Annotated in this window: 80 protein-coding genes and 1 pseudogene (1 of these 81 only partly in view); 44 read left to right on the plus strand and 37 right to left on the minus strand. The window is 65.8% G+C overall.

Going from position 1 to position 49,833, the window contains the following annotated elements; genetic code table 11:
- The 4 genes from AC1DTW_RS19290 to AC1DTW_RS19305 all read left to right on the plus strand — a co-directional run.
- Positions 1-518: zinc-binding dehydrogenase (locus AC1DTW_RS19290; protein ID WP_477982965.1), on the plus strand; the 518-nt coding region annotated here is incomplete at its 5' end.
- Positions 519-715: 197 nt separating this feature from the next.
- Entirely contained in the window at positions 716-1,870 is a 1,155-nt protein-coding gene (locus AC1DTW_RS19295) for an ABC transporter substrate-binding protein (protein WP_477982966.1), read from the plus strand.
- Positions 1,871-1,918: 48 nt separating this feature from the next.
- Positions 1,919-2,986, plus strand: a complete 1,068-nt coding sequence (locus AC1DTW_RS19300) for an aromatic ring-hydroxylating dioxygenase subunit alpha (protein ID WP_477982967.1) — start codon at positions 1,919-1,921, stop codon at positions 2,984-2,986.
- Positions 2,986-3,768 (plus strand): alpha/beta fold hydrolase, encoded by a 783-nt coding sequence (locus AC1DTW_RS19305; protein WP_477982968.1) that lies wholly within the window; start codon positions 2,986-2,988, stop codon positions 3,766-3,768. Before AC1DTW_RS19300 ends, AC1DTW_RS19305 begins: the two co-directional genes overlap by 1 nt.
- A gap of 15 nt (positions 3,769-3,783) precedes the next feature.
- Here AC1DTW_RS19305 and AC1DTW_RS19310 read toward each other — a convergent pair whose 3' ends face one another.
- The gene (locus tag AC1DTW_RS19310; protein WP_477982969.1) at positions 3,784-4,800 is read right to left on the minus strand and encodes a LysR family transcriptional regulator; all 1,017 of its coding nucleotides are present in this window, start codon (positions 4,798-4,800) and stop codon (positions 3,784-3,786) included.
- A gap of 17 nt (positions 4,801-4,817) precedes the next feature.
- On the opposite strand from AC1DTW_RS19310, the gene AC1DTW_RS19315 reads away from it, so the two are divergent.
- From AC1DTW_RS19315 to AC1DTW_RS19330, 4 genes and pseudogenes are all read left to right on the plus strand, one after another.
- On the plus strand, positions 4,818-5,783 hold the full coding sequence (locus AC1DTW_RS19315) for a PDR/VanB family oxidoreductase (protein ID WP_477982971.1): 966 nt from the start codon (positions 4,818-4,820) through the stop codon (positions 5,781-5,783).
- Positions 5,784-6,068: 285 nt separating this feature from the next.
- Positions 6,069-6,431 carry a transposase gene (locus tag AC1DTW_RS19320; protein ID WP_477982972.1) on the plus strand — a complete coding sequence of 121 codons (363 nt, stop codon included), beginning with the start codon at positions 6,069-6,071 and terminating at the stop codon, positions 6,429-6,431.
- Positions 6,410-6,979, plus strand: a pseudogene (locus AC1DTW_RS19325) (IS3 family transposase); the annotation flags it as partial. The gene AC1DTW_RS19320 and the pseudogene AC1DTW_RS19325, both read left to right, overlap by 22 nt.
- A gap of 22 nt (positions 6,980-7,001) precedes the next feature.
- A complete protein-coding gene (locus tag AC1DTW_RS19330; protein ID WP_477982973.1) occupies positions 7,002-7,226 on the plus strand; it encodes an integrase core domain-containing protein in 225 nt (74 codons plus the stop codon).
- A gap of 518 nt (positions 7,227-7,744) precedes the next feature.
- On the opposite strand, the gene AC1DTW_RS19335 is transcribed toward AC1DTW_RS19330, so the two are convergent.
- The 4 genes from AC1DTW_RS19335 to AC1DTW_RS19350 form a co-directional block, all read right to left on the minus strand.
- Positions 7,745-8,662, minus strand: a complete 918-nt coding sequence (locus AC1DTW_RS19335; protein ID WP_477982975.1) for a chymotrypsin family serine protease — start codon at positions 8,660-8,662, stop codon at positions 7,745-7,747.
- 141 nt (positions 8,663-8,803) lie between these two features.
- Positions 8,804-10,207 carry a ComEC/Rec2 family competence protein gene (locus tag AC1DTW_RS19340; RefSeq protein ID WP_477982976.1) on the minus strand — a complete coding sequence of 468 codons (1,404 nt, stop codon included), beginning with the start codon at positions 10,205-10,207 and terminating at the stop codon, positions 8,804-8,806.
- A gap of 167 nt (positions 10,208-10,374) precedes the next feature.
- Complete coding sequence (locus AC1DTW_RS19345) at positions 10,375-10,794, minus strand: hypothetical protein (protein ID WP_477982977.1); 420 nt, start codon at positions 10,792-10,794, stop codon at positions 10,375-10,377.
- Positions 10,795-11,171: 377 nt separating this feature from the next.
- Positions 11,172-11,534 (minus strand): helix-turn-helix transcriptional regulator, encoded by a 363-nt coding sequence (locus AC1DTW_RS19350; RefSeq protein WP_477982979.1) that lies wholly within the window; start codon positions 11,532-11,534, stop codon positions 11,172-11,174.
- A gap of 204 nt (positions 11,535-11,738) precedes the next feature.
- Here AC1DTW_RS19350 and AC1DTW_RS19355 point away from each other — a divergent pair, with 204 nt between their 5' ends.
- Complete coding sequence (locus tag AC1DTW_RS19355) at positions 11,739-11,951, plus strand: hypothetical protein (RefSeq protein WP_477982981.1); 213 nt, start codon at positions 11,739-11,741, stop codon at positions 11,949-11,951.
- A 216-nt stretch (positions 11,952-12,167) separates the two neighbouring features.
- Positions 12,168-13,343 carry a DUF3095 family protein gene (locus AC1DTW_RS19360; protein WP_477982982.1) on the plus strand — a complete coding sequence of 392 codons (1,176 nt, stop codon included), beginning with the start codon at positions 12,168-12,170 and terminating at the stop codon, positions 13,341-13,343.
- A gap of 463 nt (positions 13,344-13,806) precedes the next feature.
- Here AC1DTW_RS19360 and AC1DTW_RS19365 read toward each other — a convergent pair whose 3' ends face one another.
- The 10 genes from AC1DTW_RS19365 to AC1DTW_RS19410 all read right to left on the minus strand — a co-directional run bounded on the left by AC1DTW_RS19365 (position 13,807) and on the right by AC1DTW_RS19410 (position 18,332).
- Complete coding sequence (locus AC1DTW_RS19365; RefSeq protein ID WP_477982984.1) at positions 13,807-14,271, minus strand: hypothetical protein; 465 nt, start codon at positions 14,269-14,271, stop codon at positions 13,807-13,809.
- A 12-nt stretch (positions 14,272-14,283) separates the two neighbouring features.
- Entirely contained in the window at positions 14,284-15,393 is a 1,110-nt protein-coding gene (locus AC1DTW_RS19370; protein WP_477982986.1) for a site-specific integrase, read from the minus strand.
- Positions 15,368-15,625 (minus strand): hypothetical protein, encoded by a 258-nt coding sequence (locus AC1DTW_RS19375; protein WP_477982988.1) that lies wholly within the window; start codon positions 15,623-15,625, stop codon positions 15,368-15,370. The genes AC1DTW_RS19370 and AC1DTW_RS19375 overlap by 26 nt, the downstream gene beginning before the upstream one ends.
- Complete coding sequence (locus AC1DTW_RS19380) at positions 15,625-15,924, minus strand: hypothetical protein (protein ID WP_477982989.1); 300 nt, start codon at positions 15,922-15,924, stop codon at positions 15,625-15,627. Before AC1DTW_RS19380 ends, AC1DTW_RS19375 begins: the two co-directional genes overlap by 1 nt.
- Positions 15,925-16,164, minus strand: a complete 240-nt coding sequence (locus AC1DTW_RS19385; protein WP_477982991.1) for a hypothetical protein — start codon at positions 16,162-16,164, stop codon at positions 15,925-15,927.
- Positions 16,161-16,421, minus strand: a complete 261-nt coding sequence (locus AC1DTW_RS19390; protein ID WP_477982992.1) for a hypothetical protein — start codon at positions 16,419-16,421, stop codon at positions 16,161-16,163. Before AC1DTW_RS19390 ends, AC1DTW_RS19385 begins: the two co-directional genes overlap by 4 nt.
- Before the next feature lie 198 nt (positions 16,422-16,619).
- On the minus strand, positions 16,620-16,886 hold the full coding sequence (locus tag AC1DTW_RS19395; protein WP_477982993.1) for a hypothetical protein: 267 nt from the start codon (positions 16,884-16,886) through the stop codon (positions 16,620-16,622).
- The gene (locus AC1DTW_RS19400) at positions 16,886-17,290 is read right to left on the minus strand and encodes a hypothetical protein (protein ID WP_477983122.1); all 405 of its coding nucleotides are present in this window, start codon (positions 17,288-17,290) and stop codon (positions 16,886-16,888) included. Before AC1DTW_RS19400 ends, AC1DTW_RS19395 begins: the two co-directional genes overlap by 1 nt.
- Positions 17,290-17,712: a hypothetical protein gene (locus AC1DTW_RS19405; protein WP_477982995.1), complete on the minus strand. Its 423-nt coding sequence runs from the start codon at positions 17,710-17,712 to the stop codon at positions 17,290-17,292. Before AC1DTW_RS19405 ends, AC1DTW_RS19400 begins: the two co-directional genes overlap by 1 nt.
- Positions 17,709-18,332 (minus strand): hypothetical protein, encoded by a 624-nt coding sequence (locus AC1DTW_RS19410; protein WP_477982997.1) that lies wholly within the window; start codon positions 18,330-18,332, stop codon positions 17,709-17,711. Before AC1DTW_RS19410 ends, AC1DTW_RS19405 begins: the two co-directional genes overlap by 4 nt.
- A gap of 65 nt (positions 18,333-18,397) precedes the next feature.
- Between AC1DTW_RS19410 and AC1DTW_RS19415 the strand changes: the two genes are divergently transcribed.
- Positions 18,398-19,018 (plus strand): hypothetical protein, encoded by a 621-nt coding sequence (locus tag AC1DTW_RS19415; protein WP_477982998.1) that lies wholly within the window; start codon positions 18,398-18,400, stop codon positions 19,016-19,018.
- Positions 19,019-19,071: 53 nt separating this feature from the next.
- Here the strand turns inward: AC1DTW_RS19415 and AC1DTW_RS19420 are convergent, their stop codons facing one another.
- The 22 genes from AC1DTW_RS19420 to AC1DTW_RS19525 all read right to left on the minus strand — a co-directional run bounded on the left by AC1DTW_RS19420 (position 19,072) and on the right by AC1DTW_RS19525 (position 31,439).
- Positions 19,072-19,260: a hypothetical protein gene (locus AC1DTW_RS19420; protein ID WP_477983000.1), complete on the minus strand. Its 189-nt coding sequence runs from the start codon at positions 19,258-19,260 to the stop codon at positions 19,072-19,074.
- Entirely contained in the window at positions 19,257-19,463 is a 207-nt protein-coding gene (locus tag AC1DTW_RS19425; protein WP_477983001.1) for a hypothetical protein, read from the minus strand. The genes AC1DTW_RS19420 and AC1DTW_RS19425 overlap by 4 nt, the downstream gene beginning before the upstream one ends.
- Entirely contained in the window at positions 19,460-20,695 is a 1,236-nt protein-coding gene (locus AC1DTW_RS19430) for a phosphoadenosine phosphosulfate reductase domain-containing protein (protein ID WP_477983002.1), read from the minus strand. Before AC1DTW_RS19430 ends, AC1DTW_RS19425 begins: the two co-directional genes overlap by 4 nt.
- Positions 20,692-20,859 (minus strand): hypothetical protein, encoded by a 168-nt coding sequence (locus tag AC1DTW_RS19435; protein ID WP_477983003.1) that lies wholly within the window; start codon positions 20,857-20,859, stop codon positions 20,692-20,694. Before AC1DTW_RS19435 ends, AC1DTW_RS19430 begins: the two co-directional genes overlap by 4 nt.
- Positions 20,856-21,086 (minus strand): hypothetical protein, encoded by a 231-nt coding sequence (locus AC1DTW_RS19440; RefSeq protein ID WP_477983004.1) that lies wholly within the window; start codon positions 21,084-21,086, stop codon positions 20,856-20,858. The genes AC1DTW_RS19435 and AC1DTW_RS19440 overlap by 4 nt, the downstream gene beginning before the upstream one ends.
- Before the next feature lie 5 nt (positions 21,087-21,091).
- Positions 21,092-21,985: a hypothetical protein gene (locus tag AC1DTW_RS19445; RefSeq protein WP_477983006.1), complete on the minus strand. Its 894-nt coding sequence runs from the start codon at positions 21,983-21,985 to the stop codon at positions 21,092-21,094.
- Positions 21,982-23,070 (minus strand): RNA-directed DNA polymerase, encoded by a 1,089-nt coding sequence (locus tag AC1DTW_RS19450; protein ID WP_477983007.1) that lies wholly within the window; start codon positions 23,068-23,070, stop codon positions 21,982-21,984. Before AC1DTW_RS19450 ends, AC1DTW_RS19445 begins: the two co-directional genes overlap by 4 nt.
- A 302-nt stretch (positions 23,071-23,372) precedes the next feature.
- Positions 23,373-23,738, minus strand: coding sequence for a four helix bundle protein (locus AC1DTW_RS19455; RefSeq protein WP_477983009.1), 366 nt, complete (start codon positions 23,736-23,738; stop codon positions 23,373-23,375).
- 19 nt (positions 23,739-23,757) lie between these two features.
- Positions 23,758-24,219, minus strand: coding sequence for an Lcl C-terminal domain-containing protein (locus AC1DTW_RS19460; protein ID WP_477983010.1), 462 nt, complete (start codon positions 24,217-24,219; stop codon positions 23,758-23,760).
- Positions 24,220-24,255: 36 nt separating this feature from the next.
- Entirely contained in the window at positions 24,256-24,861 is a 606-nt protein-coding gene (locus AC1DTW_RS19465) for an Lcl C-terminal domain-containing protein (RefSeq protein ID WP_477983012.1), read from the minus strand.
- A gap of 120 nt (positions 24,862-24,981) precedes the next feature.
- On the minus strand, positions 24,982-26,034 hold the full coding sequence (locus tag AC1DTW_RS19470) for a hypothetical protein (RefSeq protein ID WP_477983013.1): 1,053 nt from the start codon (positions 26,032-26,034) through the stop codon (positions 24,982-24,984).
- Between the two features lie 26 nt (positions 26,035-26,060).
- On the minus strand, positions 26,061-26,894 hold the full coding sequence (locus AC1DTW_RS19475; protein WP_477983015.1) for a PD-(D/E)XK nuclease-like domain-containing protein: 834 nt from the start codon (positions 26,892-26,894) through the stop codon (positions 26,061-26,063).
- A complete protein-coding gene (locus tag AC1DTW_RS19480; protein ID WP_477983016.1) occupies positions 26,891-27,091 on the minus strand; it encodes a hypothetical protein in 201 nt (66 codons plus the stop codon). The genes AC1DTW_RS19475 and AC1DTW_RS19480 overlap by 4 nt, the downstream gene beginning before the upstream one ends.
- A complete protein-coding gene (locus AC1DTW_RS19485) occupies positions 27,091-27,462 on the minus strand; it encodes a hypothetical protein (RefSeq protein WP_477983018.1) in 372 nt (123 codons plus the stop codon). Before AC1DTW_RS19485 ends, AC1DTW_RS19480 begins: the two co-directional genes overlap by 1 nt.
- On the minus strand, positions 27,459-27,749 hold the full coding sequence (locus AC1DTW_RS19490; RefSeq protein WP_477983019.1) for a hypothetical protein: 291 nt from the start codon (positions 27,747-27,749) through the stop codon (positions 27,459-27,461). The genes AC1DTW_RS19485 and AC1DTW_RS19490 overlap by 4 nt, the downstream gene beginning before the upstream one ends.
- Positions 27,746-28,093: a hypothetical protein gene (locus AC1DTW_RS19495; protein WP_477983021.1), complete on the minus strand. Its 348-nt coding sequence runs from the start codon at positions 28,091-28,093 to the stop codon at positions 27,746-27,748. The genes AC1DTW_RS19490 and AC1DTW_RS19495 overlap by 4 nt, the downstream gene beginning before the upstream one ends.
- Complete coding sequence (locus tag AC1DTW_RS19500; RefSeq protein WP_477983023.1) at positions 28,093-28,284, minus strand: hypothetical protein; 192 nt, start codon at positions 28,282-28,284, stop codon at positions 28,093-28,095. Before AC1DTW_RS19500 ends, AC1DTW_RS19495 begins: the two co-directional genes overlap by 1 nt.
- Complete coding sequence (locus tag AC1DTW_RS19505) at positions 28,281-29,489, minus strand: hypothetical protein (protein WP_477983025.1); 1,209 nt, start codon at positions 29,487-29,489, stop codon at positions 28,281-28,283. Before AC1DTW_RS19505 ends, AC1DTW_RS19500 begins: the two co-directional genes overlap by 4 nt.
- Positions 29,486-29,707 carry a hypothetical protein gene (locus AC1DTW_RS19510; protein WP_477983027.1) on the minus strand — a complete coding sequence of 74 codons (222 nt, stop codon included), beginning with the start codon at positions 29,705-29,707 and terminating at the stop codon, positions 29,486-29,488. Before AC1DTW_RS19510 ends, AC1DTW_RS19505 begins: the two co-directional genes overlap by 4 nt.
- Positions 29,708-30,004: 297 nt before the next feature.
- On the minus strand, positions 30,005-30,235 hold the full coding sequence (locus AC1DTW_RS19515; protein WP_477983029.1) for a hypothetical protein: 231 nt from the start codon (positions 30,233-30,235) through the stop codon (positions 30,005-30,007).
- Positions 30,232-30,897 (minus strand): hypothetical protein, encoded by a 666-nt coding sequence (locus AC1DTW_RS19520; protein ID WP_477983031.1) that lies wholly within the window; start codon positions 30,895-30,897, stop codon positions 30,232-30,234. Before AC1DTW_RS19520 ends, AC1DTW_RS19515 begins: the two co-directional genes overlap by 4 nt.
- A 149-nt stretch (positions 30,898-31,046) precedes the next feature.
- Complete coding sequence (locus tag AC1DTW_RS19525; protein WP_477983033.1) at positions 31,047-31,439, minus strand: hypothetical protein; 393 nt, start codon at positions 31,437-31,439, stop codon at positions 31,047-31,049.
- A 75-nt stretch (positions 31,440-31,514) separates the two neighbouring features.
- Here AC1DTW_RS19525 and AC1DTW_RS19530 point away from each other — a divergent pair, with 75 nt between their 5' ends.
- The 33 genes from AC1DTW_RS19530 to AC1DTW_RS19690 form a co-directional block, all read left to right on the plus strand.
- Positions 31,515-31,874: a transcriptional regulator gene (locus AC1DTW_RS19530; protein ID WP_477983035.1), complete on the plus strand. Its 360-nt coding sequence runs from the start codon at positions 31,515-31,517 to the stop codon at positions 31,872-31,874.
- 140 nt (positions 31,875-32,014) lie between these two features.
- A complete protein-coding gene (locus AC1DTW_RS19535) occupies positions 32,015-32,398 on the plus strand; it encodes a hypothetical protein (RefSeq protein ID WP_477983037.1) in 384 nt (127 codons plus the stop codon).
- Complete coding sequence (locus AC1DTW_RS19540; protein ID WP_477983039.1) at positions 32,395-32,718, plus strand: hypothetical protein; 324 nt, start codon at positions 32,395-32,397, stop codon at positions 32,716-32,718. Before AC1DTW_RS19535 ends, AC1DTW_RS19540 begins: the two co-directional genes overlap by 4 nt.
- Positions 32,715-33,383 (plus strand): MHFG family PEP-CTERM protein, encoded by a 669-nt coding sequence (locus tag AC1DTW_RS19545; protein ID WP_477983041.1) that lies wholly within the window; start codon positions 32,715-32,717, stop codon positions 33,381-33,383. Before AC1DTW_RS19540 ends, AC1DTW_RS19545 begins: the two co-directional genes overlap by 4 nt.
- Entirely contained in the window at positions 33,359-34,393 is a 1,035-nt protein-coding gene (locus AC1DTW_RS19550) for a DUF1376 domain-containing protein (protein WP_477983043.1), read from the plus strand. The genes AC1DTW_RS19545 and AC1DTW_RS19550 overlap by 25 nt, the downstream gene beginning before the upstream one ends.
- Positions 34,390-34,878 carry a hypothetical protein gene (locus tag AC1DTW_RS19555; RefSeq protein WP_477983045.1) on the plus strand — a complete coding sequence of 163 codons (489 nt, stop codon included), beginning with the start codon at positions 34,390-34,392 and terminating at the stop codon, positions 34,876-34,878. The genes AC1DTW_RS19550 and AC1DTW_RS19555 overlap by 4 nt, the downstream gene beginning before the upstream one ends.
- Complete coding sequence (locus AC1DTW_RS19560; protein WP_477983047.1) at positions 34,875-35,075, plus strand: hypothetical protein; 201 nt, start codon at positions 34,875-34,877, stop codon at positions 35,073-35,075. Before AC1DTW_RS19555 ends, AC1DTW_RS19560 begins: the two co-directional genes overlap by 4 nt.
- Positions 35,072-35,296, plus strand: a complete 225-nt coding sequence (locus AC1DTW_RS19565; RefSeq protein ID WP_477983049.1) for a hypothetical protein — start codon at positions 35,072-35,074, stop codon at positions 35,294-35,296. The genes AC1DTW_RS19560 and AC1DTW_RS19565 overlap by 4 nt, the downstream gene beginning before the upstream one ends.
- The gene (locus AC1DTW_RS19570; RefSeq protein ID WP_477983050.1) at positions 35,293-35,547 is read left to right on the plus strand and encodes a hypothetical protein; all 255 of its coding nucleotides are present in this window, start codon (positions 35,293-35,295) and stop codon (positions 35,545-35,547) included. Before AC1DTW_RS19565 ends, AC1DTW_RS19570 begins: the two co-directional genes overlap by 4 nt.
- A complete protein-coding gene (locus AC1DTW_RS19575; protein ID WP_477983051.1) occupies positions 35,544-35,750 on the plus strand; it encodes a hypothetical protein in 207 nt (68 codons plus the stop codon). The genes AC1DTW_RS19570 and AC1DTW_RS19575 overlap by 4 nt, the downstream gene beginning before the upstream one ends.
- On the plus strand, positions 35,747-36,211 hold the full coding sequence (locus AC1DTW_RS19580; protein WP_477983052.1) for a RusA family crossover junction endodeoxyribonuclease: 465 nt from the start codon (positions 35,747-35,749) through the stop codon (positions 36,209-36,211). The genes AC1DTW_RS19575 and AC1DTW_RS19580 overlap by 4 nt, the downstream gene beginning before the upstream one ends.
- A complete protein-coding gene (locus AC1DTW_RS19585; protein WP_477983053.1) occupies positions 36,208-36,426 on the plus strand; it encodes a hypothetical protein in 219 nt (72 codons plus the stop codon). The genes AC1DTW_RS19580 and AC1DTW_RS19585 overlap by 4 nt, the downstream gene beginning before the upstream one ends.
- On the plus strand, positions 36,423-36,575 hold the full coding sequence (locus AC1DTW_RS19590) for a hypothetical protein (RefSeq protein ID WP_477983054.1): 153 nt from the start codon (positions 36,423-36,425) through the stop codon (positions 36,573-36,575). Before AC1DTW_RS19585 ends, AC1DTW_RS19590 begins: the two co-directional genes overlap by 4 nt.
- Positions 36,572-36,802 carry a hypothetical protein gene (locus tag AC1DTW_RS19595; RefSeq protein WP_477983055.1) on the plus strand — a complete coding sequence of 77 codons (231 nt, stop codon included), beginning with the start codon at positions 36,572-36,574 and terminating at the stop codon, positions 36,800-36,802. The genes AC1DTW_RS19590 and AC1DTW_RS19595 overlap by 4 nt, the downstream gene beginning before the upstream one ends.
- Positions 36,802-37,221, plus strand: a complete 420-nt coding sequence (locus AC1DTW_RS19600; RefSeq protein WP_477983056.1) for a hypothetical protein — start codon at positions 36,802-36,804, stop codon at positions 37,219-37,221. Before AC1DTW_RS19595 ends, AC1DTW_RS19600 begins: the two co-directional genes overlap by 1 nt.
- The gene (locus AC1DTW_RS19605) at positions 37,218-37,781 is read left to right on the plus strand and encodes a hypothetical protein (protein ID WP_477983057.1); all 564 of its coding nucleotides are present in this window, start codon (positions 37,218-37,220) and stop codon (positions 37,779-37,781) included. Before AC1DTW_RS19600 ends, AC1DTW_RS19605 begins: the two co-directional genes overlap by 4 nt.
- Positions 37,778-39,262: a phage terminase large subunit gene (gene terL / locus AC1DTW_RS19610; protein WP_477983058.1), complete on the plus strand. Its 1,485-nt coding sequence runs from the start codon at positions 37,778-37,780 to the stop codon at positions 39,260-39,262. Before AC1DTW_RS19605 ends, terL begins: the two co-directional genes overlap by 4 nt.
- Positions 39,263-39,384: 122 nt before the next feature.
- Positions 39,385-40,857 (plus strand): phage portal protein, encoded by a 1,473-nt coding sequence (locus tag AC1DTW_RS19615; protein ID WP_477983059.1) that lies wholly within the window; start codon positions 39,385-39,387, stop codon positions 40,855-40,857.
- Between the two features lie 5 nt (positions 40,858-40,862).
- On the plus strand, positions 40,863-41,762 hold the full coding sequence (locus tag AC1DTW_RS19620) for a phage minor head protein (RefSeq protein ID WP_477983060.1): 900 nt from the start codon (positions 40,863-40,865) through the stop codon (positions 41,760-41,762).
- Between the two features lie 34 nt (positions 41,763-41,796).
- Entirely contained in the window at positions 41,797-42,087 is a 291-nt protein-coding gene (locus tag AC1DTW_RS19625) for a hypothetical protein (RefSeq protein WP_477983061.1), read from the plus strand.
- 36 nt (positions 42,088-42,123) lie between these two features.
- On the plus strand, positions 42,124-42,489 hold the full coding sequence (locus AC1DTW_RS19630) for a hypothetical protein (RefSeq protein WP_477983062.1): 366 nt from the start codon (positions 42,124-42,126) through the stop codon (positions 42,487-42,489).
- A 3-nt stretch (positions 42,490-42,492) separates the two neighbouring features.
- Complete coding sequence (locus AC1DTW_RS19635) at positions 42,493-42,642, plus strand: hypothetical protein (protein WP_477983063.1); 150 nt, start codon at positions 42,493-42,495, stop codon at positions 42,640-42,642.
- A gap of 3 nt (positions 42,643-42,645) precedes the next feature.
- Positions 42,646-42,810, plus strand: a complete 165-nt coding sequence (locus AC1DTW_RS19640; RefSeq protein WP_477983064.1) for a hypothetical protein — start codon at positions 42,646-42,648, stop codon at positions 42,808-42,810.
- Positions 42,810-43,358: a hypothetical protein gene (locus AC1DTW_RS19645; RefSeq protein ID WP_477983065.1), complete on the plus strand. Its 549-nt coding sequence runs from the start codon at positions 42,810-42,812 to the stop codon at positions 43,356-43,358. Before AC1DTW_RS19640 ends, AC1DTW_RS19645 begins: the two co-directional genes overlap by 1 nt.
- A gap of 143 nt (positions 43,359-43,501) precedes the next feature.
- A complete protein-coding gene (locus AC1DTW_RS19650) occupies positions 43,502-44,977 on the plus strand; it encodes a hypothetical protein (protein WP_477983066.1) in 1,476 nt (491 codons plus the stop codon).
- Positions 44,978-45,035: 58 nt separating this feature from the next.
- Positions 45,036-46,556: a hypothetical protein gene (locus tag AC1DTW_RS19655; protein WP_477983067.1), complete on the plus strand. Its 1,521-nt coding sequence runs from the start codon at positions 45,036-45,038 to the stop codon at positions 46,554-46,556.
- 83 nt (positions 46,557-46,639) lie between these two features.
- Positions 46,640-46,837 carry a hypothetical protein gene (locus AC1DTW_RS19660; RefSeq protein ID WP_477983068.1) on the plus strand — a complete coding sequence of 66 codons (198 nt, stop codon included), beginning with the start codon at positions 46,640-46,642 and terminating at the stop codon, positions 46,835-46,837.
- A gap of 4 nt (positions 46,838-46,841) precedes the next feature.
- Complete coding sequence (locus AC1DTW_RS19665; protein WP_477983069.1) at positions 46,842-47,612, plus strand: hypothetical protein; 771 nt, start codon at positions 46,842-46,844, stop codon at positions 47,610-47,612.
- Entirely contained in the window at positions 47,609-48,115 is a 507-nt protein-coding gene (locus AC1DTW_RS19670; protein WP_477983070.1) for a phage virion morphogenesis protein, read from the plus strand. Before AC1DTW_RS19665 ends, AC1DTW_RS19670 begins: the two co-directional genes overlap by 4 nt.
- Positions 48,112-48,567: a hypothetical protein gene (locus AC1DTW_RS19675; RefSeq protein WP_477983071.1), complete on the plus strand. Its 456-nt coding sequence runs from the start codon at positions 48,112-48,114 to the stop codon at positions 48,565-48,567. The genes AC1DTW_RS19670 and AC1DTW_RS19675 overlap by 4 nt, the downstream gene beginning before the upstream one ends.
- Positions 48,564-48,977 carry an HNH endonuclease signature motif containing protein gene (locus AC1DTW_RS19680; RefSeq protein ID WP_477983072.1) on the plus strand — a complete coding sequence of 138 codons (414 nt, stop codon included), beginning with the start codon at positions 48,564-48,566 and terminating at the stop codon, positions 48,975-48,977. The genes AC1DTW_RS19675 and AC1DTW_RS19680 overlap by 4 nt, the downstream gene beginning before the upstream one ends.
- A gap of 11 nt (positions 48,978-48,988) precedes the next feature.
- A complete protein-coding gene (locus AC1DTW_RS19685) occupies positions 48,989-49,726 on the plus strand; it encodes a hypothetical protein (protein WP_477983073.1) in 738 nt (245 codons plus the stop codon).
- Positions 49,727-49,730: 4 nt separating this feature from the next.
- Positions 49,731-49,833, plus strand: the beginning of a protein-coding gene (locus tag AC1DTW_RS19690; protein WP_477983074.1) for a hypothetical protein. The gene runs 281 nt beyond the window's last position; only the first 103 of its 384 coding nucleotides appear in the window; its start codon is at positions 49,731-49,733; the stop codon falls past the right edge of the window.

Genomic DNA, 49,833 nt, shown 5'->3' on the forward strand with positions numbered 1-49,833 from the left:
GGCTGACCGGGCGCCAGACGGTCGATGCGTTGGGCGTTGGCGCGGGTGCCCGTGTGCTGATTTCCGGGGGCCTCGGTGCGGTCGGTCGCGCCGCGATCCAGTATCTGCAGGAAATCGGCGCCAAGCCGGTGGCCGGTGTCCGGCCCGAACGAATCGAAGAAGCGCGCCAACTGGCGGGCGACGCGCTCGACATCACCGCGCCGCCGGTGGGCGCCACGTTCGACTACGCGATCAGCGCGTCGGCCCCGGTGGCGTTGCAACTGATCCGCCATGTGCGGGACGGCGGGCAAGTGGCCAGCATCGTTCCGGTGCCCGAGGGCGCGAACACGGGAAATCGCGTGCGCATTCACGAGCTCTACCACCGCGCCGATGCGGCCACGCTCCAAGCAGTGGCCAACGCCGCTGCGCGTGGCGCATTGGTCATCCCGATCGCCAAGACGTTCCGGCTGGAGCAGGTCGGCGCTGCCCACGCGGCAGTGGCGGCCGGCAGCCGTGGCAAGGTCGTGCTGAAGCACTGAACCCTGACGCAACGACTTCGACAGGGCGCACGCCGAGCACTACTTGGACGGCATATGGTGCCGCCCGGGATTCCCGAAGCGCCCATCATGCGCGTCGCTCATGGAGATCATGCCCCGCATCGGCTTGTTTCGAGACGGCATGTCTCATATCGTGGCTGCGAGCCAGCAACATGGTTGGCAGAGTCAGGAGACATCAAATGACACGATCTCGGCTTCTCGCTGCGACGACGTTCGCAGTGTCGTGTTTCGCGACTTCATCCGCGTTCGCGGACGTCAATGTCGGCGTCACGCTCTCGCTCACGGGCCCTGGGGCATCGCTGGGGATACCCACCCAGAACGCGATCAAGCTGTTCCCCAAGGAAATCGCCGGTCAGAAGATCAACTACCTGATCCTGGACGACGGATCGGACCCGACGAACAGCGTCAAGAACTTCAAGAAGCTCGTCGACGAAGACAAGGTCGATGTCGTGATGGGCTCGAGCACCAGCCCCGCGACGATGCCACTGGTCATCAATGCATCGGAGAAGAAGGTTCCCCACATCAGCCTCGCAGCCAGTGCGCGCATCGTCGAGCCGCAGGATGCCACGCGGCGCTGGACGTTCAAGGCGATCGCCAACGAGAACATCGTCGTCGGGCAGACCATCGCTCACATGGCAGCGAACGGCGTCAAGACGCTCGCGTTCATCGGATTCAACGACGCATATGGCGAGTCGTGGCTTGCCGAACTTGATAGCCAAGCGCAGAAAGCGGGTATCAGGCGTGTCGCTACCGAGAAATATGCGCGCACCGATACAACCGTCACAGGCCAAGTGCTCAAGATCGTGGCGACAAATCCGGATGCAGTTCTGGTCGCCGGCGCAGGAACGCCCGGGGCCCTGCCACAGAAGACCTTGCTGGAGCGCGGCTACAAGGGCCACATCTATCAGACCTATGGCATCGCCAACCGGGACTTCCTCCGCCTCGCAGGCAAGGATGCCGAGGGTGCGTACTTCGCTGCAGGCGGGGTGCTCGTGGCCTCGCAACTCGAGGCGTCGAACCCGACTCGTCCCGTCGGCCTCGAAGCGACGAAGGCCTACGAGGCCGCAAACGGACCGGACTCGATGTCGGTGTTCGTGGCGAACGCCTTCGACGCGAACATGTTGCTTCGCGCCGGGCTGACGACGGCCCTCTCCAAGGAGAAGCCGGGGACGGAAGCGTTCCGTGCAGCGCTGCGTGATTCCCTCGAGCAAGTGCGCGGTCTGGTCACCACGCAAGGCGTGATCAACATGTCGCCGACCGACCACGTCGGCTACGACCAACGCGCCGCCGTGATGATGCAGATCACCAACGGCGCCTGGAAGTACGTCAAGTAGCACTCGACGGCGTCAGGGCGCTGCCTTTCGAGCGAGTAGGAGAAAACCATGTTCATCAAAAATTGCTGGTACGTGGCCGGCTGGGCCAGCGAGGTTCGGGACGATAACTTTCTGAAGCGCACCGTCATCAACGTGCCGTTGGCGATCTGGCGCAAGACCTCCGGCGAGGTCGTGGCCTTCGAGGACATGTGCTGCCACCGCGGAGCGCCGCTCTCGGCCGGGCGCCGTGAAGGTGACTGCGTGCGCTGCATGTACCACGGGCTGAAGTTCGACGAGAGCGGCACCTGCGTCGAGATCCCGGGCCAGCCGCGCATCCCCCCAGGCACCAAGGTCCAGACCTTTCCGATCGCCGAGCGCAGCAAGTGGATCTGGGTCTGGATGGGCGAGCCAGCGAAAGCGGATGAATCGCTGATCCCCGACACGCACTGGCTCGACGATCCCGAGTGGCGCTCGTTGGAGGGCTACACGCACTACGACACGAACTACCTTCTGATCGCCGACAACCTGCTCGATCTCGCACACTTGCCCTACGTGCACGCGAACACCCTGGGTGGCTCGGAGGACTTCGCGGCGAACCTCCCGAAGACCGACATGCTGACCCGCGGCGTGCACGTGACCCGCTGGACGATGAACACGTCGCCCCCGGCGTTCGTTCAGAAGGTCATGCCGTTCCCGGGCAAGGTCGACCGCTGGAACCACTACGACTTCCTCGTGCCAGGGATTTTCATCATGGATTCGGGCATGCTGGACGCCGGCAAGGGCGCGCAGGAAGGCAATCGCGAGGGTGCGGCCATGTTCCAAGGTTGCCAGGCGCTGACGCCGGAGACCGAGAACTCGACGCACTACTTCTTCGCGCACCCGCACAACTTCGCGATCGACGACCCCGAGGTCACGCGCTCCATCCACCAGAGCGTCGTCGCAGCCTTCGAGGAAGACCGGACGATGATCTCGCTGCAGTCGAAGAGTCTGGCGCTGCGGCCGGCCTTCAAGATGCAGCCGATCCGCGCCGATGAGGCCCTTGGGCGCTTTCGCTGGCTGGTGGCCAAGATGCTCAAGGACGAGGCGGCAGAAGCGGCAAACCCCGGCACGATTCCGATCGCCGCAGTGCCGGCCTGATGGCCACAATCCAGGCGAACGGCCTGCGTCATTTCTACCGCCGCGAGGGCAATCGCCGTTTGCCGACGCTGGTGCTGGCGCACCCGATCGGGTTCGATCACGGGCTGTGGGACGCGGTCATGCCCGCACTGACGCAACAGTTCCACGTGATGCGCTACGACCTGCGCGGCCATGGCGCGAGCGAGGGCACATGCGAGCCCTACTCGGTCCGCCTTCTGGCAGATGACGCGACCGCGCTGCTGCGCTCGTTGGAGATCGAGCGCTTCTGCTTCGCGGGCACGTCGCTCGGCGCGCTGGTGGGGTTGCAACTGGCGCTCGATCTGCCGGACCGCATGACCGCACTCGTCGTGGCCAACGCCTCAGCAAAACTTCCGCTGCCGGCCGATGAGTGGAACCGGCGTATCGCGCTGGCTAACGCGTCAGGGCCCCAGGCGTTCTTGACCGGCATGAAGGAGCGGATGTTCTCGGCGGACTTTCGCGAAACCGACAATCCGCGCTTCCATTCGCTGATCGAATCGTTCATGGCAATGGACGCCCACGCTTACGCGGCGGCGATGGCGGCATTGCGTGACGCGGACCTGCTGCCGCAGCTCGCGCAAGTGCGCGCGCCGACGATGGTCGTTGCGGGCGAATCCGATGCGGCAGTGCCGCGTGACCACTCGGCCGCAATGGCCTGCGGCATCCTCGGCGCTGTGCTCACGGTCCTGCCTGGAGGCCACCTCAGCGCAGTCGAGTCACCGGACGCATTCGCGAGCGCTGTCGGGTCTTTCTGCACGCGATGAACAGCGCAGCAACGGTCATCGCCGGCCGAGAGGCAGCGGCAGCTGATGGAAGGTCTTGCGCGTCAGTTCGCGCAGCCAGCGGTTCGCCCGATCGTGATGGAACCTCGGGTGCCAGAAGTGCCGGAGCGTGAATAACGGCAACGCGATCGGTGGCTCGATCATGCGGACGATGCCGTGATGCGAGAACACTGACCCCAACTCGCGTGGCACGGTCGAGATGTACTCGGGGTGCTGGTCCAGCAGCAACGGAACCAGCAGGAAGTGCGGCGTCACGATGCGTATGTCGCGCGCGATGCCGGCCTCTTCGACGGCGCGGTCGTAGGTGGCGTTCTGATCGGCCAATGAAACGGCGATATGCGGCATCGCCTGGTATTCGGCCAACGATATCGTCTTCCCGAGCTGCTTGTTCTTGACACTGACGATGCAGACGAACGAGTGCGTGAACAGCGCTTCTTCGTACAGCCCGTCGAGCGAGGTGAACACTGCGCCCAAGGCAAGGTCGGCCTCGCCCGAACCGAGCGCCGTCGCGAGCTGATCTGGTCTGATCTGCATCGTGCGGATCTTGCACAACGGCGCCTGTTCTTTGAGCCGCGCGATCAGCGTCGGCAGGAAGACCAGCTCGCCCATGTCGGTCATGCAGAAGTTGAAGGTTCGCTTCTCGAGCAGCGGGGTGAACTTCGACTGCGACAGGACCTGATCGCGCACGGTGGCCATCACGTCGACGATCACCGGAGCCAGGGCCTCGCCTTTTGCGGTCGGAGAAATGCCACGGTGCGTCTTGACGAACAAGGGGTCGTCGAAATAGGCGCGAAGCCGTGTCAACGAATGGCTGATGGCACTCTGGCTCAGCCCCAGCGTCTTGCCCGCGCGCGTCACGCTTTCCTCGCGAAGCAGCGCGTCGAAGACGACCAGCAGATTCAGGTCGAGGCGCTCAAGCGTCTGATGAGCCTCCTTCATGTTGTTCATGTCTCCTATGTAGTTGATGAATGTTATCCGGCCGCATAAGGTAGATGTCAAGTCGGACCGAATCATTGACGCGGAGACAAAACATGAATGCCGCCACCTTTCAGGTGCGCGTGGCCGCCAGGCATTCGGTGGCCACGGACATCGCCGCGTTTGAACTGGTCGACCTCGATGGACGCACCTTGCCGCCTTTCTCCGCCGGTTCGCACATCGATGTGCACGTGACCGACCAGCTGGTTCGCCAATACTCGCTTTGCAACGACCCCTCGGAAAATCACCGTTACCTGATTGGCGTGCTCCATGACGCGAACTCGCGCGGCGGTTCGGCGGCGATGCATGAACGCGTGAAGGTCGGCGACCTCGTGCGGATCAGCGCGCCCAAGAACCACTTTCCGCTGGCCAACGGCGCCGCTCGCAGCCTGCTGATGGCCGGCGGAATCGGGATCACGCCAATCCTTTGCATGGCCGAGCGACTCTGCGCCAGCGGTGCGGCATTCGACATGCACTATTGCACTCGCTCACGCGAGCGCACGGCGTTCCGTGATCGGATACAGGGGTCGTCATTTGCATCGCAGGTGCAGTTTCACTTCGACGATGGTGACGCCCCTCAGCGGCTCGATCTGGTCGCCACGCTCGCGGACCCGCAGCCCGGAGTTCATCTGTACGTCTGCGGCCCGAAGGGGTTCATGGACGCCACGCTCGCCACGGCCCGCAGCGCCGGCTGGCGGCCCAACCAAATTCACTTCGAGTTCTTTTCCGCCGAAGTTTCGCCCAGCGAATCCGACGAGAGTTTCGAAGTGAAGCTGGCGAGCTCGGGCCGGATCGTCGTTGTCGCGAAGGATCAGACCGTGATCCAGGCGCTGGCGCTCGCTGGCGTCGACATTCCGACCTCCTGCGAGCAGGGCGTCTGCGGCACCTGCCTGACGCGCGTCATCGAAGGCGTTCCCGATCACAAGGACCTGTTCATGACACCCCAGGAACAGGCGCTGAATGACCAGTTCACCCCGTGCTGCTCGCGCGCTAAGACACCGCAGCTCGTGCTGGACATCTGAACCACACCATGTCGCCTCAGGCCATCACCTTCGCGAATACGCTGTACCGGCTTTCGGGTGTGCCCATTCGATTCCGAAGTTGTGCCCACGATTGCGACCTTTTTGAAAGTATTGAGACACGAGAGATCGCCTGTTCCTGTTAGTGCCCACCTGCGCGTTGCGAGCAAGGATTGTCTCGGTCAAAGATGCCGGGATTGGACCAGAACGTGGAGTGAACCCCTGAGGCTGGACCGGCAGGGGAAGTCAGACTGATACGCTGGCTGGGCCTTCAACAGGAGAAGGTCCATGTCTTCAAGAGGTCCATACCGGCGCCATGCGCCGCAGTTCAAGCTCCAGCTGTGCCAGGACATCCGGTCCGGCGCGCTCGGTCGGCGCGATGCACAGAAGAAGTACAGCCTGTCGGCGAATCTCATCCATCTTTGGCTGACGCAGTTCGACAACGGCGAGCTCACCGGCGAGGAAGTCGAGGCCTCAATGGTGATCGACTATGAGGCCAAGATCGCCGCGCTCGAACGCAAAGTCGGCCAGCTCACGATGGAGCTCGATCTCTTCAAAAAAGCACCACGTCTGCGCCTCGTGAGCGACAGCGAGAACTCCTCGATCGTCAGCGGCCCCAAGGCTGCTCCGTTCGACGGGGGTGTCAAGTGATCAAACTCCCGCGGAGCAGCTTCTACTATCGATCGACAGCAGTGGCCGAGGGTCTCAGTGACGAGCGCCTCGTTGAGCTGATCGGCGATATTCAGGACGAAATGCCTGGCTACGGATATCGACGCGTGACGCGAGAGTTGCAGCGGCGAGGCCAGCTCGTGAACCACAAGCGCATTGCTCGAATCATGAAGTGCCACGGGCTTGGCATCAGGCCACGCCGGCGCTTCGTTCGCACGACTGACAGCGACCACGATCTGCCGATCTTCCCGAACCTCTATCGCAATGTCATTCCTGCCAAGCCCGATCTCGTATGGGTGGCGGACTTCACATACATCCGCATTGCTACCGGCTTCTGCTTCTTGGCTGCGATCCTCGATGCGTGCAGCAGCAAGGTCGTGGGTTACGCCATCTCACGTCGCATCGACACGCAACTCGCGCTGGCCGCGCTGAACGCCGCTGTGCAGACGCGCCAGCCCCCTCAGGGCTGCATCCACCACACGGATCGCGGATGCCCAGTACGCAAGCGATGCGTATCGAAAGGCGCTTAAGGAATTCGGCCTTCGAGGATCGATGAGCTCGGCGGGGAACCCGTACCACAATGCGCAGGCCGAAAGCTTCATGAAGACGCTCAAGGTCGAAGAGGTGTACCTCGCCGGCTACGAAAACTTCGACGACGTGAAGACCAGGCTGCCGCGGTTCATCGAAGAGATCTACAACGCCAAGCGCTTGCACTCCGCGCTTGGATACCAATCACCGATGGAGTTCGAAACCCAACTCGCCCAGCGGGCGGCTTAGTTCTGACGAACCCGATGGTCCAGCCTCAGGGGTTCACTCCAACGACGAGTTGCGTTTGGATCTAATCACATGCGGATCCAAGGTCCGCTGCCAGCATCGTCGTCCGACAGACTCGGCGAGTGACCGCTTGTCGTCCACGACCGCTGGGGAGCCGGCACCGACGGGCTGCTTCGTAGCTGACAGCCGTCATTGCCGCTCGAGCGGCTGCTTCGTGGCTCTCACCTGACCGCCGGATCCGCCTGCTGGCCGGTTCTTGCCGGCCACGAGCGGACGGCCGCGACTGTCAGCTTGCGAGCGCACCAAGTGCATCAAGCGTGCTGCCCGTTTGGATCGGAATCGGATGCGGGTGTGAATGGGAATGACTTGGCGATTTGAGCGGACTGTCCACCCTGGATTCACCGCTCCATCGTCGACGACGAGCCACACTGGGATGGCGGGGTCAGTGGATCACTTCTGGATGGAAATCAACAATCAGCGCGTAGATCAAGATGCGGACGTTGTCAGCGAACGGTCCAGGATCAATCAAGATCGATCTCGAGCGCGTCAAGCACCGCCGCAATAGGATTGGCGTAGGCGAACGAGCCGTTGTCTGGGCAGGCGAAAAGGAGCCCTACGGCGTCGTTGTCGAGCTTGGTCAGAACCAGCGCGCCGCTATCGCCCGGTTGGGCAAAAACGAACTGACCTGGCAGGGGCCGAATACGCAGCTGGTCAATGAACTGAGTAAGCCGGGTCGGGTCCTCACGCCGCAGCGGGATGAGAACGTCGACCGACGGATCATCGACGATTCCAGCTGTGTACCCGGTCGTGCGGCCATGTTTGTGCACCCGGGTCTCGAAGGTCGCTGCTGCCGTGCCCTGAATCGTGCCCAAAGTGCAAATGCCGGGATTCATCGTGTCGGCCGCATCCAGCTTCGCAATCGCGGCGTCGACGCGGTTCGAAGCCGTCTGTGTCTCGACGATCGGGACGAAGCGCTCGAGGCTTGCCAGACGATTCGCATTCACCGTGCCACCGTCATGGGTCGATGGCTGCAGGACGGCCGAGCCGGGAGCGGCAAGCCCCAAATCGGCAAGGGTGTGGCAATTGCCGAGGACGAACCGATCGGCGCTCTCTTCAAGTCTCCGTGACCGACACCGCGCGGCCAGCGTTCCGGCTTGAATCGCCTCATGCGCACCGCTGATGCCGCCTTGGGCTGGGCGTTGCTCGCGCAGCTTGCGCAGCGAACACTTCGGCGAGGTGGCCAAGTAGGCAGGCGCTGCCTCAACGACATCCGTGGGAATTCCGTCGATGTATTCGGGGAGGCAATCGGCGCCGGTGAGCAGATGGCGCGGCAGCTTCTGGGTAACGTAGAGTCGAACGCAGAACGTGTTGGTCAACTTGCCCTCGACGATCTTGCGTCCGACGCCGACCGCGTGGAGCTGGTTGCCGGAGTGTTGCATCGACTCGCGGACACGTGGCTGTGCGAACCAAGCGCGAGGCACCGTGCTCAACGCCCCTCCAAGATGGCGCTCGCTTAGCGTTCGCTTTGCCGCCATCAGGTCCGCTGTGACCTCTACGGTGCGCTCTCGGGTGCTCACGATTCAGAATCCCGTCTCGACCCTGAGCGTTCCGTCCTTCTTGGCGATTACCGCGATGTTGCCATCCCAGCCGGTCGTATAGATGGCGCGCTTGACCGCAATCGTCGTGAACTGCGGCAGGGCGCCTGTGGTCGGATTGCGCCCTTTGACGCCTACGGGTACATTTTTGGTCGGTCGCGTCATCGACACGCCATGCTGCGAATCGAGAAGCATGCGGATCGCGTCCTGGTGTGGATGAGCAAAGCTGTATGCGCTGAATGGGGCTTGACTCAATGTTGAATCGCCGGCTTGGATGATCGCGATCTTGGGTGTGACTGCGGCGACAAACGCATCAGTTGTCGCGTTGTAGGAGCCATGGTGTCCCACCTTGAGTACATCCACGTCGAATGCACTGAGGTCGACTGCGTAGGACGTCAGCATCGCGTCGATACCTTCCTTCTCCAAGTCTCCGGTAAAGAGGAAGCTCGCATTCCCGAAATCGACGCGCACGACGACACTGTCGTTGTTGGCGTCATTGGCCCAGCCGGTATTCAGGTCAACACGACCCCAGAGTGCGACGATCCTGGGATCTACGCCACCGCCCGGCCGACAATCGATCGGATCGATCGTGGAGCTGGTCATTCCGGCCGCCGACGTGATGTCTGCCTCGGACAGACCAACATACCCGGCGCCACTATCGGCGGCGTAGTGTTGAAGCTTGCGCTGGCCCGAGATGCCCGAGCCCTTGTCAGTGGCACCGTTGTCGAGAACGTTCTCGATCGTGATTTCGGGCTGCGCTTCGAGGAGCGTCGTCACCCCGTCGGTGTGATCCTTGTGGGGGTGGGAGAGCACGACCAGCTTGAGCGTGTTGGCGAGATCCGCGCGCCGCAGGAAGAAGTCGCGCAGATAGTCCCCCAGGCGATCGCGGCCGACAACCTCGTCTGTCAGCTCGCCGCCGGTATCGATCAGAACTGCACCACAGGAGAACTCGAGGAGCACGGCGTCGCCTTGTCCAACATCGATAAAGTGGGCCACCATCTGGTCGAGAGCGGCTTGCGATGTCGGAAGCGCCGACGGAAAGACGGTGCCCGAAGAAGGTGCGGGGCCGACCGGGGCTCGCCTAGGGGCGTCCGGACGAGGGGTAGTCAGATTTCCAGCGGGATTGCCGCGCTGCGGCGGACCATCTCGCGGGCGGACGGCCGAAGAGTCGGCGGGTCCAACTGCAGCGATCGACGAGTCACCTGGGATCGTCGGTGCCGACGAACAGGCGATGAGCGCCAAAGTGAGTGATAGCAGGCAGGAGGCCAGCATCACTCGCGCAACGATCGGTTCCTGTCCCTTGGATTTCTTCCCCCTCGAGAGATTCGAACCACCAAAGGCGCGAGCGAACAGCGCGGTCGCCGTGCGCAACGTCCAGAAATCACGCATGGCTTTCCTCTTTTGAAAACGCGCGGGTGCGAAGCTTGCCCACTATTCGCGACCCAGAGAATCCAGGCGCCGAGTACCGGTGATGTCGGACCTCTGGCGAGCGAGCGGACCAGCACTGACGTGCGCAGGCAACGGCCGCAACAATGGTTGCCACCGTCATGTACAGGTCAGAACGCACACTGTCCCTGTGGCACGATGCCCTCTGCATCGAACGTCAAGCTGGCTCGACTGTGGTCGTAGCCGATGACCCAGATCGAATCAAAATCTTGGCTGCCCCACTTCGGCGGGGCGTGCACCCCCAGGGCGGCAGCCAGTGCTGGAATGTGGCTGTGGTCCCAAACAATCAGGGCGAGGCCGGAGCGCTTGCGCACATCACCAGCGATCGCGGCGTCATCCGCTCCAGCGAACTTGCTATTCAGGACCAAGTTGTGCTGTACCGCGAGCGGCGTCGCTGTCTGCAGCATTCGGACATGGTCCGTCGACTTGCCCAGCTTCAGCGCGGGAACGTAGGTGTAGGCCGGGGCCCCGAACTTTCCGACGAGCACCGCAGGCAGCTGCAGCGCCCGTTTTAGCCCTTGGCAGGACAAGTTGTCACCGGACGTGGGCTTCTCTGGTGCCGAATGATGACGATCTTGAGAGGCTCAATTGCTTGCGCCTCACTCGATGCGCCCAGAGCGATCGGTGGAGCGGCCACAGCAAGCGGGACCCAGTCCCGGATGAGCCTCATGGCGTCCCTCCCTCGTTGTTTCTGCCCTATTGGTCGGCGCCAGTCGCTGTTGTCAGCAAAAGCGTGGCGGAGCATCGCACGCGGCACGCTGCGCACCATCCCTAGCTTGCTTGACGGCAGCTGGACCGTGATTTCAGCTTGACCGACGGAGAACTCGCGAGCAACGACTGCGGATTGAAGGTCTCGATCGAAATGAGTGCGAGCCCGGTAGGGGCCGCCGAAGGCCTATCGACTGGTTCACGACCTAGTGGGTGCTGCGTGCGCTCGCCGTACTGCTGATGGTTGGGCTGGCATTGAAATCTGTGCTGCATTGAGCGCACGAGTCCGCTGTCCAGCGTCGGCACCGGGTGCCACGCGGCGGAGCGACTCGTGGCTCGTCGAGGGACGGTCCGCGCTCCACCGGTCGACATCCGCACTCCGCCATGCGACGGCCCGCTTGCCGACTCTGACGGGGTGGGGAAACTCATTCACGGCGATCATCCGGTAGATGGTCGAGCGACCCAGGCCCGTCATCCGGACCACGTTGGGCATTCGGAGCAAGGGTGGCGGAATGCCCTCGTCGCTCGAGGGCGGGTGAGTGGCGCGAGAGAGATGCTGCATGAGGAGCTCCGAGGCGAGCAGAGGCAGAAACAACTTTAGATGCCTCGGACGGTCGCGGCGACGACGAATTTGCGCTGAAATTCTGCGAGCCAATGGCTTCGGTGCCGATCGCTTCTAGGGGTATGCGTCGACGATGAGGCTTGCAAGCCCGACGCGGCGCGCTCGCCCCATGGCATGCTTTTGCCTGAACACGGGGGGTGGTGCTTGGACAAGGAAAGGAAGTCGCAGAAGGAGCTGGCGATCCTGGTCGCGGATGCGATCGAGGTGGCGCTGGGCGCCGGTCGCGCGATGCCGCCGTTCATCGAGGCGCACATCCGCGACGGCATGGGACGCAGCTGGGACGTGGCCATCCCCGCTCCAACGCCGGTGCATCGCAAGGCCATCGACTCCGTGCGCGATCTGTGCGACCTGGCCTGAGGCGGTGGTGCTCATCGCGGATGGACTTGTTGTGAATCTCTTCGAAGAGTTCTATTGGATTTGAATTTCTAACCAGATTCAATCCAAGGTTGGCATGAACCCTGAGGTGGACAATCGGGTCCGCGGCGCTATCGAACCCGTCGCCCCCAATGCGCGCTTGAATTGACGGCCGAATTGGCATCTGATCCGGTGCACCGCTTTCGCTCCCGCCCGGTCATGCCGATCGAACAGACGTCAACGTTCTTCGCCCGCCTCCCTGGGCTAACAAGTGCTGGTCAGACCTTCGATGCGGCGCAGTACGTGTCCGCCCCGGACGAATGGGCATTGGTAGTCACCGATGTCGTCGATTCGACGATCGCGATCGAGCGCGGACGCCACAAGACCGTCAATTTCGTCGCGGCCTTGGCCATCGGCGCGTTGAAGAACCTCTGCGCCCCGACGCCAATCCCTTTTCTGTTCGGCGGGGACGGCGCCGTCGTGATGGTGCCGCCTCAGCACGCCGTGGCGGCGCGCCTCGAACTCGCGCGGGTGCGCGGGATGGCGGCGCGCGAATTCGGGCTCGTGTTGCGGGTCGGCTCGGCGCTCGTGAAAGACTTGCGGCGATTCGGCAGCGACGTGCGGGTGGGTCGCTACGAGCCGTCGCCAGGCAACTGCTTCGGCGTCTTCTCGGGCGGTGGCGTCGGCGTTCTCGAGGCGGCCGTCAGAGGCCGCGGCGACCGAGAACTGATCACGCTTGCGGCGATTCCGGAATCCTTGGACGACGGCGCCTCGGTGGACCTGACCGGCCTGTCGTGCCGGTGGGACGCATTGCGATCGAGACACGGCAAGATGGTCACGCTGATCATTCAGGGCGCGACCGACTCAGGCGAGATCCATGCGACCGTCATGCAGCTGGCCGGGCAGGGCGGCGACCCACGTCCGGTTCGGCTGGACACGTTGAGTACGCGCTGGCCGCCCAGAGGCTTCATGCTGGAGGCGCGCGCGCGGCGCTGCGGCGGCTCGCTGATGCGGTCGGTGCTCCTCGTGCTGCGCGACACTTTTCTCGGTTGGCTGGTTTTTGCGCTTGGGCGTCCGATTCGCTCGTTCGACCCGGCTCGCTACAAACTCGAGGTCACCGCCAACACCGACTTCTGCAAGCACGACGAGACCCTGTGTTTCGTCATCGACTGCGCGCTCGACCGCATCGACGCGATCGAGCGGTACCTTCGACAACGTGCGTCGGGCGGGGCGTTTCGCTACGGCATCGATGTCTCGGATACCGCGCTGATGACGTGCCTGGTCACGTCGACTGCCGAGAGTCTGCATGTGCACTTCGTCGACGGCGGGGGCGGTGGCTATACGAATGCGGCGAAGAAGTTGAAGTCGTCGCGGCAGCCCGTCGCGGCTGAGTAGGGTGCCGAGACCTGGCTGCAGCCGATGGAGGGGATCAGCTGTGTGCTCGTGAGCGGATACTGCACCGGATGCTTGGGGGTCGAGAGCCTGATGACCCATGGCCTACGCGTCGTTGGCGCGGCGCCGTGGCGCTGCGCGAAGCGCTCATGCGATGCGTCCGGCCGAGGCGCTGTTGCATTGGGCCCACCGTGGAAGCGGGGCGCGAATTTTCGGACACGGTTCGGACACGGACCTCAGAAAGGCAAAAGGGGTTAGCAGGCATTCACCAGCTAACCCCCGCCAATCTTGGCTCCCCGACCTGGGCTCGAACCAGGGACCTACGGATTAACAGGCGGGACGCTGAATATGGCCGAAAGCCGCGCCAATGCTTGCTGTGCGGGACTGGCGCCTAATATTCGTCGAATCGGTCACCGAGAGTATTTGCCCGGATCACTTCGGCGAAACCACTGGATATTAGGCGGGCTCAGCGACCGACTTTGAGACCGAACCAGCCCTTCGCCACGGCAAGCAAAATCGTGCCGACCGACGCGGCAATCGAGATCAGAGCCGCCACGACTATCGGGGTGCCTTGCTGGTGCATCAAACCTTGCAGGCGCGAGCTCAGCGACCCGCCCCACAGCTCCGCCTTGTCGATGCCGGCCGCGGTCGGCCATACGCCCATCAGCGGGTTCGATGGGTTGCGCTGTATCCGCACCACGAGGCCCTTTGCGGCGAGGCTCCGCGTTGCGGCGGTGAATTCCGGTGTCGGGAGATCGATGGTCGGGTCATACCCCATTCGAGCTGCGAGCTTGTTCTCATACAGGCCACCGGCGCTCGGATCGATGTACGCCTTCTCCTTGTGGCCCGCCTCGAAGTAGAAGTTCACCAGCGCAACCAGGATGCGCTTCTCCAGAATCCGCTGGGCCTTGTGGTCGAACCGCTCTGTCACAAGTTTCGCTCCCTATCCGATTTGCACGGCGTTCGGCTGTGCTGTCTCGCGCCAGCGCGCCTTGATGTACTTCTCAGTCGTCGTCTTCGTCGCGTGCCCGCACAGAGCCTGGATCTCCTCGATCGGCCGGTGATCGATGTAGTACATGTCCGTCGCGCCCTTGCCCTTCAGATCGCGCAGGCCGAACGACGGCATGTCCTTCAGCGGGCCGCCGGTCTTCGCGTGCACGGCGCGCACCTTGTCCTGCGCCTGCTTCAGCATCGACGATAGGCCGTCGTACGTGTAGGCGCCGCCGTCGAGCCGGTGCAAGATCGGCTGGTGCAGCTGCGGCACCTCGCCGATCGCCTCGGTCACGAGGGCGCCCAGCTCGCCGACCAGCGCGATGTCGATCAGCCGGCCGGTCTTGTTCTGGCGGAAGTGCAGCACCTTGCCGTCGCCTTTCTTCCGCACGTTCGAAGGCGTCCACGCCAGGATGTCGACCTCGGGCCGCTGCAGGGTGCGGTACTCGAGCTCCATCGCCAGGCGCACCGCGCGGTTGCCGGCGGCGTAGACGGCGCGGTACTCGTCGTGCGTGACGTAGCGCTCGCGCTGGCGCTCCGCATTGCGCTTCACGCCGCTGGCGCGCATGCAGACGTTCACAGACAGGACCTGTGCCGGGATCTTGCCCTCACGGATCATCCAGGACAGGCAGCTCGACAGGAAGGCGCGCTCGCGGTTCGCCGGCACCGGCCGCGGCGGCTTCAGCTTCGCGTTGAACGCGAGGTAGGCCTGCACCATCGTCGGCTCGATCTGCTCCGGGTAGCGCTTGCCGAAAGCTGCCACGAGTGGGCCATCCTCGGCCGCGTAGCCGGTGTAATCGTCGAGCGTGCGCTGGCTCTTGGTCTTCGCCGCGACCTGGAGCTTGAAATCCGACAGGAACTGTCCGAACCAGTAGGCCATCGTGCCGAAGCCGTCGCCCGGGTTGTTGTACTGGGCGGCCTTGCGCTTCGCCTCGGCTACATCAGTGCCGATGCGCTCCCAGCGGTTGCCTTCGCGGTGGACATAGAAGAACACGCCGCGCTGGAAGACCAGCCGTGTGCCGGCCAGGCCGAGCGGGTCACCGTCCTTGCGTTTTCTGCCCATCCCGCCCCTTCCGCCGTTTTGCCCACCCCTGCAGGTCGACCACGATACTCGAATCGGCCGGCGCGTCCTGGGCCGCCGGGGCAGCGGGGCGCCATGCCAGAGGGCGGCCGTTGGGCTTGCGATCGACGCGCAGCTTGCACACGTCGCGCAGGAACCGAATCTTGGCGGCGTTCTGTTCAAGGCCGGCGCACAGCTCGTCGACCTCGGCGTCGGAGTAGAAGTCGGCGGCCATCAGAACCTCAGTGAATCTCGGTACGGGCACTCGAAGTCGCATTCCTCGCTGCCGGCCTTCATGCATCTCGAGGAGAGACTCCCATTGCGCCAGCGACCGCATTCATCGCCGACGTGGCACTCGCAGATGTCGTGAATCTGGCCGCAGTCGAAGCAGGTGCCATCGTCGACGTCCTCGTCGTGGTCATCAACGCCGCCGTCGACGGTCGAGCCGAGGTAGCCGCGCACCTTGCGTTCGGGCTCCGGCTCGTAGCCGATCTCTAAGTGCCAGAGGGCTCGGGCTTCCAGCGTGACGGACATTCAGCGGCACCCCCGTTCGCAGTCAGCGTGACCAGGACCGCCCGGTTCGCCATAGTCGTATCCGCCGCAGCGCGCGCACCGATAGACGGCCTGCGAGCTGTGATGGCACTCCCTGTCGGTGCCGTAGTGCGGGCAGGTGCGCGCGCCTTCCATCTGCCAGTCGTGGCCCACGGTCGTGCAAGGGTGGTCGTTCGCGAGCGCGCGCGCTTCGGCGACCAGCTGCTGCAGCTCGAGCGTCATTCGGCAAGCCTCGCCTGCGACTTGCGCGGACGCGTGCGTCGCCAATCTGCAAAGCAGGCCTTGCAGCAGTAGAAGAGGCCACCCTCACCGGCAACCGCGCGGAAGAAGTACTCGGGCGTCGCCGGCCACCAGTCATCGCAGCGAGCGCATAGCTTCTCGGTGCCGTCTTCGCCCTCGCGCAGGCGATGCCCGACGCGCAGCGACGGCCGCACTCTTGCAGTCTTTCGCTGCAATTCAGATGAGACCTGGTTGCGCATGCTCTGGGCACTCCCTCGGTACTTCGCTGCTGAGCCACTTGCCTTGCGCGCCGAGCACCATCGGCACGTAGGCCTTGAGGGCCGTGCAGCGCGAATGCGGCTGAGACAGAATCGCGGGTCGGCCGGGCCAGTCGCCTGACTGACCTCCGGGTGCCGAGTAGAGGCAATGCTTGCAGCCGTGGCAGGTGAGGATTGACATCAGGGTGTCTCCGCCATATGCGCCGCGAAGTGCAGGCCGCACAGATGTCGATCAGGCCCGACCTCGTGCGCGTGGTCCTCGCACAGCGGCGCGTCGCAGGTGCCGCCCTCGACCGGCCAGTCGCAGAGGATCGAGCTAATCGCCATGCAGCGCGTGCCGCGGCCGTCGAGCTCGATCCGCGCGACGCACGGCAATGGCGCCGGACGCTTCCTCGTGCTGGTCATCTTGATGTGCACCAGGGCGCCGTGCATGCGGTAGGTCGGCATCAGAACAGCTCCGCCGTGTTAGCCCGCGCGCGCCGCGTCGCGTAGGCGGTCTGCGCGTGGTGCTGCGCGTCATAGCGCAGGTGATGCTTCTGGCACCATGCCCGCAGGTTGTCGTCGCTGCAGTTCTCGGGCGTATGGTCAAGGTGTGCGACGGTGAGGATGATGCGGATCAGCTTGATCGAGGTCCCGTCGGAGCACGCGACCGTGTCGCCAACCTTGTAGCCAGCTTCGCGCAGCGCCGGCGGCATCCGCACCCATTCGTCGCCGCGCCAGTAACCCTCGGAGCGGTGCGGCACGTCGCAGCCAGGCCACTCGCAGCGGTGGTGCGCGCGGCAGACGATGCGATAGCGGATCTCCGGCCAGTCGGCCGGATAGCGCTCTCGGTTCTCAGGACGGATCGGCATCACGCGCTCCGGTTCAGCCAGCAGGCGTCGCCGTCATCTCTGAAGATGCCGCCACAGCCGACCGGCATCGCGGTATCGCAGTTCGGGCAGATCGTCGGCGAGTGCGGCGACGCCTCGACGAACATCGCCTCCCACTCGCGCATGTAGCCGAGCTTGCGCGTGCGCCGCGCCTCGATGAAGTCGCGGTCGAGGCCGAGCATCTCCATGCAGGCGTCGAGTTGCGCGTAGACGTCGCCGATCTCGTGGTGCAGCCGCTCACGGTTCGGTAGGCCGCTGCTCGGGTCGATCTCGTCGATGCCTTGGATCGTGATGCGGGTCGTGACCGCGACTAGCTCGGCGCACTCCTCGCCGGTCTTGCCCATGCGACGCAGCAGCAGCGGATCGGTGATCGGCACCCACTTCGTGACCTTCGGCGCTGTCATGGCTGCTGCCTCCGAAACGCGATCACCCAGATCCAGGGGTTCTGCTGCCACGATCCCGCACCATTTATCGACTCCCACAAGTCCCGATACCACTGACGTGGGTCATCGCCTTGCGCCATGTTCGGGAACGGGCAGCCTTCGTCCATTGCATCGCCTCGGCTGATGCCCTGCAGCCGCTCGATGCGCACGCCGGTGACCTCAAGCGTGATGCGGCTAAGCTTGCGCGGCATATGGATGCTCGGCTTCCACCGGATCATGTCGCGCGTGATCGGCTCATCTTCGTTGCCGTAGTCGCATTCGTCGGCGCGGTAGGCGGTGCCGGTGTAGTCGCCGCCCGTCGTCACCGAAAGGTCGGCCCATGCTTCGCGCACCCACAGCCGGTCGCCGACGACACCGTAGGGACAGGGGAACGGGTCGCCGAGGCCGTGCCCGGTCGCGGCGAGCACGAAGTTCCAGGAACCGTTGCCGTCGGTGTACGGCTCGATCGGGGCGTGCTTCCCGGGCGTGTTCGCGCTGGGGTCGCGTCCTTTCAGCTTCAAGACTCGCCGCGTCTGCGTCTTCGACCCGTCGAGCAGCGCGCGCACCATCGGCGCGGAGAAGAGGATGGGGCGCTCTTTCATGTTCAGAAGCACTCTCCCAATACACTGCATGCATGGGAGACAAGGTTGAAGCGCACTTTCGTACGATGAACAGCCCTGCTGCGCATCGAGTGGCGCAGTGGTCTGGGCTGCTCCGTGATCTTGAGCATGTTCTCAAGATCAATGAGCGGATCGCCCCGATGCTCGGACAGTCGGACGTTGATCAAGTCTTGCTGCGCGCCTACTCGACCTCCGCGACCATCGCGTACGCGCGCTGCTTCGTAAGCGGAGTACGTTCGCGACTCACCCCAGACATTTTTGCCACGCTCACCATTCCGGATGCTGCTGGCTGGCACGAGTACTTTATGGAAACCCGCCACCAGCACGTTGCGCATGCCGGTGGCGTCTTCGATGAAATCACGGTCTGTTGCATGGTCGACCAGGCTGGTGGTTTCCTTGGAATTGGACAGACCATGTCGACTCGGACCGCCGACTCCATGGAGGGCGTACAAATGCTGAGCGCGCTCGCCACGCATGCTCTCGAGTGTGTTTATCGGAAGATCAAACCTTTCAACGAAGCGCTCGACGCTGAGGCCATGGCAATGGGGCCTGCAAGACGTCTGACCCTCCCACTCGCTGCCACGAATGTCATCAGAGGCGGTCGCCCTGATTTGAAGGTGCTGGCCAAAGAAAAGCAGCAGAAGCGCGCCACCAACAGAAAACGTTAGCCGGATCATCGCTTCGCTGTCGCACCATTCGATGGCGGTGTGCTCGCTCATGCTCAACCCCGCGCCGTAGCGCGCTCCCAGATGGTGTCCAGCGTATCGACCTGCTTCTGGCTTGGCCGGCACCCCGCGGCGATCTGCTGCCGCAGCGAATCAACGAAGCCGCGCTCCCAGTCGCTGAGGCGTTCCTCGCGCTTCTCGCAGTCGTCGAGCAGCGTCAGGTATTCGGGCGTCCAGTGGCTCACTCGTACTCTCCCTCGGCGGCCTGCTTCAGGCCTGGCGGCCAGGCCGCCCGGTCCTCGCCATACAGCGCGATCGCGCCGGCCTCGATGGCGGCGTTGTGCTCTTCGTCGGTCGTGCACACGAGCTGGTGCTCGGTGCAGGCGTCGGGGATCATCCGGACGAGCACCGACAGGCATCGTTCGAGGGCGAGGGCGGTTGTGGTCACGAGGCTTCCTCTGCACTGAACAGCAGCGGCTGCACCGCACCGTTCTGGTAGACCGTCGGCAACACGGTGTCAGCCAGCGGCTCGTCGCCGTCCCAGCCATCGGGCCACGTCTCGGCCGCCAGAAGCTCGCGGATGCGCGCCTCCTCCTCCGCGTTGATCAGGCTGAGCAGCGGTCGGCCCATTGCGCGCGCCGCGGCGTTGCATTCGTCCTGGATGCCCAGCACGCGATCGAGCGCCATCGCACGGGCCTCCAGCGTTACCGGCCCCATACGCTGTGGGTTCTTGCCGATGCTGCCGTCCTTCAGGCGCTCGATACCTTCCTTCTTCAGCCGGTTGCCCGGCTCGCGCAACTCACGCCACAGCGGGCGCAGGCGCTTCAACGGCTGCAGGTGCGACCAGGCCGGCGCGCGGAGGATCGTGTTCAGCGCCGTGTCTTCCTGCGCGAGCGGGCAGCCTATGCAGCCGGTGCGCGCGTTGATTTCTTCGGCCTCGTCGCCACCGTAGGCGTCGGCGATCATGGCCGTGGACCAGTCGCCGAACTCAGCCTGTGGCGCCCAGTGCTTCAGCCACTCCCAGACGTGGCACACGCGCCAGTGCAGTAGCGGTGCGAGCGTAGCGATGCGGCCGCGCAGGCCCTTCGCGTTGGGCAGCACCTGCTGATACCAGCCCTGGCCGCACTCGGCGCCATCCTTGCCGCACGACATCTCGATGCGGGCGTCGCGGATCGCGCTCTCACCCTGGCGCACGCCGGTGATCATCAGGACGTTGCCTTCGAACTCGGCGATGCGCTCCGCCAGCGCGTCCTGCATCGGGTCGATCTTGATCTGGCGCGTGCACCAGCGCAGCGTGTTGTTGTTCGGCGGCGGCACACCGCGGCCGAGGATGTAGACCATGAAGCGCTTGTCCATGGGCGCCGTCACGACCTCGACGCGGATGCCGCGCTCGCGCAGTTCGTCCATCAGCTGCTCGGCGGCGATCGCGAGCGGCGGAAGCTCCTGGCGCGTGTCGGCGTAGAAAACCGTGAGCGACCGCGGCCGCCGCACGCGCCCGGTATCGATCAGCCAACAGATCAACGTCAGCGTCGCGCTGCTGTCCTTCCCGCCGGACCACGCGATGCCCCAGTCTTGATGATCTGGGCCGTAGGCCTGCAGCGACTGCACCGTGAGCTCGATGCTTTCCGTCATCTGCAGCCGACGGCCGCCGTCGAAGAACGAGGATTGATGCGTGATCACGCTGCCTGCTCCTCGTTCACCGGCGCCATCGCCTCGCGCACGGCTTCGACCGGCAGCGCGAGCGAGCGCGCCGCCGCCTCGACCGCAGCGTCGCTGTCATGCGGATCGAGCTGCAGCGCGCGCTCGACAGCCGCGCGCACCTGGTCGCGTTGAACGATCGTCATCTGCGTCTCCGATCCGCGAACGGCAATCCCGCGCGCCGCTCGACCATGCTTGGCTTGGGAACGTCAGCAACTTCCAGTTCGTGCTGAAGCGCAGCCATCGCGCGCCGCGCTGCGCGCTCGGCATTGGCGATCTCGTTCATCGACACGCCATCCCGGGCTGCTTGCGCGCTGACGCGAAGCAGGCCCTTGAGGGCACCGAGCGCGTCGCGCATGGCTTCCTGGCTCATGAGCATCAGGCGCCTTGCGACTCGATGAACGCGGCCGTCGCATCCGCAGCACCCGCAGCCAGCGCCGCCTTCGTTTTCTCTCGGCCGCGCGCCGTGCGCGATCCGGCTGGGCTGCGCGTCTCGACTGTCGCCGACTGCGGCGGCGCGTCGCCCGGTGCATTCTTCGGGAATGGCCATGCGCCCTCGGCGCTGACGGCCGACTTGTCCTTGTGCGCCGCGGGAAATGCCGCCTCAGCCGCCGCCTTCGCCTCGGCCTTCGTCGGCTCCTTGTGCTTCGCGGCGGGCTTCGTGCCAGCGGCCGCGCGCTCTGCCGCGCCAGGCTTGTGCGTCGGCGCCGGCTTGACCGGGTCCTCGATCTCTTGCTGCGCCGGCTCGTGCTGCTCGACCGTGACGTCGACCTCGCGCGACTTGTACTTCGCCAGCTTGGCGAACACGGTCTCGGATGCGTTCGGCGCGTCGAGAACGAACTTCAGCTCGACCGTCCCGCCGTCTTGCGGCTTGATGCGCATGCGGTGGATGCGGCAGTCGTCGAGCGGCAGGTTCGTCGTCGCGAAGGAGATCAGCATCTTCAGCGCCGTCAGCTCGCCGCCCCAGGGAAGCGACTTCACATGCGAGCCGATGCCCGAGAGCTTCGGTAGGTCGGTGACCGGTTCGACGCCGTCGAGCGTGCCCGTGGTGTTGTCCTTGCGCTTCGTCGCCGTCGCCTCGTTCACGCCGGGCGCCTTCGTGAACAGGAATGGCTTGAGCGCCGGGTCGATGCTGAGCAGGATGTGGTTGCTGAGCTTCATGCTCATCGGCAGCTGCACGCCCGGGTTCTCGTCGGGCTGTCGGTTCTTCTGACTCAGGACGCGCACGTCGTCGAGCCGAGCCTTGGTGGGGGTGAGGATCTGAAACGTCATGCGGGCTCCTGGTTGTGGTTGGGGCGGTGGAATACCTTGGTGAACGCACGGTTGACGCAGTGGCCACGCTCCAGCGCGGCGCCGGCGAAGCGCGCGCGATCGCGGTGGCTGTGCGAGGCCTGGCGCAGCAGGCCGAGGTAGCTGTTCGCGGCCTGGTAGACCTCATCGGCGGGCATCTCGTGCAGGCGCTGCAGGCCGGAGCGCAAGGTGCGCGGCCGCGTGGTGCGCCGCCACGGCTTGACGACGAACCCGACGAAGTCGACGCCGCGCTCAACGGGCTGCAGGATCGTCTTGCGCGGGTTCAGCGCCAGGTGCAGCACCTCGGGCAGGAACGCAGCGATGCGGTCGTGCGCGGCCCGCAGCCACTGCGGCGATTCGTGGATCAGGATGAAGTCGTCGACGTAGCGCACGTACCGCGGCGCGCGCAGCTGGTGCTTCACGAACTGGTCGAGATCGTTCAACAGCACGTTCGCGAAGAACTGCGACGACAGATTGCCGATCGGCAGACCGTGATCGTCGGGCGCGTTGAACAGGCTCTTGTGCGCCGGCACGAACGCGAGCAGCTTGGGCGTGGATCGAACGTCGACATCGGCGCGCGGATCGTGCATCAGGATGACGTCGGCCAGCCAGCGCCAGAACGGCTCGGTGACCTTGGCGTGCAGCTGGGCACGCAGAACGGTCTTATCGATGCTGACGAAGAAGTTCGCCAGGTCGAGCTTCAGGTAGTGCGCCGGCCGCGACCAGTTCTGCGTCGCGCTGCGCACCTGGTGCTCGAGGCGCTGCGCCGCGTAGAGCGTGCCGCGGCCCGGGATGCAGGCGCAGCTGTCGGCGGTAAAGGCAGCGTGGAAGCGCGGCGCGATGTGGTTGTACAGCAGGTGGTGGACGACACGATCGGCGAAGTCGGCCGCCCACACCTCGCGCGCCTTGGGCCGCGTGATGACGAAACAGATCGACCGGCCCGGCCTATACGAGCCGTCGATCAGTTCACCGTAGAGCGTGCAGAGGTTGCGCTCCAGGTGGGCCTCGAATGCGAGCGCGCTGGCGCTGTTGCGCTTGGCCTTGCGGCAGTCGCGATAGGCGAGCACCAGCTGCTCGAAGGTGCACGCGGAAGATGAATTTGCGGACGGCTCGGGCCAGGAACTCGTTGTTCTTGTCGTTGTTGTTCTGGTTGCCGTTGTTGAAGTTCTGAATCCAGGCACTGCCGGCAGAGAACTGCGTCGATTCGAGCAATCAACGTCACCCGGCCGAAGGCTCGCGCCGATCAGCAGGGGAACTGCGCCGGGCCGGGCCTGCACGTTGGCAGCGGTCTCCGTGGTGCGCGTGGCGGTGCCTTCGTGAGGCAGCGGCTCGACCAGATTCATGCGCACGGGCATGCAGGCCTTGACCTTCACGCTGCAGGCGCCTTCTCGCGTGAGGACTTGAGCCAGCCGCCGCCTTGCTTGCCGATGCTGTCGAGCAGCTGCGTGGCGTCGGCCCAAAGTTTCCAGGAGATGAGCCGTTTCTCCAGGCTGACCCGCAGCAGCACCGACGTGACGTGGTGCAGCTTGAGCAGCTCCTCGATGTGCGCCGCACGCTCGCGCTGGCGCGTAGCGTTCGCCATCGCCATCTCGTTGAGCATGTCGATGCAGTGCGAGTGGATCTTCTCCCCGATCGACCGCTTGAACTCGCGGCGCATCTGCAGCTGCACGTCGAGTGCGAGCGACAGAAGGTCGCAGCCCTTCTTGTAGATCGGCAGGTCGGTGTGGAGGCTCATGGCTCAAAGAATTGAAGGATCAAAGAGGCAATCTGCGGACGGCTCGGGCCAGGAACTCGAGGCTCTTGTCGCTGGTGTCCTGGCTGCCGTTGCCGAAGCCCTGAACCCAGGCACTGCCGGCAGAGAACTGCGTGGCCGTCCAATGCCAGTTGTTCGTGTCGAACTGGTCGCGCAGGTTGGCGTAGAGCAGCGCCGATTCGAAGCGCGTGGGCAACTCGCCGCCGACGCCCTTGGCCCATGCATCGGCCGCGTCCCAGTTCATCTTCTTGTCCGACTTCGCGTCGAGCAGGAACAGGTGATGGCTCGGCGCGCCATCGACGAACGCGATGCCGGCGTAGCGCTCGCCTGGCTGGGCGGCCGGCACGTTCGGCAATGCGAACGCAGGTGCCGACTGGGCCGCGGGTCGATTCATGATTCGATCGATGAGGGCGGTCACTTCGGCGGTCAGGCTGCCGACGTTGACGATGACGGTCGTGGTCATTGGAGGGGGTCCTGTGGAGTTGGAAGGATTGAAGGACTAAGCCTTGAATCTGCGGACGGCTCGGGCCAGGAACTCGTGGCCCTTGTCGCCGTCGTCCTGGCCGCCGTAGCTGAAGAACTGAATCCAGGCACTGCCGGCAGAGAACTGCGTGCTGGCCCAGTACCACTCCGGTTCGAAGGCCTCGGCTCCGCCCGCCTGAAACGCCGCGGCCAGGGTCTGGCTCGGCAGGTCCTCGGTGTACGGATAGCCGACCGGCAGCGAACTCGGGTTGTCGCCGTTGCGATAGACGTAGTTTTCGCGCGTCGTCGGCTTCAGGTTGCGGTACGCGAGTTCGAGCACGTCGCGGCTCGCGATCGACCAGTCGTTGCAGCCGCCGATCGACAAGCCAAGCACCTTCTGCGCGAGCTCGCTGCCGGACTCGGCCATCGCGAGCGTGTTCGCGCGGCAGTCGAAGTAGCTGCGCGCGCCCGGCACGTCGAGGCCGCGCTTGCCCCACTTGCCGCGGAACTCGCCGAGCGCCTTGGGCGCAACGGCGATGCCGTAGACGCCGTCCGGCATGGTGATGTAGCCGGCGAAGAACCCGCCTTCGACGGGCGTGCCGAAGGTGAGGGTGGCAAGGGCTGCGACGCGTGGATCGTTCATGAATGCTCCTGTGGTGGATGGCTTTGGAGAAGAGAAGAGGGCGACCGATTGCTCGGTGCAGGCTGGTCAAAAGGGAGGGGAGGGAGACAGAGGAATGGCCAGCCCGGCGCGCCCGAAAACTCAGGCGATGGCCTTGCGGCGCGCCGTGTAGATCTCTGTCAGCCGATCGCGCATCGCCTCGTCGGGGATGTCGCGCAGCTCATCGGCGGCCAGGTCGAGTACGTCGGTGTCGGTGCAGCTCTGCAGCTTCTTCGCGAAGCCCGCTTCGTCGAACACCGGCCGGCCGATCTCGCCCGTGTCGGGGTCGACGATGGGCTTCTTCGCCGGCGCGGTCTTCTTCGCTGCCGCTGCAGCCTTCACGGCCTCGATACCACTCGACGCCGGCGGCTCGGTGGCGGTCTCGAACCACTCCGACGCATCGCTCATCTCGTCGCGCAGGCTGGCGTAGATGCGCTTCAGCATCACGACCTGCGTCGGCGTGATCGCGTCGAGCCGGCGCTGGATGCGCTTCTCGATCTGCCCCTTCGTGACGCCGAATTGCGCGAAGGCCTCGACCATCTTGTGCATCGCATCGGCCGACGTGTCGGCCTTGGTTCGCAGCGTCAGCGCGGCCTGCTCCATCGCGCTGTCGATCACGTCTTGCGGCAGGATCGCCAGGATGCAGGCGCGCTTGCGGCGCTGCGCCATGTTCGCGCACAGCTCGTATATCTCGCGTTCCTCCTTCAGCTTGTAGCCGCCACTCTTGGTGTCGCGCCAGTGCTTGGCAATGAACGTGATGCGACTCGGCACGCGCGTCTGCAGGTCGATGGCGAATGCCTCTACCTCGCTGAACGGCACGCCGTCATGCCCGATGCCGCGCGAGATTTCCCGCCACCCGAACTCGATGTTTCCCCACTGCTGCGCGATGGCCTGCGCCGAGTGGATGCTCGGACCGGCCACGCTGCTGCCGCCTTTGCCGTACTCGTACTGCGCGCGCTCGGCCAGGCCGGGCCGGCTGAACGCGTTGATGATGCCGTCCATCGCCTTGCGCTCGTCGCGCGGGAACTGCTGCGCCATCAGGTACTTGGTCTGCATCTCGGCCAGCTCGCGACTCTGGGTCTGGCGCGCGCCCGATGTCTCGGCGACGGTGGCGGAGCGCTGGGCGGCAAAGGGCGATTCGATTACTTCGTTCATGGGGTCTCCCTCGTGGTGGTGATGGTTCAGCGCGCCCAGGCGGGCAGCGCGATCGGTTGGATCGTTGTCTGGTAGCCGGGCCAAACGCCGGTACGGCGGCACTCGGCGTAGAGGTCGAGCAAGCGGCGGTTCTCGATGCGCGCGCGCTCGAGCACGTCGTCGCCGAGCAGGTAGGCGGCAGCCGCGTGCGGCCAGGACGACTCGACCGCCGCGAAGACGAAGCCGTGCACGCGCTTGCCGGTGGCGCGCTCGTAGCCGTCGGAGTACCACGCGGCCTGCAGCCAGTAGTCGAAGTTCCAGATCTGCCGGCTGAATCCTTCCGGGCTCGCGTCCTGGCAGGTCTTGCCGTCGACCAGGATCACGCCGTCGCCTGCGGGACTCGTCCAGTCAGGTCGGCACTTGCACAGCTCGCCGGTGGCTTCGTCAATCCAGAAGGCCGAGGCCTCGCCGAATCCATCGGACAGCAGCGCCGCGACCTCCGGCAGCTGGCGCAGCGCCGCGGCCTGAGCGCGCGCGGTGAGCAGCTGCACCGCGTCGATGATCTCGCGCGAGCCGCTGTTCGCGTCGCGCCACGCCTTGCCTTCCTTGGTCAAGAAGTTCATGCCGTCCGGCTTGACCAGGTAGCGCGCCTCGACTTGGTCCGGCTCGAAGATCGCGCAGTGCACGAGCGTGCCGTTCTTGAGCGCCGGCGTCGGTTCGCCCGGTGGCGGGCGGTTTGGATCCAGCTGCAGACCGAAGAAGTGCGCCGGGCTCTGACGCATGCGCTTCAGGCCGCCGGCGCTCATCGCGTGCGTGGCGTGGTATTCCTCGGCCGGCATGCTGAGGTGCAGGCCCATCGAAAGGTTGGAGCGTGCGTTCATGCCTCGGCCCTCCCGATGACGGCCTGTGCATCCCGGACTGCAGCGCTCGCGGTGTTGCGCGCATCCTGGTCGGCGATGACCAGGCGCGCCGACGACAGAAGGAAGGTCACGCGCTTGAGCTGGGCCAGCATGTCCAGCGGCAGCGTGTCGTCGACGTGCAGGTTGTGCAGCACGCGGGCGGTGATGGCGACGTTCATCAGAACCATCCTTTCTTCAGGAGCGCGAGCACCAGACCAATGCCGGCCGCAATCGCGAACCACAGCGGCCAGCGCGCGTCGAACCACGTCAGCGCGCGATCGAAGCGCTCGAACGGGTTGGCGTATTCGGGCGACACGGGGAATGCCGCGTCGGTGCCGTACATCGAGCGCGCGAAGCGGCGCGTCGTCGGTGCGCCCTCGTCGGCCTCGATCAGGTCCTCGCGTTCATCGTCGGTCAGCGGCTCAGGCATCGCCTTGCCGATGAAGAACGGCCGATCGCCCGGCATCCGACGACGGTCGTCGCCGAAGTAAGCCATCGGCGCCTCGCTGTCAGCCTCGGTGCCGCGGAACTGGAAGATGCGCGCGGTCATGAGACGCTCCCGGTGGTCTCGCCAAGCCGCGCGATCCGGGCGTTGCGTGCCGCGATCTCGGCCTCGGTGGGCGTGTCGTTCATGGCGCGGGGCAGTGCAGCAGCCGCTTCGGGGCAGCCGTGGCTGCGCAGGAAGTGCTGCAGCACGACCTCTAGGCCGCCGAGGAAGCCATAGGTAGCCGAGCTGTGTCCGCCACTGGTGCGGGCCGCGATCGCGTGCCCGGCAACGTTGGCGCTGCGGATGTCCGCCACCAGCGCCATGGCCTCGCGCTTGCTGATGGTGCTCATGACGCGCTCCCGGTGGCCTTGATCTGCCACACCGGCGCGTCGACGAATCCGCTCCGAGCTGCGGGCAGGTCGTCGCGCTGGATGAACAGGCCGCCAGCCATCGCCTCACGCGCCAGCTCCTGGTTCTCGCCGTACGTCTTCGCGTAGAAGCAGTCCGCCGGCAAGTCCTTCGAGTCTTGCGAGCACTCGGGGCGGTACATGTTGACGCTGAGCTTCCCGAGCGGCTCGCCGTCGTCGAGGCTCAAGAGGATGGCGATCGGGCCGGTAGCGCTCCCGTAAGTGGCACGCGCCACGTTGACGGTGCCCCAGCGCTTGCTTTGGAAGGTGCCGATGTGCGCGCCCATCACTCGCCCGCCTCGTCACGCTCGCGGCGCATGTCGGCGGCGTGATCCGCGCCTTCCTGCTCGCGGACTTCAAGCCAGCGCTCGGACCCGACCCGGCAGATTTCCGCCATGAACGCGCTGTCCACCTGCGCGTCTCGCGCCATCAGCTGCTGCAGGTTGCGCGGCTTGCGCTGTGCGTGCGCGGCGCTCACAGCGGCTCTCCGACGAGTTCTTCACCGACGCTGACCAGCTTCTCGAACAGGAAGCTCTGCAGCTCGCGGGTCAGGTCCTTCCAGCCGTGGCGCAGGTGCAGGTACTCTTCGATCAGCGTCGACGCGATCTGCTTCGTGCCGCCGAGTTGGAACGCGCGCTCCGCGACGAAGATCGTCTGGTCCTGCGCCAGGCCGAGGCAACCCTCGCCGAGCGACTCGACGACCTTGATCGGGTAGGCGTCGCGGATCTTGAAGCCGATCTTGGCGCAGAAGTCGAGCGCCCGATTCAGGCTGGCCAGCTGCACGCGCGTCAACAGGATCTCGCGCGGGTTGAACGGCTGCTTGGTGGCGTCCATCCAGACGTTCGCCGCCGACTTGTTGACCTTGGTCATCCGGTCGCCGATGCAGTCGCCGACGACTCGCAGGAACGCCTCGCTCGGCGCGATGCCCCAGCCGTGGAAGTCGAGGCCGCCTTCGAGCGTTTCCGGCGAAGCCGTCACGCATGCGCGGATGTAGCCTTCGTCGTCGCTGCGCAGGATCGCGCGGCGCACGCGCTGGTAGGGCTCCCAGTGGTTCTTGGCGGTGCGGTCCTCGGTCAGTTCGAGCAGGCCGCTGTCGTTGTAGGTGAACATGCCCGGCGCGCCGAAGCGATGCACGCGCACGCCGCGGTAGAAGAAGTCGCTGCCCCCGCGCCGGCGCACCTCGGTGTCGCCGACCTTGAAGGCCGGTGCATCCTCGAGGATGTACAGGTGCCGGTCGGCATAGGCCTCGGCGAACGCGTCGCCCTTGACGGTGATGGTCGTGAAGCCGGCGGCCGGGATCGGCAGCTCTTCGGACGCGCGGATCAGGCCCTGCTCGTCCTTGCAGTTGCAGGCGATCTCGCGGTAGGCCATCCACACGTCCCACTGCTTGCCGAGCTGTGTCGTGAAGCCGATGCTGGCCGGCGCGCCGTCGTCGACCGCCATCGTGACGAAGTCGAACTCCTGGCCGCGCACGATTTCGCGCGAGGTGCCGAAGCGGATCGCCGACAGGCCGGCGTGCACGGTGACCTCGTGGCCGGTGCGCAGCAGCACCGCGATCGCGTATTTCAGGCCGGTGCCGAAGAAGCCGATCGGGCTGTCGCCTTCCTTGACGCTGACGCCGAAGGAGGAGATCGAGCGCACGTCGATCTCGCCGGGGTTCTCGAAGACGATGAGCGCGCTCATGCCGAGGCTCCCGCAGCCATCGCCACCACGAACTTCGCCGCCGCCAGCCACTTCCAGCCTGCGACGATCAACTCGATCGCGAGCCAGGCGGCGAGCACGACCGCCACGCCGGCGATCAGGCGCACGGCGCTGATCTCGTGCCAGGCGGCATCGGACGGCGCGGCGGTGAGCCGGGCCGGCGGTTTGTGGCGGGTGTTGCTGGGGGTGTTCGCTTCCATCTCCGCTCCCGTTGGGGTGTCGATGGAGTAGACTGTAGCAAACGCTACTAAGCAGTGCAATAGCAAATGCTACGGTTAAGCAGAAATATTTTCAGAGCCCTGCATCAAGTGGCCCGCAGCCAATGAAAAAGCCCGGCGCGGTGCGGGGCTCAACAGGAGAACAGAAGGTGCAACAGGATCAGCAGCGGGGCGACGAACTGCGCGCAGCGTCAGAGGCCGTTGGGGGTGGCGCCGCCACGTCGGGGCGCTTCATGTTCGCCGGTGCCGAGTCTCGCGGACCCGAGCGCTGGCACCACGCTATTGCGCGGTGGGTGGCCTGGCAAGCTCTTCGATGGTTGTATCGAGATCACGAGCGAGCTGAAGGAAGGCCGCTGCTATTTCTTGCAACGCCTGCCCACGAATATCCAGCTGTACCTGGACGGTCGAGAGCTTTTCTGTACGCTGAAACTCGACCACGATCGCTGGTGTTCTCGGATCCGCGCGCGCGACGCTATGCGGAATGACGAGCTGGTCGAAGAACTGCGTCATGGCTGACGGGCCCAGACAAGCGTTGGTTGTGAGTCGCCAGGTAGGACCCATTTGATCTCGTCAATGTGGCCGGCAATCCGCCATGTCTTTGTTCGCGACTGAACAGGCAGATCAACGGTGGGAGTGTTCTCGCTCTCCAGTACTTCTACGGGCACGCCGGCACTGTTCGCGCTGATCGTGAATACGATTTCGACTCTGACCCCGGAGCGTTTGATCTCGCGGTACTGTGACGGAGACAGTTTGATCTGCGACCCCCACAACTTGACCCCGGCGGGGTCGTCGTTCTGCACGAAGATCGACTCGCACTTCTGGACGCGCACCTTCGCCTTGATTCCAAACGCGTTCTGCCCATAGAACGAGCCCGTCTGTTTGCACTCGCCTGCAATGCTCAAGCTGCTGACAGTCTGGAGCGGCGAGCCGAACAGCACGCGGCCGGCCTCTTGGTCGTAGTCCGGCAAGAGGGTAATCATGTCGATGGCGCTCAACTGGCCAGCCAATGCGACCTTGGAGCCCACGGTGATCGGCGCGTCGGCAGGGATCTCACGCCGAAACTTCTCCGCATTTGCCTTTGCGAACGCGACCAGCGCAGCATTGTCGGAAGCCCCGGCAGCGCCAGAGCAGATGAGGCATGCGAGGGCCGTACCGAGAGTTGATTTCATCATGACCCATCCTTCAGGCAGCAATGCGGGCTAGAAAAGGCCCCAGGTGCGATCGATCGACTCCACCCGAACGAGGGCGCTCATTCGAGGGGTGATCACTTTCGGTGGGGATGCCGCTCGCGCTGGCAGCTGATAGTTTCGAGCGGGGATTCTCACGCCGCCTTGTCCTTTTGTGCGGTGCCTCCTGCGTGGGGGCCAGAGTGGCCGCGCTTGCGCGAGAGGATGGCGTCGATCTTCTCCAGCATCGCATCTTCAACTGCCCCTTTTTCCCGTTCTGTCAAAGTCTCGAAGACCGTTTGCGAGACCTGCTCAAACGGCCAGCCCCGGGAGCCGAACCATCCCTTCATGCCATCCAGCGCCTCAATCTCCGCGATGGTTTTTTCAGTGATCGCGCGGCCGCTTTCGTTGAGCATCTGGCGGATGAAGCCGCCGTTCTGGTGACCGAGAGCTTTCCCGAGCGCATCGCTGCTGCCGTCAAATTTCTTGTCGATGGCCTCTTTCAGCCGGACGCGGCGGCGCTTCATTTCTTCCAATGACAGCTTCATCCGCAGCAGGCTAGGACCACAGACCGAAGCGTTTGCTACTTGCGCCGCCGTAGCGTTTGCTACTATCATCGCGGCATGAACCTGCACGACTACCTACAAGCCGAGGGCTCGCTGACGGTTTCTGCATTGCGAGCGCTGATCAATGTCAACAGCGACGCTCAGGTGAGGCAATGGCAACACGGCTACGGTGGCAGATTGCCGTCGCCGGAGAACTGCGTGGCGATCGAACAGGCCACCGACCGGAAGGTTATGCGCTGGGACCTTCGCCCCGAAGATTGGCATCGCATCTGGCCCGAGTTGATTGGCGCTGAGGGCGCTCCGGCGATTCCGAGAGACGCCCCCGAGGGCGCACCGCTCCCTTTCCAGGTCCCCGCCGAAGTGACCGCCGCAGATCGCGGTGAGGCGGCCGGCTCTGATGCCGCGAAGGCGGCCTGAGCCGTGCGCGCTCACAGCTCTATGCCGCGGGCGATCAACCCCCGCAGCTTTCGAATCAATTGCGCCAGCGCGCGCCGCGCCCAGGTGTCGTTGTCCATGGCCGCACTTTCGTGTCCGGCACTGATAACCGGTGATACGAAGTGAGATCGGCGCGTATCAAGCCCCAGGCGCCGCCCGCGCAGCAGCTCACGCTCTCATTCGAGCCGGGCCTCGTGGAGCGCTTCAGCAGCCTGCGCGAATGCGTGGCCACCGGCGTCTACCAGCGCGGCCTGAGCAACGTCGCGCCGAGCCTGAACAAGGCGCCGGGAAATCTGAGCGTCGAGCTCAGCGAGGACCCGATCCGCAAGTTCGGCATCGACTCGCTCGAGGAGTACATCGAAAAGTTCGATGACCTGACGCCGGTTTACTACCTGGTCGAGAAGTTCATCGATCGCAAGGAGGCGCAGCACGACGCTGCGCTCGCGCAACTGGCTCCGCTGCTTGCGCAGCTCGCGCCGCTGATGAAGAAGGCAGGGTTGGCATGACGTGCGCCGCGCCGCTCCACCAGCAAGCCGCCTCAGTGCGGCTTTCTTCGGCCTCTGCCTGTAGGACCGAATGCCATGACGCCCCGGAAGCGTCCTACGCGACGTCTCAAATTCGGCGCGCCTCCGATCTCCCCCAGGCCGAAACAGGCTCAGTCCGGTTTTCTCCGAGCTCTTCGGAGCACCGCAGCCGCGAGCGCATCCTGCTGGAGTCCGTCCTTCAGATCGCGCTGCACGGCCGGACGATTTCAACCGGCTACCACGCCGAGTTGCGCGTGATCGCCACGCAGGCGGCGACGCGGTTGAAGGCCGTGGCGGCATGACGGCCGATTGCACTTGGGACGAGCCAGGCCGTGACCGCTACGCCGGCACCATCCCGGCCGCGATCGCCGCCTACGGCCTGCCCATCGCCACGCAAAGCGAGCTCATCCGCGCGTGGGAGAGCCGCGAGTTCGCCGACCACGTCGTCATCGACCGAACAGACATCCGAGGCCAGACCCATGACTACGCGCCAACAATTCGCTCGATGCATTTCGGAGGCCGCGGCCGAGTATGCGAATCGGTCTCTCGCGCCGGCTGGAGCCTCGAGCATGTCGAGACAGCCATCGTCCTCTGCGCCGATAACGAGTGCATCGCCATCCCCAGCGTCTGCACCAACGTCTTCCGCCTCACGCGCATCGCGCGCGCTCCCGCCCGACCTGCAGATGACGGTCGCGATGATGTCGTGGTGGCGCTGGATGCGCCGCTGAGCGGACCGATTGCCGACCCTCAGACGCCGAGCGCAGCAACGCTCGATCCTGCCGGAAGCGCTGGGTGGTCGGCATCCCGATTCGGCTGGGCCGGCGGGGCCTACGCGCCTTCGTACGCGCTTGCCCCCACCCAAGTGCCGACCGCGCCGATCGAAGCGCCTGCGGCCCCGGTTCCTGAGCTGCCGACCTGGGGCCTGATGGCGCTTGGCCTGGCATGCATCGCCTGGAGGCGGGCGTGATGCAGCGGCGCAGCACCGACCTTCCGCCGGAGCCACTGGTGGCCGCCGATGTCGACCTGCGCGACTTCGGCTACATGCCGCTCGACGCACTGCGGCTGCGCGACTCGGAGCTGGCGATCGAGGCTTCGCCCGAGGTCTTTCGCGCGTCGGTGCTGCTGTGGTGCGCTTCCTGGCACCAGGTGCCCGCCGGCTCGCTGCCGATGAAGGACAAGACGCTCGCCGAGTACAGCCGCGCCGGCACGCGCTGGCCGCGCATCCGCGCAGAGGTGCTGTCGAAGTGGGTCGAGTGCGCTGATGGCCGGCTGTACCACCCCGTGGTGGCCGAGAAGGCGCGCGAGGCGCAGGCCGCGAAAGACGCCCAGCGTGCACGCACGAAAGCGGCAACGGAGGCACGCGAAGCGAAGCGACGTTCGACGGCCCCCGGTCTCGACGATCCACCGCGCGGAGGTCGTGACGGTGGACGTGACGATCAACGTCACGTTCAACGTGACGAACAACGTGACGTTGAACGTAACGTAGTCCAAGGGAAGGGAAGGGAAGGGAAGGGAACAGAAGGGATTAAAGAGAAAGAGACAAGCCTGCTGGCGCAGGCTCCCCTTCGTCCTTCGGCCGAACGGCCGCAGCCGCCGCAGCTGTCGCTGGTCGAACCCGCGCCGGAAAGAGCGAAGGGACCACCCGACTGCCCGCACGTGCTCGTGCTCGCCCTCTGGGCGGAGGTGCTGCCGCAGCTGCCGCAACACGAGCCGGACCAGTGGAAGGGCCAGCGCGCGGACCACCTTCGGGCTCGCTGGCGTGAGGTCGCCACGGCGAAGGACTGGCCCAGCCAGGACGCCGGTCTGGCCTACCTGCGCCGGCTGTTCGCCTACGTCGGGCGCAGCCCGTTCCTGACCGGACGCGTGACGCCACGCGACCCCAACAAGCGCCCGTTCGTCGTCACCCTGGCCTGGCTGGTGAAACCCGAGAACTGGGCCAAGACGGTCGAAGGCGAATACCACGAGGAATCCGCATGAAGCGCTCGAAGTTCGATGAGACGAGGGACCAGCGCGTTGCCGACGAGGCCGGAACGCCGCAGCACCTGCTGTGCGCTGCGCACGGCTGCCCGAACCGCTGGAGCAACAGCATCGGCCACGTTTGCCGGTGGCACGCCGATGCGGACAAGGAACGCTGGCCCGAGGTCACGCAACAGCAGCAGTGGGACGAGACGGAGCGAGCACGGATGCGTGCAGAGCCCGCGCCGTACGTGGAACCGCTCAGGCACGCCGAAAAGCGGGCGATCTTGGCGAAGTTCGCCGCAGTGCTCGACAGGACCGGACAAGACCCGAAGGCATGGGCGAAGCGCCTGCGCCACCGCGAGCGGCGCGGCGAACGCCTCAGCGGCAACCTGAGAACGATGTGGCGTGCCGCGCTCGGCGTCCATGCCGAAGGCGTCGAGTCTGGGCGGAACCCAGGCGGAACGATATCGGAACCCGAAGTTCAGCAGTGGAGCGCAGCATGACGCCGCGCAACGAACGCGAGGCCCACAGCCTGATGGGCGTGGCCACCGACTCGCAGCTCGAGCGCTGGCTGGAGGCGTCTGACCGCAAGAAGGCGAAGGCCGACCACCAGCTGCGCGCGCTGGTGCTGGGCGTCTGCCCGCTGATCGGCTTGCTGCTCATCGCCAGCATCGTGCTGATCGTCAGGGGCTGCGCATGATCGCCCGCAACGTGGTGCTGCCGGCCTGCATGGGTGGCTTCTGCGACGTGCGCACCAGCTGCGCGAGGTACCACGCGCTGAACCGCGGCTATCCGTCCGAGCGCCTGTGCACACGCGGTCGGAGCGACGCCTGGCAGCCGGTCAGCGTAGAGCAGCAGCAGGTCCTCGAGCATCACGCGCTGTCGATGATTCACGGCACCGCACGGGAGCTGTCGACATGACGCGCGAACACCGATCCGACGTGGCGCAGCTCGACGCCGACATCACGGCCGAGCTGAAGGTGCTGCGTGATGCGCTAGACCCGGTCGATGGCTCCGAGATCGACACCGCGCTGTGCTCGATCGAAACCTTCGTGGTCGTCGCGCTGCGTGTGTTCGCGAAGACGAATCCGAGCAAGCTGCGCAGCGAGTCGCGCACCGTCGAACTCAAGGCCCGGATGGATGGAATTCCTGTCGTCAGAGGTGCTGCATGACCGATCCGAACTGGCATCCGAACTGGACCGACGCGGCGCCGGCGCAAGAGCCGCGCTGCCCACCGTGCAACGGCAACTGCCTGCAGGGGCGCGGCTGCGAGGCTGGCGCGCTGATCGAGACGCCGCGTGGCGGCCTGATCGTGATGGCGGTCATCATCGGCGCGGTGCTGGCCGTCGTCGCCTTGCTGGTGTGGCCGCGATGATCGCCTTCACCATCCTTGGCGAGCCGGCCAGCAAGGCGAACAGCCGCATCCATCGACCGTCGCCGAACGTGCCTGGCGGCGTGATGGTCATCAAGGGCAAGAAGGCGCTCGCCTTCGAAGAGAGCGGGATTCGCCAGATCCCGCCACGTTGCCGCGTGCGCCTGGAGGGCGACGTGAAGGTGACGATGCGCATCTGGTACGCGTCGCGCCGCCCCGATCTTGCCGAGGATCTGCTACTCGACATGCTGCAGGACCGCACGAAGTTGGACAAGACGCTGGGCAAGCGCGTTCTTCTCCAGGCTGGCGTCTATCGCAACGACAAGCAGGTCGCGTGGAAGGACATCCGCCGCATGGGAATCGACCCGAAGAACCCGCGCGTCGAGATCGAGGTCGAGCCGCTGCAGGCGCAGCAGACCGCGATCGCGCAGGAGCTGTTCGAGGAAGCCGAGGTGCCGTTTTGAGCCGCGCCGGTGTCAGCAACGGCAACGGCCTGTACCACCGGCTGCGCGCGTTCTTCCTCGCGAATCCTGATGAGGAGCTGAGCTACGACGACATCGTCGTGAAGTTCGAAGCCACGAGGCACACGGCGCAAATGGCGGTCTCGCGGCTGAACCAAACTGGCCTTCTCGAGAGCGTGCACGTCATCCGGCTGCGCGCGAAGGGGACCATGCGATGACGCTAATCCTGCGCCCGCCCGGCCGCGGCAACTGGACACCGGTGCACGTGTCGATCGAAGGCAAGCGCGCGGCCCCGCTGCTCGTGCGCGTCGGCCAGCTGCTGCCGCTGGGCGGTGTCACGTTTCGCATCTGCAAGGTGCTGCCGTGAAGGTCACGATCATCGACGGCCAGGTCACGGTCGAGGACGGACCGGTGCCCGACCCTGCGTTGCCCGAGGACGATGGCCGCGTCGTCGCAATGCTGCAGGCCCTGACATGGGCCGGTGCGCGCATCGCCGAGACGACGGGCCAGATCATCGCCGCGCATCAGCGCCAAGCGGTGGTGGCCGAGCAGGCCAACCAGGTGCTCGCGCGCCTTCGCGGAGGCCTGCACTGATGAGCGAGGATGTGAAATCGGATGAGCACCAAGGCCTCTCGAAGTCGGGCCGGCCATCGCTCTTCAGGTCGAAGACGGGCGCGCTCCGCGTCGTGCTCTTCTTCGCGCGCAATCCGGAGGAGGAGCTGACCTCTTCCGACATCACGCTGAAGTTCGGGATCCCGGCTGACAAGGTGCACGGCACGCTGAACCGAGCTGCCCGCGACGGCATGCTCAGGCGCACCGGACAACACCGCGGCGGGCGCGGGCGGGTGCTGGTGTACTCGGCGGGCGACGCACTGCTGTCGCTGATCGGCGAGCGGCGCCTCATCGACGACCGGCGCGCAGAAGAGCGCGAAGCACCTGATCGCAGGACCGGCCCGAGCATGATGGTCCTGGTGCTGGAGGCCTGCGCGCCGCTCGCGGGAGCTGCGACATGACGCAGCCGAAGCGCAACCCGGTGGCCAAGGAGCGCGACTGGGCGCCGGTCAAGGCCGCGTTCATCGAGGGCTACGAGCGCGAAGGCGTGCGCCTGGCTGAGCCGCAGCTCGGCGATGTCGCGACGAAGTTCGGCATACCGCTGTCGACGGTCAAGAAGCGCTCGATGATCGAGAAGTGGACCGAGGAACGCCAGCTCTTCCAGAAGCGCCTCGAGGAAGCGAAACGCGAGAAGACGACCGAAGTACTCGCGTCGAAGGGTGCCGAGTTCGATGCGCTGTCGCTGCGCTCGGCCGAGAAGCTCTTCAAGAAGATCGAACGCCAGCTCGATGCGGCGCTGGCCGACAAGAGCACCGCGCCGCTGACGCCGAACCAGGTCGCCGCGCTGGCCACCGCCGCGAAGCAGGCCCAGCACGTCGGCCGCCTGGTGATGGGAGACAGCACGGACAACGCGCGCCTGTACGCCGAGCTGCTGCAGAAGCCTGACCTGTCGGCGCTGTCGCCGGCGGAGCTCGAGCAGCTGGAGACGCTGCTGGGCAAGGCCAGGCCAGCCGCGTCGTGAGCGCTGCCCGACTCCCCGACCTGATCGACGTCCAGGCCGAGCGCGCGAAGCGCAGCCTGCACTACTTCGTCCAGCGCTTCGCCTGGCCAGCGCTCGCGCCGGCGACGCCGTTCGAGGACAACTGGCACGTCGGCGCGATCTGCGAGCACCTGGAGGCGGTGGCCGCTGGCAAGGTCCGCAAGCTGATCATCAACATGCCGTTCCGGATGCTCAAGTCGACCATCGTGTCGCAGGCATTCCCGGCGTGGGACTGGCTGCAGAACCCATCGAGGCAGTTCCTGACCGCCTCGTACGCCACCGACGTAGCTATGCGCGACGCGGTCGATGCGCGACGCGTGATTGAGTCGCCGGCCTACCGCCGCGCCTTCGGCAACGTCTTCCGCCTGACCACCGACCAGAACGTCAAGACCAGGTACGAGAACGACAAGCGCGGCCGGCGCATCGTCACGTCGACCGACGCGGCGGGCACTGGCTTCGGCGGCGACATCCGCATCGTCGACGACCCGGTCAGCGCGAAGAAGGCGGACAGCCCGCTCGCGATCGCGGCGTCGATCGAGTGGTGGCGCGGCACGATGGCCACACGCGCGAACGATCCGGCGGCCGGCCTGGTCATCGTCGTGCACCAGCGCCTCAACGCGCGCGACCTTACCGGCTACCTGCTGGCGGAAGAGAAGGGCTGGGACCACCTAGTGCTGCCGATGCGCTACGACCCGGCGCTGCGCAAGACGACCAGCATCGGGTTTCAGGATCCGCGGTCAAACGAGGGCGAGCTGCTCCACCCGTCGCGCCTTCCCGAGGAGACCGTCACCGAGCTCGAGCGATCGATCGGCACGTATCACAAGAATGCGCAGCTGCAGCAGAACCCGGAGCCGCGCGGCGGCATCATCTTCAACCGCAACCACTGGAAGACGTACAAGGTCCTGCCGGCGATCGACGAGGTCGTGCTCAGCGTCGACTGCACGTTCAAGGACTTGGAGTCGAGCGACTACGTGGCGATCCAGGCGTGGGGTAGCGCCGGCGCGAACAAGTACCTGCTGAAGCGCACGAAGGCGCGTCTGAACTTCGCGGCCACGGTGCTGGCGGTGCGCGCGATGCACGCGCTCTACCCGGACGCGATCGCGGTGCTGATCGAGGACAAGGCGAACGGCTCGGCCGTGATCGAGACGATCAGCGGCGAGATTCCCGGCGTGCTGCCGGTCAATCCGGAGGGCGGCAAGATCCCGCGCGCCTACGCGATGCAGCCGGAGCAGGAGGCTGGCAACATCTTCCTGCCCGATCCGGAGGTCGACCCGGACATCGAGACCTTCCTGACCGAGGCGAGCAGCTTCCCCGGCAGCCCCAACGACGACGAGGTTGACGCGATGACGCAGTACGTCAACTGGGCCCGCAAGCGCTCGAAGACCGGCGGCCTGCAGGACTGGATGCGGGCCCAGGCCGAGGCGCTGGCGGCGACGAAGGAAGCGGCGCGCGCAAGCGCATAGCCGCGCAAACGCGCTAGTTTCGGTAGTTCCAAATCAGCTGACGCCCTCGGCGGCCCACAGAATCCGCCCAACTTGGCGCCAACCGCGCGGCCCGCGCATCGCGCGCGAACCGAGGCGGCACAGTGGCGGCACGCGAGCAATCCGGCACGAACATCGACCAGAGCTTGATCCAGCGGGTCGTGGCCGGCGTCCGCTATGCCGTGTCCGGCGTGACGCCGACGAACTGGTTCGGCCCGGCCCAGCCGCTCGCCCCGCAGGCGCAGGAACAAGCCGAAGGACGGGCGTTCGACTACCCCGTCGGCTTCAACCTGCGCATCACGCCGCGCGGCGAGGAGGCAATCAGCTTCGCGGCGCTGCGCGGTCTGGCCGACGGCTACGACCTGATGCGCCTCGTGATCGAGACCCGCAAGGACCAGATCGAGTCCTTCGACTGGGAGATCATGCCGGCGACGAAGGACCAGTCGGCAGACGGCCTGAAGGGCGCGATCAAGCAGGTCACGGACTTCCTCCAGCGCCCCGACAAAGAGCACAACTGGCCGCAGTGGCTGCGCATGCTCATCGAGGAGCTGCTCGTCATCGACACGATGTGCGTGTACCCGCGCGAGACACGCGGCGGCGAGCTGTACGGCTTCGAGCTGATCGACGGCGGCACGATCAAGCGCGTGCTCGACGCCACCGGCCGCACGCCGCTGCCGCCTGACCCGGCGTATCAGCAGATCCTGAAGGGCATCCCGGCCGCGGACTACTCGAGCGACGCCCTGGTCTACATGATGCGCAACCCGCGCGTCTCGCGGATCTACGGATATTCGCCGGTAGAGCAGGTGGTGACGACCGTCAACATCGCGCTGCGCCGGCAGATGAGCCAGCTCGCGTTCTACACCGAGGGCAACGTGCCGGAGGCGCTGGCGCAGGTGCCGCCGACCTGGACGCAGAAGCAGATCGCCGAGTTCCAGCTCTGGTGGGACTCGATCATGGAGGGCAACCAGGCAGCGAAGCGAAAGATGCGCTTCATCCCGTCGCTCGACAACATCGTGTTCCCGAAGAACGCGGTGCTGAAGGACGAGATGGACGAGTGGCTGGCGCGCATCGTCTGCTTCGCGTTCTCGATCTCTCCGTCGGCGCTGATCAAGCAAGTCAACCGCGCGAGCGGTGAGCAGATGGCGGACACCGCGAAGGAAGAGGGCTTGATGCCCCTGCTGCGCTTCCTCGAGGCGTTCATCACGTACCTGATCCAGAAGTACCTGAAGCAGCCAGAGCTGCGGTTCTCATTCAAGGTCGTGAACCGCGTCGCGCCGGAACAGCAGGCAAACATCCACAAGGTCTACATCGACACCGAGGTGATGACGGCCGACGAGGTGCGCGAGGACCTCGGCATGGACGCGATGACGCCTGAACAGCGCGAAGAGGCCTGGCCGACCCCGCCTCCGCCAGGCATGAACCCGGACGGCACGCCGATCCTGCCGAAGGGCGACGAACCCGGTGCGGTCGGCCTCGACGGCAAGCCCGTCGCCGGCGGCGGTGCAGCACCTGGCGCGGCCGCCGCGAACGACGAACCGCCGCCGAAGAAAAAGCCCGACGCCGCCGCATCCGCATGAGCGCCATGGGCAGCAGCACCAAGGTCTCGCTGATGAAGTACGTGCACGTATGCACGTCGCACGGCGCCGCGCTGCCGCCGCTGGGCAAGACCGCGCTGTCGCTGATCATCGCGAAGCGCCGCGACGAGCAGCTCGCGAAGGCGCGCATCAAGCCGGTGACGACGAAGGTGTCGCGCTACCTCGCGCGCAAGGCGCCGTCGGTGGCGCGCGCGCTGCGCAAGGTGCTGGCGAAGCACCGCAAGAAGATCGCCGCGAAGGTCGCGAAGCTCTACGCCGAGACCCTGACGAAGGACGCCGCCGGCGATCTGGCGCGCATCGCGCGGATCCTGGAGAACCTCGACACCGACGACCTCGGCACCGACCTCGAGGGCGAACTGGCGCCGGCGATGCTGGCAGCGTTCCGGCGCGCGGCCGCGGTCGGCGCGACGCAGGTCGGCTTCTCGATCGACGACATCACGGACCAGGTCGACAAGGCGGCGGTCGCCTACGCGGACAAGCGCGGCGGCGAGTTGATCAAGGACCTGGCCGGCACGACGGACGAGGCGATGCGATCGCTGCTGGCACGCGCGGTCGAGCAGGGCATGTCCGCTGACGAGCTGTCGGACGAGGTCGAGCAGATGGGCGCCTTCGGCGACTACCGCGCTGATCTGATCGCGCGCACCGAGCTCGCGTTCGCGCACGTGCAGGGCAACGTCGAGGGCTGGAAGGCGAGCGGCCAGGTCGTCGGCAAGCGCTCGATCCTCGGCGACCTGCACGACATGCCGGACGAGTGCGACGACGCGGCCGACGCCGGCGTGGTCGACATGGACGACGACTTCGTGCCTGGACTGGACTTCCCGCCCTACCACCCGCAGTGCGTCTGCGATGTGGTCCCCGTTCTCGAAGACGCCGACAGCGGCGATTGATCCATCACCAACCAGCCCCCACCAGGAGATTCAGATGTCTTACTCATTCGGTTTCAAAGCGGCCAGCAAGGCCGAGGCCAAGCAGAAGGTCGCGGAGGAGCTCGACAAGGTCGTCGCTCTGCAGAGCGTGCACGCGAAAGATCGTGACCAGGCGGAGGCCACCGCCAACGCCTTCATCGACGTGCTCGACGACGACGACTCGAAAGACGTATCGGTGTCGATGAACGGCTCACTGTCCGGCAACTGGTTCGGCAACGACCTCACGTCGTTCACCGGCGCCAACGTCAGCGTCAGCGCCTGCCTGGTCGCCAGAGCCGCAGCCTGATCCCTTCCCGCCATATCAACTCCAAGGAGCGTCTCCATGTCCAAGGTCACCCTGACCCCCAAGCTGTTCCCGGTTCTGTTCGCTGCCGGAACCGTCGCCGGACCCATCACCTACGCCATCAATGGCGCGAAAACCGGCTTCGCCGCATCGCAGTCCAGCGACGGCGCTGCGGATGTCGTCTTCACCGGTGTTCCGGACGACGACTACACGCTGACCGAGACCCGCACCGACGATGCCGGCAACGTGCTGGGCACGCCGTTCACGCAGACCTTCACGGTGGCCAGTCCGGCGCCGCAGGTCTCGATCGGCCTGCCGTCCGGCGCCACCGTGACGGTCTCGGCTGACGACCCGGCGCCGCCGACCGCACCGACCGAACCGACCGCGGCGCCCGCCGAGGCTTGATCGATGTCGGCGATCCGCGCACTCGCGCGCTGGCTGGCAATCCAGCTGGTGCGCCGTGCGCTGCGGATCCTGCGCCGCGCGCTGCGCCGACTCGTCGGGACGACGGTGATCGGCATCCCGCGCGGCGCCTCGGTGCGCGTCGACCCGGAATGACGCATGTACCGCGTGACCTATCTCCGGATCACGGCCAACGGGCCGGAGATCGTCACGGTCACGCATCCGAACAAGGCCGCGGCGATGGCCGTGCATGACGCGCTGCGCATGGCCGGCGTGCACGTCCGGCTGTGGGACAAAGACTCGCAGCTGGTGAGGCCCGCCTGATGGCGCAGCTCGCTGCGCTGCTGAAGGCGAAGATGGTCGACGCGGCTGCGCACGACGCGGCCACCAGCGACCTGAACCTGCTGCGCAAGCCCACCGAGCGCCAGGCCGAGGCCGGAAACTACCGCAAGGGCCACACGCGCGTCGGCGGCCTGTCCATCGCGATCGAGAACCCGGCCGGCTCGCGTCGGCGCCCCGCATGGCCGCCGATGGTCGCGCACTACGGCTACGTGAAGCGCACCGCAGGCGCGGATGGAGACGCGGTCGACGTGTTCGTGCAGCCGGCCACCCCGAACGACTGGGACGGCACGGTGTTCGTGATCGATCAGACCGACGGCGAGGGCGGCTTTGATGAGCACAAGTGCATGCTCGGGTACGACGACCAGGCGAGCGCGATGCGCGCGTATGCCGCGCACTTCCCGGACGGCTGGGAGATCGGGCCCGTGACCGCGCTATCGCTGGCCGAGTTCAAGGCCTGGCTGAGCGATGGCGGCACGACCGGGCCGCTCGCGAAACTCGCGAAGGTGCGGCTGCGCGCGTCGCTGCCGTAGCGTGCTGCACTGATGGCATTGCACGATGTCGCCAGATGCTCGCTGAAGCCTCCGCAAACTAGCGCGTTTGCGCCTGCGCGCATGTTTCGCGCGAGAAGCTGAACAACAGAATTCCGGCCATCACAGGTCCGGGGTTCGTTGCCATGAAGCTCTTCGCGCAGATTCGCAAGGTCGATGAGGAGAAGCGCCTGGTGTTCGGGCGCCTGGCCGACGAGTCGGTCGACAAGGCCGACGAATCGATGGACTACCTGTCCTCGAAGCCGCATTTCCAGAAGTGGTCGGCCGACATCGCGAAGGACACCGACGGCAAGAGCCTGGGCAACCTGCGCGCGATGCACGGCAAGGTGGCCGCTGGCAAGTTCGTTCAAATCGACTTCGACGACACCGCCAAGACGATCGATGTCTGCGCGAAGGTCGTGGATGACGGCGAGTGGAAGAAGGTCCTCGAGGGGGTCTACACCGGGTTCTCGATCGGCGGCTCGTACGTCGGCGAGAAGAAGGTAGAGAAGATGGACGGCCGCGAAGTGAAACGCTACACGGCCGCTCCGAACGAGGGCTCGCTGGTCGACCGGCCGTGCATCCCGAGCGCGAAGTTCTTCGAGGTTCAGAAGGCCGACGGCACGCTGGCGAAGGTCGAGTTCCAGGCGCCTGCCGAAGAGGACGTGACCGTCAATGGCACGGCCGAGGAAGTCGCCGCGCTCGGCAAGCTGATGAACACGCACGGCCTGACGCTGGGCGACCTGGTCGAGAAGGCCGTGCCCGCGTTCATCGCCGACAAGGCGAAAGCGAAGGACGACGCCGCAGCAGACGACGAGAAGGACGCCGAAGGCAAGCCGAAGAAGAAGCCGGCCGCCGACGACAAGGCCGCCGAGAAGGTCGCCACGCCCGCCGAGCTGCAGAAGCTCGCCGTCGGCGCGCTGCGCAAGAGCATGTACGGCTGCTCCAGCTTCGCGCAGGTGATCGCCAGCCTTCAGGGCCTGCAGTCGAGCGCCGCGTACGAGGCCTACTCGGAAGGCGACGACAGTGGCATCGCGAAGAAGCTGGGCGCCTGCATCGCGATGTGCGGCAGCGTCCTGAAGGACATGATCGACGAGGAGCTGAGCGAAATCACCGCTGCGAGCGGCACGCCGGCGCCGATGGTCATGGAGATGGCCGACAAGTGCGGCGCGCTCGCGAAGTTCGAAGGCGATCCCGTGGTCGCGCTGCTCAAGGTCGGTGCGCGCAACAGCGCGGCCGACACCGCGCGCCTGGCCAAGATCCACGAGATGACGGTCGAGCTGGGCCACACGTGCGCGCCGGCCGACAAGGCGGCCGCCGGCGGCGATCTCGCGAAGGCCGACACGACGACGCTCGAGAAGCTGGTCTCCGACGCCGTCGCGCCGCTGCAGAAGGCGCTCGGCGAGGCCCAGGCTCAGCTGAAGAAGCTGAACGACCAGCCCGCGCCCGCGCGCGTCGCGCTCCGGGCCATCTCGAAGTCCGACGACGTGATCTCCGATCCGCTGGCCAAGGTTGCCGCGGCGCCGCCGGTCACCGACGCGCTCGGCGACGTGCACGAAGCCGCCAGCCTCATCAAGTCCCTCCACACCGCCGGCGGCCAGCCGCTGCGCAAGGCCGTCTGAGCCTCCACCCCATCAACCCCCTTCGAACCGTCACCGAACTCCCACAGGAGACCACGACATGAATGCACAGACCACTGCGGAAACCCTCGCGCTCGTCAAGGCGGCGCAGGGCGCTCCGAACAGCGAACTGGCCAAGGCCTGGACGCAGAGCAGCTCGGCCGTCAGCGGCATCACCGCCTACGACCTCGAGGCGCCGTCGAAGAAGCTCTACCCGGTCATCACGCCGCTGCGCAACGAGATCCCGCGCGTGTCCGGCAAGGGTGGCATCCAGGCGAACTGGCGCGCCGTGACCGGCATCAACACGAACAAGGCCGCGATCGGCCTGTCGGAAGGCAACCGTGGCGCCGTGATGGCGTCGTCGACCGCCGACTACACCGCCGCGTACAAGGGCTACGGCCTGGACGACTACGTCACCTTCGAGGCCGACTACGCCTCGGAAGGCTTCGAGGATTCGAAGGCGCTGGCCGTCGAAGGCCTGCTGCGCGCGCTGATGATCGGCGAAGAGCGCGCCATCCTCGGCGCGAACAACGGCATGGCGCTGGGCAACACCCCAGTGCCGACGCTGAGCTCGGCCAACACCGGCGGCGCGCTGACGGGCAATCTCTCGTACGGCGTGGCGTGCGTCGCGCTGACGATGGACGGCTACTTCCGCGCGGCCGTCTCCAGCGGCGTGGTACAGACCATCACCCGCACGAACGCCGACGGCACCATCGACACGGTCAACGGCGGCACCGCGCGCCCGTCGACCCAGGCGAACGTGACCAGCGCGGTCAGCGCGAACATCTCGACCATCTCGGCTTCCGTCACCGCCGTCCCCGGTGCCATGGCATACGCCTGGTTCTGGGGCGCCGCTGCCGGCAACCTGACGCTGGGCGCCGTCACCACGATCAACAGCGTGCTGATCACCGCGGCCGCCGCCGGCGCCACGGTCGCCCCAGGCCAGTCGAACTACAACGCGCTGGTGAGTGCCGACGACTCGCGCGACTCGCTGCTGTTCGACGGCCTGCTGACCTTCGCTTCGCAGTCGGCGCTCGGTTCGTACCAGAAGGTGATGGGCACCGGCACCCCTGGCACCGGCAGCCCGCTGACGGCCGACGGCCTGGGCGGCGTGGTCGAGATCGACACGGTGCTGAAGGACCGCTGGGACAACTACCGGCTGACGCCGGACACCCTGTGGGTCAACTCGCAGGAGATGCAGGCGATCGCGAAGGCCACGGCCAACGCGAGCACCGGCGGCGCGCAGCGCGTCGTGTTCTCCAGCGAGCCGGGCAAGGTCGTCGGCGGCGCGGTGATCGTCCGCTCGTACCTCAACAAGTACGCGATGGACGGCAACACCGAGCTGACGATCCGGCTGCACCCGAACATGCCGCCCGGCACGATGCTGTTCACCACGAAGCGCCTGCCGTACCCGCTGAGCAACGTGACGAACGTGATGCAGATGCGCATGCGCCGCGAGTACTACCAGGTCGAGTGGCCGCAGATCACGCGGAAGTACCAGTACGGCGTCTACGCCGATGGCGTGCTCCAGCACTACTTCCCGCCGTCGATGGCGCTGGTCACGAACATCGCGCCGAGCTGATCGGCTGCTCCTTCCGCAGTGCCTTGAACCCCGGGACCCGCGCGGTCCCGGCCCCTTTTGAAACCAACCCACAGGTGCGACTCATGAGCCAAGCGAACCCCTTCCAGCAAACGATGGTGCGCATGCAGCTGCCGGCCGGCCACGGCGCGTCGATCTCGATGCGCGGCTTCGAGGTCCAGGCCGACAGCGACCGCTGCGTGACCGTGCCGAAGGAGTTCGCGCCCGAGCTCGAGTCGCACGGCCTGACCAAGGCCGCCGACGCGGCGCCCGCGAAGAAGTGAGGCGATGGCCGACCTGACCACGCTCTCCGCCGTCAAGGCATACCTGGCGATCACGACGACCGGCCAGGACGTGCTCATTCCGACGCTGATCGCGCGGGAATCGAAGCAGGTGGAGAACTGGACCGGTCGGCGATTTCCCGCGGTGACCAACACCGCGCGGCGGCTGAACGGCACCGGCACCACGATGCTGACGCTGCCGGACTCCCCGATCCTGGACGTCTCGTTCCTGTCGATCGACGGGGTCGAGGTGCCGCTGTCGGCCGATGGCCTGGCGTACGGCCACATGGTCGACGAGACGACGATCTACCTGATCGGTGCGCGCTTCCCTGATCGCCGCCAGTGCGTGGTCTGCTCGTGGACCGCCGGCTACCAGGACAGCGAAACCGACTTCATCCCGGCCGGCAACACGCCGACCCTGACGCCGACGACCGGCGGCCGCGCGGTTACGAACCTCAGCGTCACGAACGTCGCGACCGGCGCGGCCCTGGCCGAGGTCGGCAATGCGCCGGTCGCCGGCCAGTACAGCTTCAGCGGCGGCACCTACACGTTCAACGCGGCGAACTCCGGCGCGCAGGTCACGATGGCCTACCAGTACGTGCCGGGCCCGGTCGAGCAAGCGGTGATCGAGCTGGTCGGCCTGGACCTGAAGCAGCGCGACAACCTCGGCGTCACGTCGAAGGTGCTCGCGAACGAGACGGTCAGCTACAGCGACAAGGGCATGACGGCGAGCGTCAAGGAGATGCTGCAGCCCTATCGACGGATGGCGCCGGTATGAGCGACCAGCTGCTCGTCTCGATGCGCGCCGAGACGCTGCTCGCGCGCCTGGCCGGCACGTCCGACCGACTGCAGGCCGGCATGCGCCGCACGGTCGAGCGCCTGTCGATCATCGTCCAGGGCGGCGTGAAGGAAGGCAAGCTGACCGGCCAGGTGCTGAAGGCGCGCACCGGCACGCTGCGCCGCTCGATCAACCGTGTCGTGACCGAGGACTCGTCCGGCGTGTACGCGACGGTCGGCACGAACGTGGTCTATGCGGCCGCGCACGAGTACGGCTTCGACGGCGTCGTCAACGTCCGCGCGCACACGCGGCGCTCGCAGGCGCAGCTCGCGCTGAAGGGCAAGAAGCGCGTCGGCAAGAGCGCGGGCACGGTCAACGTGCGCGAGTTCACGCGCCACATGGTGATGCCGGAGCGCAGCTTCCTGCGGTCCGAGCTGCGCGAGCGCACGCCCGAGATCCGCGAGTCGCTGCGCAGCACCGCGCTGGAGGCGATCCGGCCATGAACCGCGAACCGATCGAGGCCGCGCTGTTCGCCTTCCTGGCTGCCATTGCCGCGCAGGACGGCTCGAAGCTGTTCAAGACGGCGACGCGCAAGGCGGACACCTGGGACAACGTCGCCCCGGAGGATTGCCCGGCGCTGCTGCTGCTGCCACGCACCGAGCTCGGCCAGCGCAAGAAGGGCTTGCCGACCAAGTGGACCGGCGAGTACGACCTGCTGCTCTACGTGCACACCGGCGCGCAGAACGACCCAGCGGTCGTGCCGTCGCAACTGCTGAACCCGCTGCTCGACGCGATCGAGGCAGCGTTCACCGTCGACGACCCCTTCAACAACGCCTGCACCTTGGGCGGCCTGGTATCGCACTGCGCGATCGAGGGCCAGCTCATCAAGTTTCTCGGCAGCCTCGGTGACGAGGCCACGGCAATCGTGCCCCTCCAGATCCTCACGTCCCCATGAACAGCGCCGAACTCGGACCCTGCGAAGAGCTGGACGTCGGTCACGACGGCTACGGCTACGCGATGCTGTACCGCGACGGAAAGATGGTGCGCGCGCATCGCCAGGCATGGATCGATGCCCATGGCCCGATCCCACGCACGACGCTGGTCTGCCATCGCTGCGACAACCCGCCGTGCTCGCGCCTGAGCCATCTGTTCACCGGAACGCACAAGCGCAACTCACAGGACATGGCCGCCAAGGGCCGCGCGCCGTGGGCCGGGAGATCGATGCCTGAATCCGCGCGCAAGCGCATGTCGGCCGCCAAGAAGGGCAAGCCGCAAACCGCAGCGCACAAAGAGGCCAACCGCCTCGCGCAAATCAACCGCTGGGCCCTGAAGAGAGCTTCGGCGGCGCCACTCCAGCCACTGTAAGGAGAATCATCGTGCAGTATTCATTCGGTTCTGGCATCCTCTTCGGTCGCTCGACGACCTCCAACACCCCGACCCCTGTGCGCTTCGGCGCGCTGCAGGGCGCATCGTTCGACTTCGCCTTCACGGTCAAGGAGCTGTACGGCCAGTACCAGTTCCCGCTGGCGCTGGGCCGCGGCACCGGCAAGATCACCGGCAAGGCCGACTTCGCACAGCTCAATGCGCAGACGTACAACGACCTGTTCTTCGGGCTGAGCAATCCGTCGAGCGGAACGAAGCGCATCGCGGTCTCGGAAGCGCAGACCGTGACGGCCAACGCGGTCACCGTCACGAACAACGGTGCGAACGTGTTCGTCGCCGACTATGGGGTCGTCCTGGCCTCCGACGGCAGCCTGTACACGCGAGTGGCTGCCAACGCGGCGGGCCAGCAGTACGTCTGCAACGAGACCACCGGCGTCTACAGCTTCAACACGTCGCAGAACAACGTGGCGGTGCTGGTCAGCTACTCGTACGTCAGCGCCACCGGCAAGACGATCTCGATCACGAACCAGCTGCTCGGCAACTCGCCGCAGTTCAGCGCCGCGTTCACCGAGACCTTCAACGGCAAGTCGATGACCGTGGTGCTCAACGCGTGCATGTCGAGCAAGCTGGGCATGTCCACCAAGCTCGAGGACTTCACGATCCCGTCGTTCGACATGATGGCCTTCTCCGATGCCGCCGGGAACATCGGCTGCATCTACCTGGACGAGTAGACCCATGAGCGACGACGACGTGCCGGTCCGGGTCCAGCCGGAGCTGAAGCGGGGTGGCCGGTGGGTGACCATCGGCGACGAGCAGTACCGCATTCCTCCGCTCGCCT

The organism is Rhizobacter sp. P5_A1, from assembly GCF_056400745.1.

Bases quoted from the DNA above. Each gene is read 5' to 3' on its own strand.
- AC1DTW_RS19435 (WP_477983003.1), bottom strand. From the start codon at position 20,859: ATGACGATCGTTCAACGCGACCAGGTGCGCGCGGCTGTCGAGCGCGCG.
- AC1DTW_RS19655 (WP_477983067.1), top strand. From the start codon at position 45,036: ATGAATGCACAGACCACTGCGGAAACCCTCGCGCTCGTCAAGGCGGCG.
- AC1DTW_RS19310 (WP_477982969.1), bottom strand. From the start codon at position 4,800: ATGATTCGGTCCGACTTGACATCTACCTTATGCGGCCGGATAACATTC.
- AC1DTW_RS19625 (WP_477983061.1), top strand. From the start codon at position 41,797: ATGTCTTACTCATTCGGTTTCAAAGCGGCCAGCAAGGCCGAGGCCAAG.
- AC1DTW_RS19560 (WP_477983047.1), top strand. From the start codon at position 34,875: ATGACGCCGCGCAACGAACGCGAGGCCCACAGCCTGATGGGCGTGGCC.
- AC1DTW_RS19590 (WP_477983054.1), top strand. From the start codon at position 36,423: ATGACGCTAATCCTGCGCCCGCCCGGCCGCGGCAACTGGACACCGGTG.
- AC1DTW_RS19605 (WP_477983057.1), top strand. From the start codon at position 37,218: ATGACGCAGCCGAAGCGCAACCCGGTGGCCAAGGAGCGCGACTGGGCG.
- AC1DTW_RS19360 (WP_477982982.1), top strand. From the start codon at position 12,168: ATGCCGATCGAACAGACGTCAACGTTCTTCGCCCGCCTCCCTGGGCTA.
- AC1DTW_RS19470 (WP_477983013.1), bottom strand. From the start codon at position 26,034: ATGAACGAAGTAATCGAATCGCCCTTTGCCGCCCAGCGCTCCGCCACC.
- AC1DTW_RS19480 (WP_477983016.1), bottom strand. From the start codon at position 27,091: ATGAACGTCGCCATCACCGCCCGCGTGCTGCACAACCTGCACGTCGAC.
- AC1DTW_RS19525 (WP_477983033.1), bottom strand. From the start codon at position 31,439: ATGAAGCTGTCATTGGAAGAAATGAAGCGCCGCCGCGTCCGGCTGAAA.
- AC1DTW_RS19530 (WP_477983035.1), top strand. From the start codon at position 31,515: ATGAACCTGCACGACTACCTACAAGCCGAGGGCTCGCTGACGGTTTCT.
- AC1DTW_RS19630 (WP_477983062.1), top strand. From the start codon at position 42,124: ATGTCCAAGGTCACCCTGACCCCCAAGCTGTTCCCGGTTCTGTTCGCT.
- AC1DTW_RS19670 (WP_477983070.1), top strand. From the start codon at position 47,609: ATGAGCGACCAGCTGCTCGTCTCGATGCGCGCCGAGACGCTGCTCGCG.
- AC1DTW_RS19335 (WP_477982975.1), bottom strand. From the start codon at position 8,662: ATGCAACACTCCGGCAACCAGCTCCACGCGGTCGGCGTCGGACGCAAG.
- AC1DTW_RS19340 (WP_477982976.1), bottom strand. From the start codon at position 10,207: ATGCGTGATTTCTGGACGTTGCGCACGGCGACCGCGCTGTTCGCTCGC.
- AC1DTW_RS19495 (WP_477983021.1), bottom strand. From the start codon at position 28,093: ATGGGCGCGCACATCGGCACCTTCCAAAGCAAGCGCTGGGGCACCGTC.
- AC1DTW_RS19330 (WP_477982973.1), top strand. From the start codon at position 7,002: ATGAGCTCGGCGGGGAACCCGTACCACAATGCGCAGGCCGAAAGCTTC.
- AC1DTW_RS19350 (WP_477982979.1), bottom strand. From the start codon at position 11,534: ATGCAGCATCTCTCTCGCGCCACTCACCCGCCCTCGAGCGACGAGGGC.
- AC1DTW_RS19415 (WP_477982998.1), top strand. From the start codon at position 18,398: ATGAACAGCCCTGCTGCGCATCGAGTGGCGCAGTGGTCTGGGCTGCTC.
- AC1DTW_RS19660 (WP_477983068.1), top strand. From the start codon at position 46,640: ATGAGCCAAGCGAACCCCTTCCAGCAAACGATGGTGCGCATGCAGCTG.
- AC1DTW_RS19640 (WP_477983064.1), top strand. From the start codon at position 42,646: ATGTACCGCGTGACCTATCTCCGGATCACGGCCAACGGGCCGGAGATC.
- AC1DTW_RS19375 (WP_477982988.1), bottom strand. From the start codon at position 15,625: ATGGCCGCCGACTTCTACTCCGACGCCGAGGTCGACGAGCTGTGCGCC.
- AC1DTW_RS19520 (WP_477983031.1), bottom strand. From the start codon at position 30,897: ATGATGAAATCAACTCTCGGTACGGCCCTCGCATGCCTCATCTGCTCT.
- AC1DTW_RS19445 (WP_477983006.1), bottom strand. From the start codon at position 21,985: ATGACGTTTCAGATCCTCACCCCCACCAAGGCTCGGCTCGACGACGTG.
- AC1DTW_RS19295 (WP_477982966.1), top strand. From the start codon at position 716: ATGACACGATCTCGGCTTCTCGCTGCGACGACGTTCGCAGTGTCGTGT.
- AC1DTW_RS19635 (WP_477983063.1), top strand. From the start codon at position 42,493: ATGTCGGCGATCCGCGCACTCGCGCGCTGGCTGGCAATCCAGCTGGTG.
- AC1DTW_RS19600 (WP_477983056.1), top strand. From the start codon at position 36,802: ATGAGCGAGGATGTGAAATCGGATGAGCACCAAGGCCTCTCGAAGTCG.
- AC1DTW_RS19395 (WP_477982993.1), bottom strand. From the start codon at position 16,886: ATGCCGACCTACCGCATGCACGGCGCCCTGGTGCACATCAAGATGACC.
- AC1DTW_RS19455 (WP_477983009.1), bottom strand. From the start codon at position 23,738: ATGAGCCTCCACACCGACCTGCCGATCTACAAGAAGGGCTGCGACCTT.
- AC1DTW_RS19370 (WP_477982986.1), bottom strand. From the start codon at position 15,393: ATGGGCAGAAAACGCAAGGACGGTGACCCGCTCGGCCTGGCCGGCACA.
- AC1DTW_RS19410 (WP_477982997.1), bottom strand. From the start codon at position 18,332: ATGAAAGAGCGCCCCATCCTCTTCTCCGCGCCGATGGTGCGCGCGCTG.
- AC1DTW_RS19540 (WP_477983039.1), top strand. From the start codon at position 32,395: ATGACGTGCGCCGCGCCGCTCCACCAGCAAGCCGCCTCAGTGCGGCTT.
- AC1DTW_RS19515 (WP_477983029.1), bottom strand. From the start codon at position 30,235: ATGACGCAGTTCTTCGACCAGCTCGTCATTCCGCATAGCGTCGCGCGC.
- AC1DTW_RS19465 (WP_477983012.1), bottom strand. From the start codon at position 24,861: ATGAACGATCCACGCGTCGCAGCCCTTGCCACCCTCACCTTCGGCACG.
- AC1DTW_RS19545 (WP_477983041.1), top strand. From the start codon at position 32,715: ATGACGGCCGATTGCACTTGGGACGAGCCAGGCCGTGACCGCTACGCC.
- AC1DTW_RS19385 (WP_477982991.1), bottom strand. From the start codon at position 16,164: ATGACGCTCGAGCTGCAGCAGCTGGTCGCCGAAGCGCGCGCGCTCGCG.
- AC1DTW_RS19575 (WP_477983051.1), top strand. From the start codon at position 35,544: ATGACCGATCCGAACTGGCATCCGAACTGGACCGACGCGGCGCCGGCG.
- AC1DTW_RS19565 (WP_477983049.1), top strand. From the start codon at position 35,072: ATGATCGCCCGCAACGTGGTGCTGCCGGCCTGCATGGGTGGCTTCTGC.
- AC1DTW_RS19400 (WP_477983122.1), bottom strand. From the start codon at position 17,290: ATGCCGATCCGTCCTGAGAACCGAGAGCGCTATCCGGCCGACTGGCCG.
- AC1DTW_RS19620 (WP_477983060.1), top strand. From the start codon at position 40,863: ATGGGCAGCAGCACCAAGGTCTCGCTGATGAAGTACGTGCACGTATGC.
- AC1DTW_RS19490 (WP_477983019.1), bottom strand. From the start codon at position 27,749: ATGAGCACCATCAGCAAGCGCGAGGCCATGGCGCTGGTGGCGGACATC.
- AC1DTW_RS19300 (WP_477982967.1), top strand. From the start codon at position 1,919: ATGTTCATCAAAAATTGCTGGTACGTGGCCGGCTGGGCCAGCGAGGTT.
- AC1DTW_RS19485 (WP_477983018.1), bottom strand. From the start codon at position 27,462: ATGACCGCGCGCATCTTCCAGTTCCGCGGCACCGAGGCTGACAGCGAG.
- AC1DTW_RS19550 (WP_477983043.1), top strand. From the start codon at position 33,359: ATGCATCGCCTGGAGGCGGGCGTGATGCAGCGGCGCAGCACCGACCTT.
- AC1DTW_RS19570 (WP_477983050.1), top strand. From the start codon at position 35,293: ATGACGCGCGAACACCGATCCGACGTGGCGCAGCTCGACGCCGACATC.
- AC1DTW_RS19475 (WP_477983015.1), bottom strand. From the start codon at position 26,894: ATGAACGCACGCTCCAACCTTTCGATGGGCCTGCACCTCAGCATGCCG.
- AC1DTW_RS19665 (WP_477983069.1), top strand. From the start codon at position 46,842: ATGGCCGACCTGACCACGCTCTCCGCCGTCAAGGCATACCTGGCGATC.
- AC1DTW_RS19510 (WP_477983027.1), bottom strand. From the start codon at position 29,707: ATGGAAGCGAACACCCCCAGCAACACCCGCCACAAACCGCCGGCCCGG.
- AC1DTW_RS19305 (WP_477982968.1), top strand. From the start codon at position 2,986: ATGGCCACAATCCAGGCGAACGGCCTGCGTCATTTCTACCGCCGCGAG.
- AC1DTW_RS19650 (WP_477983066.1), top strand. From the start codon at position 43,502: ATGAAGCTCTTCGCGCAGATTCGCAAGGTCGATGAGGAGAAGCGCCTG.
- AC1DTW_RS19680 (WP_477983072.1), top strand. From the start codon at position 48,564: ATGAACAGCGCCGAACTCGGACCCTGCGAAGAGCTGGACGTCGGTCAC.
- AC1DTW_RS19320 (WP_477982972.1), top strand. From the start codon at position 6,069: ATGTCTTCAAGAGGTCCATACCGGCGCCATGCGCCGCAGTTCAAGCTC.
- AC1DTW_RS19460 (WP_477983010.1), bottom strand. From the start codon at position 24,219: ATGACCACGACCGTCATCGTCAACGTCGGCAGCCTGACCGCCGAAGTG.
- AC1DTW_RS19505 (WP_477983025.1), bottom strand. From the start codon at position 29,489: ATGAGCGCGCTCATCGTCTTCGAGAACCCCGGCGAGATCGACGTGCGC.
- AC1DTW_RS19405 (WP_477982995.1), bottom strand. From the start codon at position 17,712: ATGACAGCGCCGAAGGTCACGAAGTGGGTGCCGATCACCGATCCGCTG.
- AC1DTW_RS19580 (WP_477983052.1), top strand. From the start codon at position 35,747: ATGATCGCCTTCACCATCCTTGGCGAGCCGGCCAGCAAGGCGAACAGC.
- AC1DTW_RS19555 (WP_477983045.1), top strand. From the start codon at position 34,390: ATGAAGCGCTCGAAGTTCGATGAGACGAGGGACCAGCGCGTTGCCGAC.
- AC1DTW_RS19675 (WP_477983071.1), top strand. From the start codon at position 48,112: ATGAACCGCGAACCGATCGAGGCCGCGCTGTTCGCCTTCCTGGCTGCC.
- AC1DTW_RS19315 (WP_477982971.1), top strand. From the start codon at position 4,818: ATGAATGCCGCCACCTTTCAGGTGCGCGTGGCCGCCAGGCATTCGGTG.
- AC1DTW_RS19380 (WP_477982989.1), bottom strand. From the start codon at position 15,924: ATGTCCGTCACGCTGGAAGCCCGAGCCCTCTGGCACTTAGAGATCGGC.
- AC1DTW_RS19440 (WP_477983004.1), bottom strand. From the start codon at position 21,086: ATGAGCCAGGAAGCCATGCGCGACGCGCTCGGTGCCCTCAAGGGCCTG.
- AC1DTW_RS19645 (WP_477983065.1), top strand. From the start codon at position 42,810: ATGGCGCAGCTCGCTGCGCTGCTGAAGGCGAAGATGGTCGACGCGGCT.
- AC1DTW_RS19390 (WP_477982992.1), bottom strand. From the start codon at position 16,421: ATGCGCAACCAGGTCTCATCTGAATTGCAGCGAAAGACTGCAAGAGTG.